General features: G+C 72.1%; 55 protein-coding genes and 1 pseudogene (2 of these 56 only partly in view). 15 read left to right on the top strand and 41 right to left on the bottom strand.

All coding sequences use genetic code 11. The features are described 5' to 3' along the window. On the bottom strand, positions 1–863 hold the 5' portion of the coding sequence (locus AIIKEEIJ_RS10695) for a zinc-binding dehydrogenase (RefSeq protein ID WP_161995608.1). 91 nt of this gene lie to the left of the window's left edge; the window shows 863 of its 954 coding nt (coding positions 1–863); it begins with the start codon at positions 861–863; its stop codon lies beyond the left edge, outside the window. An 80-nt stretch (positions 864–943) separates the two neighbouring features. Here AIIKEEIJ_RS10695 and AIIKEEIJ_RS10690 point away from each other — a divergent pair, with 80 nt between their 5' ends. Next, the gene (locus AIIKEEIJ_RS10690; protein WP_029544034.1) at positions 944–1,594 is read left to right on the top strand and encodes a TetR/AcrR family transcriptional regulator; all 651 of its coding nucleotides are present in this window, start codon (positions 944–946) and stop codon (positions 1,592–1,594) included. Between the two features lie 117 nt (positions 1,595–1,711). Here the strand turns inward: AIIKEEIJ_RS10690 and AIIKEEIJ_RS10685 are convergent, their stop codons facing one another. Together AIIKEEIJ_RS10685 and pyk are read right to left on the bottom strand one after the other, a co-directional pair. Beyond that, positions 1,712–2,584: an acyl-CoA thioesterase II gene (locus tag AIIKEEIJ_RS10685; RefSeq protein ID WP_029544036.1), complete on the bottom strand. Its 873-nt coding sequence runs from the start codon at positions 2,582–2,584 to the stop codon at positions 1,712–1,714. Then, positions 2,581–4,002 (bottom strand): pyruvate kinase, encoded by a 1,422-nt coding sequence (pyk, locus tag AIIKEEIJ_RS10680; RefSeq protein WP_006947055.1) that lies wholly within the window; start codon positions 4,000–4,002, stop codon positions 2,581–2,583. The genes AIIKEEIJ_RS10685 and pyk overlap by 4 nt, the downstream gene beginning before the upstream one ends. A 465-nt stretch (positions 4,003–4,467) precedes the next feature. On the opposite strand from pyk, the gene AIIKEEIJ_RS10675 reads away from it, so the two are divergent. Continuing rightward, positions 4,468–4,890 carry a MerR family transcriptional regulator gene (locus AIIKEEIJ_RS10675; RefSeq protein WP_006947052.1) on the top strand — a complete coding sequence of 141 codons (423 nt, stop codon included), beginning with the start codon at positions 4,468–4,470 and terminating at the stop codon, positions 4,888–4,890. A gap of 118 nt (positions 4,891–5,008) precedes the next feature. On the opposite strand, the gene AIIKEEIJ_RS10670 is transcribed toward AIIKEEIJ_RS10675, so the two are convergent. Then, entirely contained in the window at positions 5,009–5,548 is a 540-nt protein-coding gene (locus tag AIIKEEIJ_RS10670; RefSeq protein WP_006947051.1) for a Dps family protein, read from the bottom strand. 425 nt (positions 5,549–5,973) lie between these two features. On the opposite strand from AIIKEEIJ_RS10670, the gene AIIKEEIJ_RS10665 reads away from it, so the two are divergent. Then, positions 5,974–7,416, top strand: a complete 1,443-nt coding sequence (locus AIIKEEIJ_RS10665; RefSeq protein ID WP_006947050.1) for an alpha,alpha-trehalose-phosphate synthase (UDP-forming) — start codon at positions 5,974–5,976, stop codon at positions 7,414–7,416. 147 nt (positions 7,417–7,563) lie between these two features. Here AIIKEEIJ_RS10665 and AIIKEEIJ_RS32560 read toward each other — a convergent pair whose 3' ends face one another. The 11 genes from AIIKEEIJ_RS32560 to AIIKEEIJ_RS10615 all read right to left on the bottom strand — a co-directional run bounded on the left by AIIKEEIJ_RS32560 (position 7,564) and on the right by AIIKEEIJ_RS10615 (position 21,701). Then, positions 7,564–7,713, bottom strand: coding sequence for a hypothetical protein (locus AIIKEEIJ_RS32560; RefSeq protein WP_164528073.1), 150 nt, complete (start codon positions 7,711–7,713; stop codon positions 7,564–7,566). Positions 7,714–7,741: 28 nt separating this feature from the next. Further along, positions 7,742–8,203 carry an SRPBCC family protein gene (locus tag AIIKEEIJ_RS10660; protein WP_006947046.1) on the bottom strand — a complete coding sequence of 154 codons (462 nt, stop codon included), beginning with the start codon at positions 8,201–8,203 and terminating at the stop codon, positions 7,742–7,744. A gap of 44 nt (positions 8,204–8,247) precedes the next feature. Next, positions 8,248–9,741: a glutamate synthase subunit beta gene (locus AIIKEEIJ_RS10655; protein WP_029544041.1), complete on the bottom strand. Its 1,494-nt coding sequence runs from the start codon at positions 9,739–9,741 to the stop codon at positions 8,248–8,250. Then, entirely contained in the window at positions 9,734–14,215 is a 4,482-nt protein-coding gene (gene gltB / locus AIIKEEIJ_RS10650; protein ID WP_161995607.1) for a glutamate synthase large subunit, read from the bottom strand. Before gltB ends, AIIKEEIJ_RS10655 begins: the two co-directional genes overlap by 8 nt. Before the next feature lie 228 nt (positions 14,216–14,443). Then, positions 14,444–15,295: a TM2 domain-containing protein gene (locus AIIKEEIJ_RS10645; protein ID WP_072635384.1), complete on the bottom strand. Its 852-nt coding sequence runs from the start codon at positions 15,293–15,295 to the stop codon at positions 14,444–14,446. Further along, on the bottom strand, positions 15,292–16,356 hold the full coding sequence (gene lgt / locus AIIKEEIJ_RS10640; protein WP_161995606.1) for a prolipoprotein diacylglyceryl transferase: 1,065 nt from the start codon (positions 16,354–16,356) through the stop codon (positions 15,292–15,294). The genes AIIKEEIJ_RS10645 and lgt overlap by 4 nt, the downstream gene beginning before the upstream one ends. After that, a complete protein-coding gene (gene trpA / locus AIIKEEIJ_RS10635; protein WP_161995605.1) occupies positions 16,353–17,162 on the bottom strand; it encodes a tryptophan synthase subunit alpha in 810 nt (269 codons plus the stop codon). Before trpA ends, lgt begins: the two co-directional genes overlap by 4 nt. Next, positions 17,159–18,418, bottom strand: coding sequence for a tryptophan synthase subunit beta (trpB, locus tag AIIKEEIJ_RS10630; protein WP_044475995.1), 1,260 nt, complete (start codon positions 18,416–18,418; stop codon positions 17,159–17,161). The genes trpA and trpB overlap by 4 nt, the downstream gene beginning before the upstream one ends. A gap of 124 nt (positions 18,419–18,542) precedes the next feature. Then, positions 18,543–19,352, bottom strand: coding sequence for an indole-3-glycerol phosphate synthase TrpC (gene trpC, locus AIIKEEIJ_RS10625; protein ID WP_006936963.1), 810 nt, complete (start codon positions 19,350–19,352; stop codon positions 18,543–18,545). A 79-nt stretch (positions 19,353–19,431) separates the two neighbouring features. Further along, entirely contained in the window at positions 19,432–20,121 is a 690-nt protein-coding gene (locus AIIKEEIJ_RS10620) for a TIGR02234 family membrane protein (RefSeq protein WP_161995604.1), read from the bottom strand. Next, positions 20,118–21,701 (bottom strand): anthranilate synthase component I, encoded by a 1,584-nt coding sequence (locus AIIKEEIJ_RS10615; protein WP_176603628.1) that lies wholly within the window; start codon positions 21,699–21,701, stop codon positions 20,118–20,120. Before AIIKEEIJ_RS10615 ends, AIIKEEIJ_RS10620 begins: the two co-directional genes overlap by 4 nt. A 58-nt stretch (positions 21,702–21,759) precedes the next feature. On the opposite strand from AIIKEEIJ_RS10615, the gene AIIKEEIJ_RS10610 reads away from it, so the two are divergent. After that, positions 21,760–22,230 carry a peroxiredoxin gene (locus AIIKEEIJ_RS10610; RefSeq protein ID WP_006936968.1) on the top strand — a complete coding sequence of 157 codons (471 nt, stop codon included), beginning with the start codon at positions 21,760–21,762 and terminating at the stop codon, positions 22,228–22,230. 3 nt (positions 22,231–22,233) lie between these two features. On the opposite strand, the gene AIIKEEIJ_RS10605 is transcribed toward AIIKEEIJ_RS10610, so the two are convergent. Next, positions 22,234–23,001 (bottom strand): dioxygenase family protein, encoded by a 768-nt coding sequence (locus tag AIIKEEIJ_RS10605; RefSeq protein WP_037200939.1) that lies wholly within the window; start codon positions 22,999–23,001, stop codon positions 22,234–22,236. A 122-nt stretch (positions 23,002–23,123) separates the two neighbouring features. On the opposite strand from AIIKEEIJ_RS10605, the gene AIIKEEIJ_RS10600 reads away from it, so the two are divergent. Together AIIKEEIJ_RS10600 and AIIKEEIJ_RS10595 are read left to right on the top strand one after the other, a co-directional pair. Beyond that, entirely contained in the window at positions 23,124–24,182 is a 1,059-nt protein-coding gene (locus AIIKEEIJ_RS10600; RefSeq protein ID WP_050035337.1) for an NAD-dependent epimerase/dehydratase family protein, read from the top strand. A 79-nt stretch (positions 24,183–24,261) separates the two neighbouring features. Then, complete coding sequence (locus tag AIIKEEIJ_RS10595; RefSeq protein ID WP_006936971.1) at positions 24,262–24,756, top strand: MarR family winged helix-turn-helix transcriptional regulator; 495 nt, start codon at positions 24,262–24,264, stop codon at positions 24,754–24,756. A gap of 51 nt (positions 24,757–24,807) precedes the next feature. Here AIIKEEIJ_RS10595 and pepN read toward each other — a convergent pair whose 3' ends face one another. Next, a complete protein-coding gene (pepN, locus tag AIIKEEIJ_RS10590) occupies positions 24,808–27,300 on the bottom strand; it encodes an aminopeptidase N (RefSeq protein ID WP_065922508.1) in 2,493 nt (830 codons plus the stop codon). An 85-nt stretch (positions 27,301–27,385) separates the two neighbouring features. Continuing rightward, positions 27,386–27,565: a tautomerase family protein gene (locus tag AIIKEEIJ_RS10585; RefSeq protein WP_029544072.1), complete on the bottom strand. Its 180-nt coding sequence runs from the start codon at positions 27,563–27,565 to the stop codon at positions 27,386–27,388. A 122-nt stretch (positions 27,566–27,687) separates the two neighbouring features. On the opposite strand from AIIKEEIJ_RS10585, the gene AIIKEEIJ_RS32555 reads away from it, so the two are divergent. Beyond that, on the top strand, positions 27,688–27,837 hold the full coding sequence (locus AIIKEEIJ_RS32555; protein ID WP_006936980.1) for a hypothetical protein: 150 nt from the start codon (positions 27,688–27,690) through the stop codon (positions 27,835–27,837). Between the two features lie 72 nt (positions 27,838–27,909). On the opposite strand, the gene hisI is transcribed toward AIIKEEIJ_RS32555, so the two are convergent. The 11 genes and pseudogenes from hisI to hisD all read right to left on the bottom strand — a co-directional run bounded on the left by hisI (position 27,910) and on the right by hisD (position 36,168). Then, a complete protein-coding gene (gene hisI / locus AIIKEEIJ_RS10580) occupies positions 27,910–28,257 on the bottom strand; it encodes a phosphoribosyl-AMP cyclohydrolase (protein WP_161995603.1) in 348 nt (115 codons plus the stop codon). Next, complete coding sequence (gene hisF, locus AIIKEEIJ_RS10575) at positions 28,254–29,027, bottom strand: imidazole glycerol phosphate synthase subunit HisF (protein ID WP_006936998.1); 774 nt, start codon at positions 29,025–29,027, stop codon at positions 28,254–28,256. The genes hisI and hisF overlap by 4 nt, the downstream gene beginning before the upstream one ends. Beyond that, entirely contained in the window at positions 29,024–29,851 is an 828-nt protein-coding gene (locus AIIKEEIJ_RS10570; protein WP_006937000.1) for an inositol monophosphatase family protein, read from the bottom strand. Before AIIKEEIJ_RS10570 ends, hisF begins: the two co-directional genes overlap by 4 nt. Before the next feature lie 4 nt (positions 29,852–29,855). After that, a complete protein-coding gene (gene priA / locus AIIKEEIJ_RS10565; RefSeq protein WP_029544076.1) occupies positions 29,856–30,590 on the bottom strand; it encodes a bifunctional 1-(5-phosphoribosyl)-5-((5-phosphoribosylamino)methylideneamino)imidazole-4-carboxamide isomerase/phosphoribosylanthranilate isomerase PriA in 735 nt (244 codons plus the stop codon). A 221-nt stretch (positions 30,591–30,811) separates the two neighbouring features. Further along, positions 30,812–31,060 (bottom strand): annotated as a pseudogene (locus AIIKEEIJ_RS33980) (hypothetical protein); the annotation flags it as partial. Continuing rightward, positions 31,057–31,692, bottom strand: coding sequence for an imidazole glycerol phosphate synthase subunit HisH (hisH, locus tag AIIKEEIJ_RS10555; RefSeq protein ID WP_029544081.1), 636 nt, complete (start codon positions 31,690–31,692; stop codon positions 31,057–31,059). The gene hisH and the pseudogene AIIKEEIJ_RS33980, both read right to left, overlap by 4 nt. Positions 31,693–31,702: 10 nt before the next feature. Continuing rightward, entirely contained in the window at positions 31,703–32,842 is a 1,140-nt protein-coding gene (locus tag AIIKEEIJ_RS10550; RefSeq protein ID WP_161995602.1) for an MFS transporter, read from the bottom strand. Between the two features lie 29 nt (positions 32,843–32,871). Continuing rightward, positions 32,872–33,027 carry a hypothetical protein gene (locus AIIKEEIJ_RS32550; RefSeq protein ID WP_006937015.1) on the bottom strand — a complete coding sequence of 52 codons (156 nt, stop codon included), beginning with the start codon at positions 33,025–33,027 and terminating at the stop codon, positions 32,872–32,874. Further along, the gene (gene hisB / locus AIIKEEIJ_RS10545; protein ID WP_029544085.1) at positions 33,027–33,659 is read right to left on the bottom strand and encodes an imidazoleglycerol-phosphate dehydratase HisB; all 633 of its coding nucleotides are present in this window, start codon (positions 33,657–33,659) and stop codon (positions 33,027–33,029) included. Before hisB ends, AIIKEEIJ_RS32550 begins: the two co-directional genes overlap by 1 nt. Continuing rightward, positions 33,656–34,780 (bottom strand): histidinol-phosphate transaminase, encoded by a 1,125-nt coding sequence (locus tag AIIKEEIJ_RS10540; protein WP_006937022.1) that lies wholly within the window; start codon positions 34,778–34,780, stop codon positions 33,656–33,658. Before AIIKEEIJ_RS10540 ends, hisB begins: the two co-directional genes overlap by 4 nt. After that, a complete protein-coding gene (gene hisD / locus AIIKEEIJ_RS10535) occupies positions 34,777–36,168 on the bottom strand; it encodes a histidinol dehydrogenase (protein WP_065922507.1) in 1,392 nt (463 codons plus the stop codon). The genes AIIKEEIJ_RS10540 and hisD overlap by 4 nt, the downstream gene beginning before the upstream one ends. A gap of 130 nt (positions 36,169–36,298) precedes the next feature. Here hisD and AIIKEEIJ_RS10530 point away from each other — a divergent pair, with 130 nt between their 5' ends. From AIIKEEIJ_RS10530 to AIIKEEIJ_RS10505, 6 genes are all read left to right on the top strand, one after another. After that, complete coding sequence (locus AIIKEEIJ_RS10530; protein ID WP_029544089.1) at positions 36,299–36,682, top strand: helix-turn-helix domain-containing protein; 384 nt, start codon at positions 36,299–36,301, stop codon at positions 36,680–36,682. Positions 36,683–36,858: 176 nt separating this feature from the next. Beyond that, positions 36,859–38,547: a PHA/PHB synthase family protein gene (locus AIIKEEIJ_RS10525; RefSeq protein WP_050035341.1), complete on the top strand. Its 1,689-nt coding sequence runs from the start codon at positions 36,859–36,861 to the stop codon at positions 38,545–38,547. An 84-nt stretch (positions 38,548–38,631) separates the two neighbouring features. Beyond that, positions 38,632–39,048 (top strand): hypothetical protein, encoded by a 417-nt coding sequence (locus AIIKEEIJ_RS10520; protein ID WP_006941283.1) that lies wholly within the window; start codon positions 38,632–38,634, stop codon positions 39,046–39,048. Between the two features lie 76 nt (positions 39,049–39,124). Continuing rightward, positions 39,125–40,249 carry an alpha/beta fold hydrolase gene (locus AIIKEEIJ_RS10515; RefSeq protein ID WP_050036371.1) on the top strand — a complete coding sequence of 375 codons (1,125 nt, stop codon included), beginning with the start codon at positions 39,125–39,127 and terminating at the stop codon, positions 40,247–40,249. After that, positions 40,246–41,532 (top strand): family 1 glycosylhydrolase, encoded by a 1,287-nt coding sequence (locus AIIKEEIJ_RS10510; protein ID WP_161995601.1) that lies wholly within the window; start codon positions 40,246–40,248, stop codon positions 41,530–41,532. Before AIIKEEIJ_RS10515 ends, AIIKEEIJ_RS10510 begins: the two co-directional genes overlap by 4 nt. Before the next feature lie 29 nt (positions 41,533–41,561). Further along, entirely contained in the window at positions 41,562–42,197 is a 636-nt protein-coding gene (locus tag AIIKEEIJ_RS10505; protein ID WP_161995600.1) for a LysE family transporter, read from the top strand. A 7-nt stretch (positions 42,198–42,204) separates the two neighbouring features. Here AIIKEEIJ_RS10505 and AIIKEEIJ_RS10500 read toward each other — a convergent pair whose 3' ends face one another. The 5 genes from AIIKEEIJ_RS10500 to nadA form a co-directional block, all read right to left on the bottom strand. Next, positions 42,205–42,501 (bottom strand): DUF2470 domain-containing protein, encoded by a 297-nt coding sequence (locus AIIKEEIJ_RS10500; protein WP_006941289.1) that lies wholly within the window; start codon positions 42,499–42,501, stop codon positions 42,205–42,207. 16 nt (positions 42,502–42,517) lie between these two features. Then, a complete protein-coding gene (locus AIIKEEIJ_RS10495) occupies positions 42,518–43,921 on the bottom strand; it encodes a WS/DGAT/MGAT family O-acyltransferase (RefSeq protein WP_072635393.1) in 1,404 nt (467 codons plus the stop codon). Positions 43,922–44,083: 162 nt separating this feature from the next. Further along, entirely contained in the window at positions 44,084–44,953 is an 870-nt protein-coding gene (gene nadC / locus AIIKEEIJ_RS10490) for a carboxylating nicotinate-nucleotide diphosphorylase (protein ID WP_006941300.1), read from the bottom strand. Beyond that, positions 44,954–46,552, bottom strand: coding sequence for an L-aspartate oxidase (locus AIIKEEIJ_RS10485; RefSeq protein ID WP_161995599.1), 1,599 nt, complete (start codon positions 46,550–46,552; stop codon positions 44,954–44,956). A 2-nt stretch (positions 46,553–46,554) separates the two neighbouring features. Further along, positions 46,555–47,589, bottom strand: coding sequence for a quinolinate synthase NadA (gene nadA, locus AIIKEEIJ_RS10480; protein ID WP_050035344.1), 1,035 nt, complete (start codon positions 47,587–47,589; stop codon positions 46,555–46,557). Between the two features lie 79 nt (positions 47,590–47,668). Here nadA and AIIKEEIJ_RS10475 point away from each other — a divergent pair, with 79 nt between their 5' ends. Then, on the top strand, positions 47,669–48,373 hold the full coding sequence (locus AIIKEEIJ_RS10475; RefSeq protein WP_006941309.1) for an NUDIX hydrolase: 705 nt from the start codon (positions 47,669–47,671) through the stop codon (positions 48,371–48,373). Positions 48,374–48,456: 83 nt separating this feature from the next. Here AIIKEEIJ_RS10475 and AIIKEEIJ_RS10470 read toward each other — a convergent pair whose 3' ends face one another. The 5 genes from AIIKEEIJ_RS10470 to bioB form a co-directional block, all read right to left on the bottom strand. Beyond that, the gene (locus AIIKEEIJ_RS10470; RefSeq protein ID WP_155948209.1) at positions 48,457–48,780 is read right to left on the bottom strand and encodes a hypothetical protein; all 324 of its coding nucleotides are present in this window, start codon (positions 48,778–48,780) and stop codon (positions 48,457–48,459) included. Between the two features lie 114 nt (positions 48,781–48,894). Further along, a complete protein-coding gene (locus AIIKEEIJ_RS10465) occupies positions 48,895–49,596 on the bottom strand; it encodes an MspA family porin (RefSeq protein ID WP_006941310.1) in 702 nt (233 codons plus the stop codon). Between the two features lie 267 nt (positions 49,597–49,863). Next, positions 49,864–51,120, bottom strand: a complete 1,257-nt coding sequence (locus AIIKEEIJ_RS10460) for a patatin-like phospholipase family protein (RefSeq protein ID WP_072635395.1) — start codon at positions 51,118–51,120, stop codon at positions 49,864–49,866. 125 nt (positions 51,121–51,245) lie between these two features. After that, positions 51,246–51,440: a biotin synthase auxiliary protein BsaP gene (gene bsaP / locus AIIKEEIJ_RS10455; RefSeq protein WP_006941314.1), complete on the bottom strand. Its 195-nt coding sequence runs from the start codon at positions 51,438–51,440 to the stop codon at positions 51,246–51,248. A 9-nt stretch (positions 51,441–51,449) separates the two neighbouring features. Then, positions 51,450–52,463 carry a biotin synthase BioB gene (gene bioB / locus AIIKEEIJ_RS10450; RefSeq protein WP_044476206.1) on the bottom strand — a complete coding sequence of 338 codons (1,014 nt, stop codon included), beginning with the start codon at positions 52,461–52,463 and terminating at the stop codon, positions 51,450–51,452. 132 nt (positions 52,464–52,595) lie between these two features. On the opposite strand from bioB, the gene AIIKEEIJ_RS10445 reads away from it, so the two are divergent. Next, positions 52,596–53,258 carry a TetR/AcrR family transcriptional regulator C-terminal domain-containing protein gene (locus AIIKEEIJ_RS10445; RefSeq protein ID WP_065922503.1) on the top strand — a complete coding sequence of 221 codons (663 nt, stop codon included), beginning with the start codon at positions 52,596–52,598 and terminating at the stop codon, positions 53,256–53,258. 80 nt (positions 53,259–53,338) lie between these two features. Here AIIKEEIJ_RS10445 and AIIKEEIJ_RS10440 read toward each other — a convergent pair whose 3' ends face one another. Both AIIKEEIJ_RS10440 and AIIKEEIJ_RS10435 read right to left on the bottom strand, forming a co-directional pair. Then, the gene (locus AIIKEEIJ_RS10440; RefSeq protein ID WP_006946166.1) at positions 53,339–54,085 is read right to left on the bottom strand and encodes a succinate dehydrogenase/fumarate reductase iron-sulfur subunit; all 747 of its coding nucleotides are present in this window, start codon (positions 54,083–54,085) and stop codon (positions 53,339–53,341) included. Positions 54,086–54,087: 2 nt separating this feature from the next. Further along, a protein-coding gene (locus tag AIIKEEIJ_RS10435; protein ID WP_006946168.1) for a fumarate reductase/succinate dehydrogenase flavoprotein subunit crosses the window boundary here: on the bottom strand, positions 54,088–55,441 show its 3' portion. The gene runs 563 nt beyond the window's last position; the window shows 1,354 of its 1,917 coding nt (coding positions 564–1,917); the start codon falls outside the window, past its right edge; it ends in the stop codon at positions 54,088–54,090.

Below are 55,441 nucleotides of genomic sequence, written 5' to 3'. Positions count from 1 at the left end.
TCGTCGGTGACGGCGACGAGCCGACCGGCGGCCGACAACTCCAGGAGGAACTCGACGTCCTCGGGTCGCTCGGGCGCAGCACCCGTCTTGACATCGGCGCCGGGGCGCATGGTCTCCCACAGGTTTGCCACCGCAAGCAACAGAACGCCCCCGTCGGTGAGGAGCTTCCGTCCGGACGAGGGGGTGAGGTTGCCGACAGTGTCGAGTACGACGTCGAAGCGGTCGGTCAGGTCGGACACATCGGTGACCGTGTAGTCGATGACCTTGTCGGCGCCGAGGCCGGAGACGAGGCCGAGGTTGGCGGTGCTGGTGACGGCCGTGACGGTGGCGCCGAAATGCTTGGCCAGCTGAACGGCGTTGGTTCCGATCGCGCCCGACGCCCCGTTCACGAGCACAGAATCGCCGCGTCCCGGTGAGGCCTTGTCTCGCAGGAAGTGCAACGCGGTGGTCCCGCCGAAGAGCAGCGCCGCCGCATCCGGGTGAGTGACCGCTGCCGGTTTGCGAACCACCCGCTCCGCCGGGACCGTGACGTATTCCGCGTGCGCCCCCATTGCGAGTCCGGTCATGCCGCACACTTCGTCGCCACGGGTGTACCCGCCGGCCCTCGCGCCGACCGACTCGACGACACCGGAGAAGGTGCCGCCCAGGATCTTTCGCCTGGGCCGGAACACGCCGAACATCAGCCGGGCGAACGGGCCGAATCCGCGGGGGAAGCGGGCCGCGCGGATCCGCGAGTCCGCGGCCGTCACGGCCGCGGCGACGACGCGGACGAGGACTTCCGTGTCCCGGGGGACCGGAGTGGGCACCTCCGCGACGCGGACGACGTGCGGTGGCCCGTACCTGTCGACGATTGCGGCCTTCATGAGCCCTCCCTTACGGATGTAAGTCTTGTCCGGGAAGACTAGGCTTACGCCTGTAAGTACGCAAGAGTCGTGAGGGAGACATGAACGAACGGCCGGGGCTGAGCCGCATCGGGATCATCGAGGCCGCGGTTCGCGTAGCCGACCGCGGCGGCCTCACCGCGGTGAGCATGCGCAACGTCGGCAAGGAACTCGGCGTGGAGGCAATGTCTCTCTACCACCACGTCGCCAACAAGGACGATCTGCTCGATGGGCTCGCGGACTGGATCTTCGCGGGAATCGTGCTGCCCGGACCGGGCGAACCGTGGCGGCCTGCGATGTTGCACCGGGCGACCTCGGCGCGGAACGTGCTCGCCCGGCATCCCTGGGCGCTGACCTTGATCGAGTCCCGCCGTTCGCCCGGTCCGTCGCTCTTGCGGCACCACGACGCCGTGCTCGGTTGCCTGCGCACGAACGGCTTCCCGGTTGCCCTTGCTTCCCACGCCTTCTCGGTGATCGACGCATACGTGTACGGCTTCGTGCTCACCGAACTGAAACTGCCCTTCGCGTCGGCGGACGGCGCCGAGGAGTTCGCCTCGGAGATCGACGTGCCGGCCGACGCCTACCCCTACCTGGCGGAAATGGTCGGCGAACTGGTGATCGGAAAGGACTACTCGTTCGCGGACGAGTTCGACTACGGACTGGGGCTGATCCTCGACGAACTCGACCGCCGCCGTCGCCGGGTGGAGGAATGAGAAGCGCCCCACGCGGGACGAGGGACTGCGCGGCAGGCGGCGGACCGGGCGGTGACGGCGAGGGCGCGTGTGTCCGCGCCCCCGCGGCCGGCGGGGGCGCGGACACGGTCGCCCACGTCAGCCGCGGCGCGGGAAATGACGGATCAGTCCCTCCTGCACGACCGTCGCCACGAGTTCCCCCTCGAGGGTGAAGTAGCGGCCCGTCGCCAGCCCGCGCGATCCCGCCGCGACCGGGGACTCGGTGGCGTACAGAATCCACTCGTCGAACCGGACCGGCCGGTGGAACCACATGGAGTGGTTGACGGTGGCGGCGACGATCCGGTCCAGCCCCCAGGACAGCCCGTGGGTGGTGAGGATCGAGTCGAGCACGGTGGTATCGGAGCTGTAGGCCAGGGTGGCGGCGTGCAGGAGCGCATCCTCGGGCAGCGCGCCGTCGGCGCGCATCCACACCCGGTTGTGCGAGAGACGTTCCCCGGTGCCCTTGAGGATCCAGGCGGGGTCGTTGGCGTACCGCATGTCGATCGGCTTGAGGGCGTTGACGAAGTGCGGCAGGTGATCCTCGAACCCGGACAGGTGGTCCCCGAGCGGCGGCAGCACATCGGGGTAGGGCACCTCGGGAACGCTCACCGCATGTTCGAGCCCTTTGCCCCACCGCTGGAAGGCGGCGAGCATGACGAACAGCTCCTGGCCGTTCTGGGAGGCGGTGACCATGCGGTTCGCGAAATCCCGGCCGTCGCGGTGCCGGACCACCCGGTACTCGATCGGCGCCTTGACGTCGCCGCCGCGGATGAAGTGGGCGTTGAGCGCGTGCACCGGCCGGTCCCCGACCGTGCGGCCGGCCGCGATCAGGGCCTGAGCGACGAGCTGGCCGCCGAAGGTGCGGCTGCCCACCTGGATCGGGTGCTCACCCCGGTAGAGGTCCTCGTCGACCTGCTCGAGATCGAGCAGGTCGACGAGGACCTCGAGATCGGTCGCGGTGCGACGGCTCAATGGGTGTCCTTCTCCCCGATCCGGTGCACGTGGATCAGGTTGGTCGACCCGGAGCGGCCGGGCGGGGACCCGGCCACGATGACCACGAGGTCGCCGCGCTGGTACCGGCCGAGCGAGAGCAGCGCCGCGTCGACCTGCTGCACCATCACGTCGGTCGTGTCGACCGGCTCGACGGAGAAGGTCTCGGTGCCCCATGTCAGCGCCAGCTGGCTGCGGATGTGCGGGACCGGGGTGAACGCCAGCAGCGGCAGCCGGGTGTGCAGCCGCGCCAGGCGCCGCACCGTGTCGCCGGACTGGGTGAACGCCACCAGCGCCTTGGCGTCGAGCCGCTCGCCGATGTCGCGCGCCGCGTAGGAGATCACCCCGCGCTTGGTGCGCGGCACGTGGGTCAGCGCCGGCACCCGGGTGGGATCGGACTCCACGGCCGCGATGATGCGGGCCATCGTCCGCACCGTCTCGACCGGGTACTTGCCCACCGACGTCTCGCCGGAGAGCATCACCGCGTCCGCACCGTCGAGGACCGCGTTGGCGACGTCGGAGGCCTCGGCGCGGGTCGGCCGGGAGTTCTCGATCATCGACTCGAGCATCTGCGTGGCCACGATGACGGGCTTGGCGTTCTCGCGGGCGATCTGGATCGCCCGCTTCTGCACCAGCGGCACCTCCTCGAGCGGCATCTCGACGCCGAGGTCACCGCGGGCGACCATCACCGCATCGAACGCCAGCACGACCGCCTCGAGATTCTCGATGGCCTCGGGCTTCTCGAGCTTGGCGATCACCGGCACGCGGTGGCCCACCCGATCCATCACCTCGTGCACGAGCTCGATGTCGGCCGGGGAGCGCACGAACGACAAGGCGACGAAGTCCACGCCGAGCCGCATGGCGAACTCGAGATCCTCGATGTCCTTCTCCGACAGCGCCGGAACCGAGATGTTCATCCCCGGCAGGGACACGCCCTTGTTGTTGCTGACCGGCCCACCCTCGGTGACGCGGCAGACCACATCCCTGCCCTCGACGTGCTCGACGACCAAGCCGACCTTGCCGTCGTCGACGAGCAGGCGATCCCCCGGGCGCGCGTCGTCGGCGAGCTGCTTGTAGGTGGTCGAGACCCGGTCGTGGGTTCCCTCGACGTCGTCGACGGTGATCCGGACGATCTCGCCGGTATTCCACACCGTCGGCCCCTCGGCGAACCGGCCGAGGCGGATCTTCGGGCCCTGCAGGTCGGCGAGGATGCCGACGGCATGCCCGCTGGTATCGGAGGCCTCCCGCACGCGGCGGTAGTGGGCCTCGTGATCGGCGTGTTCGCCGTGGCTGAAGTTGAGGCGGGCCACGTCCATCCCGGCGTCGACGAGTTCCCTCAGGACCTCGGGGTCTGCCGTGGCCGGGCCCATGGTGCAAACGATCTTGGTGCGTCGGGTCACGCGGTCGAGCCTAGTACCCGTGCGGCGGTGGCGGAGCACAGCCGACGCCGTGCCCGCTCGGCCGAGGGCCGACGTCCGGTTGCCCCGGGCATCGGTCCGGCCGTCCCCGTACCTCCGCCGGATGCGGCGCCCGATCTCGTCGGTGCCGGAGCGGCCCGCGGAACCCCCTGTGACGGAGACGGATCCGGCGGGGTGCGCCCGCGGCGCAGGACGGCACTCCCGTCCGGACGGCGGGGGCGGGGCACGGAAACGGCGCGGCATCGATCGCGGCCACCCCACGCGATGCATAAAATGTGTGTCATACAAGAGAGATATTCGTACCGGAGAGCCCGCTTCCCGGCGGTCCGAGCCCGCGCCGGCGTCGCCCGGGAATTGTCTCCGGCACGGAAGGTTTCCTGTGGCGATCGGGTAGATTCGGCACACCGGAGGCCATGGCAGCGAGGACACCGAACGAGGGAATCTGAAATGGAGAAAACGAGGAAGGAGCCGCTACCGCACTCCCGCCGCGGTGTCTACGGCATTTCGGTGGCCTCCGAGCTGTCCGGGGTCGATCCGCAGTCCATGCGCCTGTACGAACGCCGCGGACTGCTCAGCCCCGCGCGCACCGAAGGCGGCACCCGCCGCTACAGCGACGAGGACGTGGCGCGCCTGCGACGCATCGGCGAACTCCTCGCCGAGGGCATCAATCTGGCCGGCATCGCCCAGATCTTCCGCCTCGAGTCGAACCACGCCGAACTGGCGTCCCACAACGCACGTCTCGAATCCCACAATGCCCGGCTCGAATCGGACAAGGCTCGCCTGGAATCCGACAAGGCCCGGCTCGAGGATGCCAATGCGCGACTCGAGTCGGACAACGCGCGCCTGCGGGCGGACAACGGCAACAGCTGAGCGACCTCCAGCGGACACCCCCGGCCGCCGGACGGCGCGGGGGTGCAATGCGCTGTCCGGCGGCCGGTGATGTCTGCGCGCAGCGGCGGGCGAAGGACCCGGCCGGCGGCTCGCCCGCTCAGCGGGCTTCGTCCGCGGCCTGCCGTTCGGTGCGCGCGCCCTCGTGCGCGAGGGTTCCGGCCGAGTTCTCGAGATGTGCCCGGACGAACCACTGGAACTTCTCGAGGTCGCGCGTCTGCCCGATGAGCAGGTCCTCGGTGATCGGATCGATCTCCCCGACCTCAGAAATCGCCTTGCGGCAGTCCCCGATCACGCCGTCGTACACCAGGTCGAGGGCGGCGAGGTGGGCCTGGGCGGTGTCCCGCCCCACCGAGTAGTCGTCCCACGAGCGGTCCTTCTCGATCGCGCCCGCGGTCCCCTTCGGGGACGACCCGAGCGCGGCGATGCGTTCGGCGACGTCGTCGGCGAATCCGCGGACCGCGTCGACCTGCGGATCGATCATCTCGTGCACGCCGATGAAGTTCGGTCCCACGACGTTCCAGTGAACGTGCTTGAGGGTGAGGTGCAGGTCGTTGTAGGCGCTGAGCCGATTCTGCAGCACTTCGGCCACCCGGACGCCCTCGCTGTCGCTCAGGCCGGGGACGGTGAACTTCGCCATCTTCGATTCCTCCTACAGGCTCGTGTGTAGTACCTCCGCGGGCCGTCTCGCCGGCCCGCCGGTGTCGGCACGTAGGTGCCGGGCACCCCGCAGCCGGATTACCCCGGCACCCGGGCGCCGAAACCGCCGGCAAGCAAGCCCGTGCCACCCTCCGCGGCAAGGACATCGTCGATACCCTCCCCGTCGCACCGCACCGGGCCGGTGTTCCGCGGTAATTGCATCTTCCATTTGACAAAATTTCTATTGTGCGAGACAGATTATCTACCAGCGGGGTGCGGGGGCGTCGCTTCCCGGGATACCGAGCGCGGCGAAGTGCCTCCGCGCCCCGCCCCGAGTGATACACAAAAACTACTTGTCATAAGTACGAGTTCGACGGCAGTCGCCGGAGCGACCGGCCCCGGTGTCGAGCAAGGAGGCGCGACGCGATGACCGCAGCGGACCTGGTGGTGGTGGCCAATCGGCTCCCCGTGGACTACGACCCGTCGGCCGACGACGGGCGCGGCGGGTGGCGCCGCAGCCCGGGCGGGCTCGTCACCGCCCTGGAGCCGGTGCTGCGCGCCGCCGACGGCGCGTGGGTGGGCTGGCCCGGCGCCCCCGACGTCGCCTTCGATCCGTTCACCGAGGACGGCATCACGCTGCATCCGGTCTCCCTCACCGAAGGCGAGGTCGCCGGCTACTACGAGGGATTCTCCAACGCGACGCTGTGGCCGCTGTACCACGACGCGATCGTCGCTCCCGCCTACGACCGCACGTGGTGGCGGACATACGTCGCGGTCAACCGCCGCTTCGCCGAGGCCGCGGCCGACGCGGCCGCCCCGGGCGCGACGGTGTGGGTGCACGATTACCAGCTCCAGCTCGTGCCCAAGATGCTGCGCGACCTCCGGCCCGACCTGAAGATCGGCTTCTTCCTGCACATCCCCTTCCCGCCCACCGAGCTGTTCCTGCAACTGCCGTGGCGCACCGCCGTCGTGGAGGGCCTGCTCGGCGCCGACCTGGTGGGCTTCCACCTGCCCGGCGGCGCCCGCAACTTCCTGTTCCTGGCACAGCGGCTGCTCGGTCTGCACACGAGCGCGCACTCCGACCTGGACTCGTGCGTGGGCACCGTCGACGTCGGCGACCGGCGGGTGCAGGTCGGCGCCTTCCCCATCTCGATCGACTCGGCCCACTTCGCCGAACGCGTCCGGTCCCCCCACATCCGCGAGCGGGCCGCGCAGGTTCGCGAGGAACTCGGCAACCCCGAGACCCTGCTGCTGGGCGTGGACCGGCTCGACTACACCAAGGGCATCGACATTCGGCTCGAAGCGCTGCACGAGCTGCTCGACGAGGGCACCCTCGACCCCGAGAAGGTCGTCATGGTGCAGCTGGCCACCCCGAGTCGCGAGCGCGTGTCCGCCTACGCCCAGTTGCGCGAGGACATCGAGCGCAAGGTCGGCCACCTCAACGGCGAGTACGGGCAGCTGGGCCGACCGGTGGTGCACTACCTGCACCGGCCCGTCGACCGCGACGAGCTCATGGCCCTGTACAGCGCGGCGGACGTCATGCTCGTCACACCCCTGCGCGACGGCATGAACCTCGTCGCCAAGGAGTACATCGCCTGCCGCACCGACGGCACCGGTGCCCTCGTTCTGAGCGAGTTCACCGGGGCGGCCAGCGAGCTGCGCCGCGCTCATCTGGTCAACCCGCACGATCTCGACGCCGTCAAACGCGCGATCGTCATCGCCGCCACCGAGGAACCGGCGACGGCGGCGCGCCGGATGCAGTCCCTGCGCACCCAGGTGCTCCACCACGACGTCGACCGGTGGGCCAACGCCTTCCTCACGGACCTGCGCGCGAGCGGATCCGGCACCACCGCGGCCGCGAGCGCCTGAATCACAGCCGGGCGCGGGCTCGAAGCCGGGTCGGGCGGCGCCGACGGAGGACGCCCTCGACCCCGGCACGCCGTGACCGTCGACAGCCCGTGCGACGGCGGAAGGGGCGATGCGGTTCGGCCGCATCGCCCCTTCCGGCCTCTGCGATCAGTCGTCGGTGGAGTTCTCGGCGGTGGGGTTCTCGGCGATTTCCGGGGCGTGCTCCCGAGTCGCCATGCCGCCGTTCTTGCCCTCGTCCACCGGGCCGGGCCGGCCCCCCTTGGGCCGGTTGCCGTCGGTCGGCTTCTTCTCCGTCACGGGGTCTCCTTCGGCCGGAAGTCCACGGTCACGGGCCGGGACGATCGACCTCACCGCGCCATGCGCCGTCGGCGACGCCGCGTTCCTCGATGAACTGCTTGAAGTGCCGCATGTCGCTCTTCACGCGGCGATCGAGGAGGCCGAGCTTGTCGGCGACGTTCTCGAAGAAGCCCTCGGGGTCGATGTCCATCTGCGCGGTGACCCGCGTGGTGGTGTCGTCGAGCCGGTGGAAGGTGATCACGCCGGCGTGGTCCGGCCCGGCGTCGGACCTCCATGCGACGCGCTCGTCGGGATGCTGCTCGGTGATCGTGGCGTCGAACTCCTTCGTCCCGCCGGCGACCTTGACGACCCAGTGGGTGTGGGTGTCGTCGATCTGGCGGATCCGCTCGACGCCCTCCATGAAACGGGGGAACTCCTCGAACTGCGTCCACTGGTTGTAGGCCGTACGGATCGGGACATGGACGTCGACCGACTCGGTGATCGTGCTCATGACGCTCCTTTCCTGCGGCGACGGGTGCGCCGCTCCCGGGTGGCCTACCCGGGCGGCCGAGCCGGGAAACGCCGGGGGTCCAGATGCAGCGACCGGGGATGGACCGGCGCCGGCAGCGCCGACTCGCCCGTGAGGAACGCGTCCACACCGCGCGCCGCCGCGCGTCCCTCGGCGATCGCCCACACCACCAGCGACGCACCGCGGTGGGCGTCGCCGCACACGAACACCCCCGGGGCCGAGGTCTGCCAGCGCTCGTCGCAGTCGAGAGTGCCCCGGACGCCGGGGGTCAGGCCGAGAACGTCGAGGAGCGGTCCGCGCTGGACCCCCTCGAAGCCGACGGCGAGGAGGGCGAGGTCGCAGGGAATCTCGAAGGGGTCCCCGAGGGGGAGGCGGCGCGCGTCGACCTCGGCCAGTTCGAGCGCCCGCACCCGCCCACGGGAACCGACGAAGCGCTGCACCGTCACTTCGAACCGGCGGGTCCCGCCCTCCTCGTGCGCGGGCGCCGTTCGCAGCACCCACGGCGCGAGCGGCCACGGCGTGACGTCCTCGTCGCGGCGTCCGGGCGGCCGGGGCCGATAGTCGAGCTGGGTGACGGAACGCGCGCCCTGACGCAGTGCGGTGCCGAAGCAGTCGGCGCCGGTGTCCCCGCCGCCGACGATCACCACGTGCCGTCCGGCGGCGGTGAGGGCCGCGGGCCCGTCGCCCTCGCACTCGTGGTTGGCGGCGACGAGGTACTCCATCGCGGGGTGCACCCCGCCGAGTTCCCGCCCCGGGACGGCCAGGTCGCGGGCGCGGCCGGCCCCGACCGCGAGGACCACCGCGTCGAAGCCGGCCCGCAGCGTGGCGACATCCGGGTCGATCCCGGCCTCGGTGCCGGTGCGGAAGACCGTGCCCTCGGCGCGCATCTGCGCGAGGCGCCTGTCGACGAGGGCCTTGTCCATCTTGAACGCCGGGATGCCGTAGCGCAGCAGTCCGCCGAGCCGGTCGGCGCGTTCGAGGACGGTCACGGCGTGTCCGGCGCGGGTGAGCTGCTGGGCCGCGGCGAGACCCGCCGGTCCGGAGCCGACGACGGCGACGGATCTCCCGGTGCCGCGGGCCGGGGGGCGCGGCGGCACGCGGCCGTCGGCCCAGGCCCGGTCGGCGATCGCCCGCTCGATCCGTTCGACGGTCACGCCCGCGGTGTGGTCGTCCCGGGCGAGCACGCAGGCGGATTCACAGGGTGCCGGGCACAGCCGGCCGGTGAACTCGGGGAAGTTGTCGGTGGCGTGCAGCCGGTCGGCGGCCTCGGCCCACAGGTCACGACGCACCAGGTCGTTCCATTCGGGGATGAGGTTGCCGAGCGGGCAGCCGGTGCCGGCGCTGTGGCAGAAGGGGATACCGCAGTCCATGCAGCGGGCGGCCTGCTCCCGGATCGAGAGCGCCTCCTCGTCCGGGGGCTGCGCCCGGTGCACCTCCGCCCAGTCGCGGACGCGCTCGGCGGCGGGCCGGCGCGGCGGTTCGCGTCGGTCGTAGCGCAGGAATCCGCGGGGATCAGGCACCGTCGGCTCCCACCGGGGTGGGGCGCTCGCACGCCGCGGCGCGGACGCGGATCAGATCCTCGGGCACCACCGCGGTGAACCGGACCGCACTGCCGGGCCATTCGGCGAGGATCTCCCCGGCGACCGCCGATCCGGTGCGCGCGTGGTGGCGGGCGATCAGGTCACGCAGCGGAGCGAGGTCGCCGTCGTCGACGGGCTGCAGTTGCACGGAGGCGGTGTTGACGCGGCCGGGCTCGAGGTCGAGGACGTAGGCCAGCCCCCCGGACATGCCGGCGCCGAGGTTGCGGCCGGTGGCGCCGAGGATCACGACGCGGCCCCCGGTCATGTACTCGCAGGCATGGTCGCCGGTGCCCTCGCACACGGCGTCGGCGCCGGAATTGCGCACCGCGAAGCGCTCCCCCACCCGGCCGTGCAGGAACAACTCCCCGGAGGTGGCCCCGTACAGGACGGTGTTGCCGGCGACGATCTGCTCGTGCGGGTCGAACGGCGCGGCCGGGTCGGGGCGCACCACCACCCGTCCGCCGGACAGGCCCTTGGCGACATAGTCGTTGGCGTCGCCGGTGACGGTGACGGTGATGCCGACGGGCAGGAAGGCACCGAGGGACTGCCCGGCGCTGCCGTACAAATCGATCCGCACCGTGTCGTCGCTCAGGCCGGTGGGGCACCGTCGACCGGTGGTCCAGCCGAGCAGGGTGCCGACGGCGCGGTCGCGGTTGGTGACGGCGGCGGTGAGATGCACGGGACGGCCGTCGTCGAGGGCGGGGGCCGCGCGGGCGATGAGGTCACGGTCCAGCGGCGCGTCGGGCGGTCCGGCCGCGGGGCGGGTACGGCGGCGCTGCGGGGGTGCCCCGAGGGCGTCGGCCGGCGGGGTGAACAGGGGTGCGAGGTCGAGTCCCCGGCGACGCCAGTGCTCGAGTGCCGCGTCGGGTTCGAGCAGGTCGACCCGGCCGACGGCGTCGTCGAGGCGGGACAGGCCCAGCGCCGCGAGCCGCCGGCGCACGTCCCCGGCGACGAACCGGAAGAACTGCTCCACGAATTCCGCTCTGCCGGTGAACTTCTCCCGCAGTTCGGGGTTCTGGGTGGCGATGCCGACGGGACACGTGTCGAGGTGGCACACCCGCATGAGGATGCAGCCGAGGACCACCAGGGGTGCCGTGGCGAACCCGAACTCCTCGGCGCCGAGCAGCGCCGCGATCATCACGTCGCGGCCGGTGCGCAGCCCGCCGTCGCACTGCACGGTGATGCGGTCGCGCAGGCCGCTCAGCACGAGGGTCTGCTGGGTTTCGGCGAGCCCGATCTCCCACGGGGTGCCGGTGTGCTGCAGGGCGGTGAGCAGGGCCGCCCCGGTGCCGCCGTCGTGGCCGGAGATCAGCACCACGTCGGCATGGGCCTTGGCGACGCCGGCGGCGACGATGCCGACGCCGACGCCGCTGACGAGCTTGACGTGGATGCGGGCCTGCGGGTTGGCGCACCGCAGGTCGTGGACGAGTTCGGCGAGGTCCTCGATGGAGTAGATGTCGTGGTGCGGCGGCGGGGAGATCAGTCCGACGCCCGTGGTGGCGTGCCGGGTACGGGCGATCCACGGGTACACCTTGTGGCCGGGAAGCTGGCCACCCTCACCGGGTTTCGCTCCCTGCGCCATCTTGATCTGCAGGTCGGTCGCGTCGGCGAGGTAGGCGGCGGTGACACCGAAGCGGCCGCTGGCGACCTGCTTGACGGCGCTGCGGCGCAGCGGGTCACCGAGGCGGTCGGGATCCTCCCCGCCCTCCCCCGAGTTCGACCGGCCGCCGAGGCGGTTCATCGCGACGGCGAGGGTCTCGTGCGCCTCACCGGAGATCGAACCGTAGCTCATCGCCCCCGTGGCGAAGCGGCGCACGATGTCCTCCACCGGCTCGACCTCGTCGAGCGGGATCGGATCCGCGGCGACGGTGCGCAACAGCCCGCGCAGGGTTCCGCCCGCGGCGGCGAGCCGGTCGATCTCGGCGCAGTACCGCGCGTAGACGTCCACCCGCCCGGTGCGGGTCGCGTGCTGCAGCAGGAACACCGTCTCCGGGGTGAACAGGTGAGGTTCGCCGTCGCGTCGATACCGGTAGACGCCCCCACTGTCGAGAGCCGTTTCGGCGCACCGGTTCTCGAAGGCGGTCCGGTGCCGGCGACGGGCGTCGCGGGCCAGGTCGGCGAGGCTCGCGCCGCCCAGCCGGGAGACGGTGCCGGGAAGATACGCGTCCACGACCTCGCGGGCAAGGCCGACGGCCTCGAATGTCTGCGCCGCCGTGTACGAGGCGAGGGTGGAGATTCCGAGCTTGGCCATCACCTCGCGAACCCCGGAGACGACGGCGCGCCGGTAGTTCGCCGCGGCCGTCGCCGGGTCCGTGCCGGGGATGCGCCCGGCGGCCGCGAGTGAGCGCACGGTGTCGAGGGCGACGTAGGGGCACACCGTCGCGGCGCCGAATCCGACGAGCGCGGCCACGTGGTGGACCTCGCGCGCATCCCCGGATTCGGCGATCAGCGCGACGCGGGTGCGCCGCCGCGTGCGGACGAGGTGGTGGTGCACGGCGGAGACGGCGAGCAGGGAGGGGATGGGGACGCGGTCCGGCCCGCAACCGCGGTCGGTGACGATCAGGATGCCCCGGCCGGCGTCGATGGCGGCGTCGGCGGCGCGGCGCAGGTCCGCGAGCCCGGCGGCGAGGGCCTCGCCGGGGTCGCCGCCGGCCGCGAAGTGCGCGGGCAGTACCCGGGAGGCGAGGTCCGGGCGCGGCCCGTCCGGGCCGAGTGCCGCGACGGCGGCGAGTTCGTCGGTGTCGAGAACCGGGCCGGGGAGCACCAGTTGCCGGCACGACTTCGGGGACGCGTCGAACAGGTTGTCCTCCGGGCCGGCGACGCGCCGCATCGAGGTGACGACCCGTTCGCGGATCGCGTCCAACGGCGGGTTGGTGACCTGCGCGAACAATTCGACGACGTAGTCGTAGAGCAGCCGGGGACGCGGCGACAGCACCGCGGGGGCGATGTCGGCGCCCATCGAGCCGAGCGGTTCGGCACCGGTCGCGGCCATCGGTTCGAGCAGCACCTCGAGGTCCTCGCGGGTGTACCCGAACAGCCGGTGCGTCCGGCCCTGGTCGTGGTCCGGGGCGGGGTGCCCGCCCCGGCGGGGCAGATCCGCCAGGTCGATCTGCCCGTCACGCAGCCACCGACCGTAGGGGTGGGCGGCGGCGAGGGTGTCGAGCAGTTCGTCGGGCGGCACGATGCGGCCGGCGACGGTGTCGACGAGGAGCATCCGGCCCGGCTCGAGCCGGCCCTTGTGCACGATGTGTTCCGGTGGCAGGTCGAGGATTCCGGTTTCACTGCCGAACAGGACGCGGTCGTCGGCGGTGCGGCACCACCGGCCGGGTCGCAGCCCGTTGCGGTCGAGCACGGCACCGAACAGCCGTCCGTCGGTGAAGGGCAGGCACGCCGGCCCGTCCCACGGTTCGAGCAGCGCGGCGTGGAAGCGGTGGAAGGCGCGTCGCCGGGGATCGAGGTCGGGCTCGTTCTCCCATGCGGGCGGGACGAGCATGGTCACCGCGTGCGGCAGCGAGCGCCCGGCGAGGTGGAGCAGTTCGAGGACCTCGTCGAGGGAGGCCGAGTCCGACATGTCGGGGGCGCAGACCGGGAACAACCGGGTCAGGTCGCCGGGCAGCAGGCCGGTGCGCAGGAGTCCCTCGCGGGCGTGCATCCGGTTGCGGTTGCCGCGGATCGTATTGATCTCGCCGTTGTGGGCGCTGTACCGGAACGGTTGGGCGAGCCGCCACGACGGGAAGGTGTTGGTGGAGAAACGGCTGTGCACGAGCGCGATCGGGCTGGCGCAGCGCGGATCGCGCAGGTCGGGGAAGAACGCCGGCAACTGCTGTGCCGTGAGCATGCCCTTGTAGACGACGGTGCGGGCGGACAGCGACGGGAAATAGACGTCGCCGGTGTGCTCGGCGCGGCGCCGCAGCGGATACACCCGCCGGTCGAGGTCCACGCCGGCGGGCCGGGCGCCGCCCGTGCGCGGGGCGGCGACGAACAGCTGGCTGATGTGGGGTCGGCACGCTCCGGCGGTGCGCCCGAGGCCGGACGGGTCGACGGGAACCTCGCGCCAGCCGAGGATCTGGAGATCCTCCTCGGCCGCGAGCGCGTGGATCCGCCGTCGCGCCGTCGCCCGGCGCCGCGGGTCGCGGGGCAGAAAGCACAGGCCGGTGGCGTAGTACCCCGGCGGCGGGAGCTCGAAGCCGGTGACGGCGTCGAGGAGCGCGGCGGGGACCGCGAGGGTGATGCCGGCGCCGTCACCGCTGGCGGGTTCGCGACCGCAGGCGCCGCGGTGGCCGAGGTTGCGCAGCGCGGTGAGTGCGTCGGCGACGGTGCGGTGGGTGCTGCGGCCACGCAGGTCGACGATCGCGCCCACGCCGCAGGAATCCGATTCGCGGTCGGGGTCGTAGAGTCCGCGGGGCTCGGGCATCCCGGAATGCCGCACCGGTCCACCTCCACGTCGCCGGTGTGGCGGCGACGTCGCGCGTCGTCGGATGGGCGGCCCCGACGGGGTCGCCACGACGGGCGTGCGCTGCGGTATGGGTGGCCGGACCAGTTCCGCCCGACGATCGAACCGGGGATCGGTCCCGGTGGCGGCCAGTCTACGCGCGCGACGGCCGGCCGCGCGAGAGGCGCGACCGGCCGTCGGGTGGGTGGGTCAGGGCCGCAGCGGGCGGCCGTCGGAGTCGCGGACGCTGCCGGTGAGCATCATGATCCCGTCGATGACGGACCACACCCAGATCACCGGGATGATCACGAAGCCGACCAGGAGGATGGTCAGCAGTCCGCCGATCCACAGCCCCAGAAGCTGGATGAGGCCGACCGCGGTGCTTCCGAGGTAGAGCCGCCCGACACCGCAGATCCCGACGAAGGGCAGCAGCAGCTGCAACAGGCCCGCGGTGGTCTTCGACTTGTCGGAGTAGGGCTCGCCCGTCGCCGGATCCCGTCCGTACGGCGCGGAGGGATCGCCGTAGGCGCCGTAGCCGGTGGGACCGTAGCCGCCGGTGGGACCGTAGCCCGGCCCGGCCGGGGTCGGGTACTGCGGCCCGCTCTGGAACTGCGGGTCGGGGGCCCCGTAGACGGGTCCGCTGCCGGCGTACTGCCCGCCGGTCGGCGCCTCGGTCCCGCCGGTGTGTGCGGTGCCGTACTGCGCTTCGCTCGACGGCGGTGGATAGCTCGGCGTGGTGCCCCAGCCGGGACCGTTGCCCATTCCGGAGTAGGTGTCCCAGCCCGGTCCGGCCGTGCCCCACGTGGGCGCGGTCGACTCGGTGGTGGGCGGCGGAACGGACAGCGACGCCTGGGCGGTCGGATCGTAGTCGGCGGTGCCGCCGAACGTGGGCAGCTCCGCGGTGGGGGCCGGCTCGCCGCCCTGCGGCGCGGCACTCGACCCGGCAGCGGGGGCGGCCTCGGCGTCGGACTGTTTGCGCAGGTCCGGTCCGGCGGACGTCTCGTCCTTCTTCCGCAGATCCGGGCCCGTGGGGTCCGGGGATCCCGCGTCGGATGTGGTCACGACTTGTCCCCTCCGTTCTCGCTGCGCCTACCTGTCTCGACCTTACCGCCGGCCTCGGCCGATGCCACGGGCCCGGATGCGCCGTCCCGCTTCTCGTCGTCGGCCGCCCTACCGTCTCCGATCCCGTCGCCGGTTGCGGTGGCATCGGCTGCGGCTGCGGTGGCGCCGTGCGGGTGACGGGACTTCAGTTCCTCCGGCGCTTCGCGACCCTTGCGGGCGAAGACGACGTAGGCGACGGCGAGGACGAACACGATGGCGGAGGTGAAGGAATTGATCCGGATACCGGCGATCTCGGTGGCCGGGTCGGACCGCATGAGTTCGACGAAGAAGCGGCCCGCGCTGTAGCCGGCCACGTAGAGCGCGAACAGCCGGCCGTGTCCGATACGGAAGCGCCGGTCGACGAACACGAGCAGCAGCACGACGAGCAGGTTCCACACCAGCTCGTACAGGAACGTCGGATGCACCACCGCCGCGACCTGCCCGGTGGAGATCCCGTCGATCAGGTCCGGGCTGGTCTGTCCCGCGTCGTTGCGACGCTCGTAGATCTCGAGGCCCCACGGCACGGTCGTCTCCCGGCCGTAGAGTTCCTGGTTGAACCAGTTGCCGAGCCGGCCGATGGCCTGCGCCAGCAGGATCGCCGGGGCCACCGCATCACCGAGGGCGGGCAGCGGCACACCGCGGCGCCGGCACCCGATCCAGGCGCCGACACCGCCGAGGGCGACCGCCCCCCAGATCCCGAGTCCGCCCTGCCAGATCTTCAGCGCGTCGACCGGGTCGGCGCCCGCGCCGAAGTACTTCTGCCAGTCGGTGGCGACGTGGTACAGGCGCCCTCCGATCAGGCCGAACGGCACCGCCCACACGGCGACGTCGAGGACGGTGCCCGGCTCGCCGCCACGGGCGACCCAGCGGCGGTCGCCCCAGAAGATGGCGACGACGATCCCGACGATGATGCACAGGGCGTAGGCCCGCAGCGCGATCGGCCCGAGGTACCACACCCCCTGCGGTGGACTCGGCAGATACGCCAGGACGGTAGCGGCGGCGGGTACGGCGGTGGAGGTCACGTGGCCACGCTAGCCGAGCGCACGCCCTCCGCGAGTTCCGTGGTGAGCGTGCGCAACGCGTCGGGGCCCTGCGCCACGGCGGCCACCAGCGCCGAGCCGACGATCACCGCGTCCGCGTAGGCGGCGATCTGCGCGGCTTGTTCCCGGGACCGCACGCCCAGGCCGACACCCACGGGGATCTGCGAGTGCTCCCGCACCCGGGCGACGAGTTCGGGCGCCATGTCGGAGACGGCGTCGCGGGCGCCGGTCACGCCCATCGTGGAGGTGGCGTAGACGAACCCGCGGCAGGAGTCGACGGTCATGACGAGGCGCTCGGCGGTCGACGACGGGGCGACCAGGAAGATGCGGTCGAGCCCGTGCCGGTCCGCCGCCGCGATCCACTGCTCGGCCTCGTCGGGGATGAGGTCCGGGGTGATGATCCCCAGTCCCCCGGCGGCAGCGAGGTCGCGGGCGAAGTCGTCGATCCCGTACTTGAGGACGATGTTCCAGTAGGTCATCACGACGGCGTGGCCGCCGGCCGCGGCGACGGCCTCGACGACGCGGAACACGTCCCGCACCCGGAAGCCCGCGGTGAGCGCCTCGTCGGCGGCGGCCTGGATGGTGGGTCCGTCCATCACCGGGTCGCTGTAGGGGATGCCGACCTCGACGATGTCGCAGCCGGCCTGCACGAGCGCTTCGAACGCCTCGATCGAGCGCGGCAGGTCGGGGTATCCGGCGGGCAGGTAGCCGACGAGCGCGGCGCGGTTCTCGGCCTTGCATCGGGCGAAGACCTCACCGAGGCGGGACTGCGGCTGCTGGGCGCTCACTGCGCGGATCCTTCCGTCGTGTCGGAGGTGGCGGGGTCGGCGGGAAGGAGCCCGAACCACCGCGCGGCGGTGTCGACGTCCTTGTCGCCCCGGCCGGACAGATTGACCAGCACGACGGCGCCGGAGCCGAGTTCGCGGCCCAGCTTCAGGGCCCCGGCGACGGCGTGCGCCGACTCGATGGCGGGGATGATGCCCTCGGTGCGCGAGAGCAGCGAGAACGCCTCCATGGCCTCGGCGTCGGTGACGGGCCGGTAGTCGGCGCGGCCGATGTTCTTGAGGTAGGAGTGCTCGGGTCCGACGCCGGGGTAGTCCAGGCCGGCGGAGATCGAGTGCGACTCGATGGTCTGGCCGTCCTCGTCCTGCAGCAGGTAGGAGTAGGCGCCGTGCAGCGCGCCGGGCGTGCCGCCGGTGATGGTGGCGGCATGCCGCCCGGTTTCCACCCCGTCGCCGCCGGCCTCGAAGCCGACCAGGCGGACACCGGGGTCGTCGATGAAGGCATGGAAGATGCCGATGGCGTTGGATCCGCCGCCGACGCAGGCGGTGACGGCGTCGGGCAACCGGCCGGTGAGCGCCTGCACCTGTGCCCGCGCCTCGAGGCCGATGATGCGCTGGAAGTCGCGCACCATCATGGGGAACGGGTGCGGGCCGGCGGCGGTGCCGAAACAGTAGTAGGTGTTGTGGGCATTGGTGACCCAGTCGCGCATGGCCTCGTTGATCGCGTCCTTGAGGGTGCGCGAACCGCTGGTCGCGGCGACGACCTCGGCGCCGAGCAGGCGCATCCGGGCGACGTTGAGGGCCTGCCGCTCGGTGTCGACCTCGCCCATGTAGACGACGCAGTCGAGGCCGAGCAGGGCGCAGGCGGTGGCGGTGGCGACGCCGTGCTGCCCGGCACCGGTCTCCGCGATGACCCGGGTCTTGCCCATCCGCTGGGCGAGCAGGGCCTGACCGAGCACGTTGTTGATCTTGTGCGAGCCGGTGTGGTTGAGATCCTCGCGCTTGAGCACGATCCGGGCGCCGCCGGCGTGTTCGCTCAGCCGCTTGGCCTCGTACACCGGGGAGGGCCGGCCGGTGTAGTCGCGCTGCAACCGATCGAGTTCGTCGAGGAATCCGTTGTCGACCCGCGCCTTGTCGTATTCGGCGGTGACCTCCTCGATCACCGCCATCAGCGCCTCGGGGACGAACCGGCCGCCGAAGACCCCGAAGTGGCCGCCGGGGTCGGGTTCGTGCGCGGTGTGCTCGGCCACTGCGGCGCTCATGCGGGGCAGACCGCGGCCCTTGGCGGAAAGTACGGGATCGTCTGTGCTCACCCGTCCAGTCTGCCCCAACGGCGGCCCCGGCCCGTCGCCGGGTCCGGCCCGTCGGCGCCGCGCCGGAATGCGGTCAGCGTGCGGGCTTCGGGCAGGACGGATGGGTGCCGGCGGTGACCAGTTCGGCGACCGCGTGGCGCGGGTCGCCGCTGGTCACCAGTCCCTCGCCGACGAGCACCGCGTCGGCACCCGCGCCGGCGTAGGTGAGCAGGTCGGAGGGACCGCGCACGCCGGACTCGGCGATCTTGACGACCTCGGTCGGCAGTCCCGGCGCGATGCGGGCGAACGTGCTCTTGTCGACCTCGAGGGTCTTGAGGTTGCGGGCGTTGACCCCGATGACGGTGGCGCCGGCCTCGAGGGCACGGGTCGCCTCCTCCTCGGTGTGCACCTCGACGAGCGCCGTCATGCCGAGAGATTCGACGCGGTCGATCAGCGACGTCAGCACGGGCTGCTCGAGCGCGGCGACGATGAGCAGCACGATGTCCGCGCCGTGGGCACGCGCCTCGTGGATCTGGTACGGGCCGACGATGAAGTCCTTGCGCAGCACCGGGATCCGCACCGCGCGCCGCACGGCGTCGAGATCGTCGAGACTGCCCTGGAAGCGGCGCTGCTCGGTGAGCACGCTGATCGCGCGGGCACCGCCGGCCTCGTAGGCCTTGGCGAGTTCGGCGGGGTCGGTGATGTCGGCGAGCGCCCCCTTCGACGGGCTGGCCCGCTTGACCTCGGCGATGACGGCGATTCCCGGCTCGAGCAACGCGGCCTTGGCGTCGATCGGCGGGGGCGCGGCGGCAGCGGCGGCCTTGACCGCGGCGAAGTCGAGGACCGCCTCCCGGGCGGCGACGTCGGCGCGCACCCCTTCGAGTATCGAGTCGAGAACTGTCATCGTGGCTCGAAGTCCTTTCGCCCCTGTCAATCCGATGTGAGAAAACTCATCGGAGTTTCTTGAAGAGTAGTGTGCGCGCTCACCGGCCCGTGCGGCGGGTCCCCGAATCGTCGGCGCCGCCCTCTCCCCCTCGATCGGCGGCCGGGTCGTCGGCGACGTCCACCGTGGGGTCCTCGCCCGCGTCGAGCGCGTCCCACAGGGTGCGTTCGGTGACCGGCTCGTCGGCGGTGTCCCGGCGGGTGGTGGCCTCGCGGCGGGCGGCCGGGCTGTCGTACTTCGACGACAGTCCGGCCTCGGCCCGCGGGGTGCGCCACAGCTGCACCGCGGCGGCCAGCGCGGCCACGGCGCCGGCGAGGGCGAGCACGGCCGGCCCGGCCGCGACGGTGAGGGAGGTGACCTCGGCGCGTGCGGGCAGCTCCGCGATGCGCGCCGCGGTCGCGTCGTCGGCGCCGCCGGCGAGCAGCCCCACCGCCGGGACGGCGGCGGCGACCGCGACGACCGCGACGAGCACGGCCAGTATCCGCAGCGCCCATCCGCGCACCGCGAACGACGCCGCGACGGCCGCCAGCAGCGTCAGCGCGAGCGGAGTCAGCGCCGCCGCCCAGGTGCCGCCGACGAAGGTGGTGACCCGGTCCTCGCCGAGGCCGTCGGAGGACGTGACGGTCACCCAGGTCAGGCGGCTCGCGCCCCACAGCGCGACGGCGCCGATCGCGAGCAGCAGCGCGGCGACCGCGCCGGCCCGCCGCCGGGGCGCGCGGGTGGCGCTCACCTGCGGTCCCCCTCGTACGAGGTGAGGGTGCCGGCCGCGGCGACGGCGGAGAGCACGGCCATGGCCTTGTTGCGGGCCTCGGTGTCCTCGTAGACCGGATCGGAGTCGGCGACGACGCCGGCACCGGCTTGCACGTAGGCGACGCCGTCCTTGACCAGGGCCGAGCGGATGGCGATGGCGGTGTCGGCGTCGCCGGCGAAATCGAGGTAGCCCACGATGCCGCCGTAGATGCCGCGGCGGGTCGGCTCGAGTTCGTCGATCAGTTCCATCGCCCGGACCTTGGGCGCGCCGGACAGGGTGCCGGCGGGGAAGCACGCGGTGACCGCGTCAAGGGCGTGCCGGCCCGCGGCGAGGCGGCCGGTGACGGTGGAGACCAGGTGCATGACGTGGCTGTAGCGCTCGATGTGCCGGTAGTCGTGGACCTTGACGGTGCCGGGCTCGCACACCCGCCCGAGGTCGTTGCGGCCCAGGTCGACGAGCATGAGGTGCTCGGCGTTCTCCTTCTCGTCGGCGAGGAGGTCCTTCTCGAGGAGGATGTCGTCCTCCTCGCTGGCGCCGCGCCAGCGCGTCCCGGCGATGGGATGGGTGGTGGCGACCCCGTCGGCGACGGTCACGAGCGCCTCCGGGCTCGAGCCCACGATGGAGAACGCCGTGCCGCCGGAGCCGTCGGGGACGTGCATGAGAAACATGTACGGACTCGGGTTGGAGGCGCGCAGCATCCGGTACACGTCGATCGGCGCCGCGTGACAGTCGATCTCGAAGCGCTGGGACAGCACCACCTGGAACGCCTCGCCGGCCTCGATCTCGCCGATGAGCCGGCGCACGTCGGCGCCGAAGCTCTCGGTCGTGCGCTGGCGCCGGTAGTCGGGGGCGGGCCGGGCGAACGTGGAGACGGTCGACGGGGCGGGCGCGGCCAGGGCCGCCGTCATCCGGTCCAGCCGGGCCACCGCGTCGTCGTAGGCCTCGTCGACGCGTTCGTCGGAGCCGTCCCAGTTGACGGCGTTGGCGATGAGCGTGATCGCACCCTCGTGGTGGTCGACGGCGGCGAGGTCGGTGGCGAGCATCATCACCGTCTCGGGGATCTGCAGGTCGTCGACGGCGTGCTCGGGCAGCCGCTCGATCCGTCGCACGACGTCGTAGCCGAGGTAGCCGACCATGCCGCCGGTCAGCGGCGGCAGGCCGTGCAGCCGCTCGGTGTGCAGCAGCTCCAGGGTCCGGCGCAGCACGTCGAGCGGGTCGCCCCCGGTGGGGGCGCCGGCGGGCACGTGGCCGTACCAGGTGGCCTCCCCGTCGACGACGGTGAGCGCGGCCGGGCTGCCGGCTCCGATGAACGACCACCGCGACCACGACCGGCCGTTCTCGGCGGACTCGAGCAGGAAGGTGCCGGGCCGGTCGGCGGCGAGCTTGCGGTACGCCGACAGCGGGGTCTCCGCGTCGGCGAGCACCTTGCGGGTCACCGGAACGACGCGGTGCTCGGCGGCGAGCAGCCGGAACTGCTCGCGGGTGGTGGTGGAGTCGGGTCGGCCGCCCTCGGTGAGGTCGGGGGCCGCTGCGGGGATGGTGGTGGGCTCGCCGGACATGGCGCCCATCATCCCAGGGCCTGCCGCGGCGGGCGCGGCCGCGGTAGCGTCGCCGGACATGAGAGCCGGTGACATCGCCCCCGATTTCACGTCGAGCGACCAGGACGGCCGTCCGCGGACGCTGTCCGCGCTGCTGGCGGACGGGCCGGTGGTGCTGTTCTTCTACCCGGCCGCGTTCACCCCGGTCTGCACGGCCGAGGCGTGCCACTTCCGGGATCTGGCGGCCGAGTTCGCCGACGTCGGCGCCACCCGGGTCGGGATCAGCACCGACCCGGTGGACCGGTTGGGCGCGTGGTCGACGCGGCAGTCGTTCGACTACCCGCTGCTGTCCGATCCGGACGGCGCGGTGGCGGCGCAGTTCGGGGTGCGCCGGGGGCTGCTCGGCCGGCTCTCGCCGGTCAAGCGGACCACCTTCGTGCTGGACACCGACCGCACCGTCCTCGAGGTGATCGCCAGCGAGGTGCGCCCCGGCGTGCACGCGGATCGAGCGCTCGCGGTGCTGCGGGCCCGGCGCGCGAGCCGGGACTGACGGTCAGTCCACCTGGACGGAACGCTTGGCCAGGCCCATCCAGAACCCGTCGATCACCTGCCGGGGCGCCTGCTCCGGGTCGCTCGACGCGCCGAGGGTGACGAACAGCGGGGCGAAGTGCTCGATCGTGGGGTGGGCGTACGGCATGCCGGGCGCCCGGGTGCGGAAGTCGAGCAGGCCGTCGACGTCGCCGGCAGCGAGCCGCTCGGCGGCCCAGGCGTCGAACTCGGCGGACCAGCCGGGCGCGACGGCCTCGGGGCGCGGGTCGCGCAGGAACGGCAGGCCGTGCGTGGTGAAGCCGGAGCCGATGACGAGCACCCCCTCCTCCCGGAGCGGGCGCAGCCGCCGGCCGAGCGCGAGCAGGCGCTGCGGATCGAGGGTGGGCAGCGAGATCTGCAGGACCGGGATGTCCGCGTCCGGGTACATGACGGTGAGCGGCACGTACGCGCCGTGGTCGAGACCGCGGTGTGGCTGCTGCACGACCGGTTCGCCGTCGGGCATCAGCGCGGCCACCTTGCGTGCGAGGTCGGGGGCGCCGGGCGCGGGGTAGGTGACCTCGTAGAAGCGGCGGGGAAAGCCGCCGAAGTCGTACACGAGCGGGGTGCCGGTGGTGGTGGCACCGATGGTCAGCGGCGCGGACTCCCAGTGCGCGGAGACCACGAGGATCGCGGTGGGGGTCGGCAGGTCGGCGGCCCAGCGTTGCAGCTGCGCCACCCACGTCGCGCTGTCGACCAGGGGCGGTGCGCCGTGGCTGAGGAACAGGGCGGGCATGGGGCTCACACGGACTCCTAAGGTTGAAGCTTCAACAATACTACCCGATACAGCACCGGCACCGTCCGAAATGTTCCCGGCCTGCGGGGATGGATCGGCGCGGGCGCGGGTATCCGCCCCCCATGACCGGAACAGAGGGCCTGAAGGTGGTCGTCACGGGCGCGACCGGAAACGTGGGCACCAGCGTCACGGCGGCGCTCGGCGCCCAGGACGCAGTCGGATCGGTGGTCGGCATCGCCCGCCGCCCCACCGACTGGCGCTGCCGCAAGACCGAGTTCGTCGTCGCCGACGTCGCCGACGACGACCTGCACGAGCTGCTGCGCGACGCGGCGGCCGTCGTCCACCTCGCCTGGCTCTTCCAGCCCACGCACAAACCCGAGATCACCTGGCGCAACAACGTGCTCGGATCGATCCGGGTGTTCGAGACCGTCGCCGAGGTGGGCGTGCCCACCCTCGTCCACGCGTCGTCGGTCGGCGCCTACTCGCCGGGACCGCAGGACGAACGGGTCGACGAGCGCTGGCCCACCCACGGCTGGCCCGGCGCGGCGTACCCGCGGGAGAAGGCGTACCTCGAACGCTGGCTCGACACGTTCGAACTGCGGCACCCCGACATCCGGGTGGTCCGGATGCGTCCCGGATTCCTCTTCAAGCGCGAGTCCGCGACCGCGCAGCGCCGGTTGTTCGCCGGGCCGCTCCTCCCCGGCCGCCTCGTCCGGGCCCTGCCGGTCGTCCCCCGAACCGCCGGACTGCGGATGCAGGTCCTGCACACCGACGACGCCGCCGACGCCTACGTCCGGGCCGTGCTCCGGCCGGTGCGGGGCGCATTCAACCTCGCCGCCGAACCCCCCGTCGACGCCGAGGTCCTCGCCGAGATCCTCGGCGCCCGCACGGTGCCCGTCCCGCCGGCGGCGCTGCACGCGGCCGTCGCCGCGGCCTGGCACGCACGGCTCGCCCCCGCCTCCCCCGGCTTGGTCGACACGGTGCTGCGGCTGCCGCTCATGGACTGCACCCGCGCCCGCACCGACCTCGAGTGGATTCCCCGGTTCTCGCCGAGCGCCACCCTCGAGGAGTTCCTCACCGGGCTCCGCGACGGCGCCGGGCTGCCGACACCGCCGCTGGCGGAGGACAGCGTGGGCCGCCGGCTGCACGAGGTCGCCACCGGCATGGGACAGCGCCCCTGACCGCCCGCCCCGACGGACGCCCGGCGTCCCGCGCCGGCCGTCCCGATAGGGTGGACGATCGAGAAAGGACGGTGCATCAGTGGGTTCCGCACAGATCGACGACACCGAGTGGCTGACCGCATCCCAGCAGCGGGCCTGGCGGAAGCTGGTGGCGCTGATCACCCGCCTGCCGGCCGCGCTGGACACGCAGCTGCAGCGCGACTCCGCGCTCACCCACTTCGACTACTCGGTCCTCGCCGAGCTGTCCGAGGCACCCGAGCGGCGGCTGCGGCTGTCCGAGCTGGCACAGCTGTCGAACGCGTCGCTGTCCCGGCTGTCGCACGTGGTGACCAAGCTGGAGAACGCCGGATGGGTGTGCCGCCGGAGCGTGCCCGGCACGCGCGGCTCGTACGCGGTGCTCACCGACGCCGGCATGACCAAGCTCGTCGAGGCGGCACCCGGTCACGTCGCGACCGTCCAGGCCCTGGTGTTCCAGGGCCTCGACGACGATCAGGTCGCCGCGCTGACCGACCTCGGTACCGCGCTGCTCACCCAGCTCGACAAGGGCATCGCCGCCGGTACCGGGAAGGCCTGACCGGGCAGGGTGCACCCCCGCTGTGGCCGCGGCCGCTCACCCGTCGAACCCTCACCCGTTGAAACCCTGGGCCCGCAGATCGCGGGCCAGATGGTCGCGCTGCTCGATCACCAGGCGCCGCAACGCCGCCGGGGCGTCGGCGTGCGCGTCGAGCCACCGGTCGCACGGCCCGAGCGTGTTTCCGGCGGGGAACAGACCGACCACGATCCGGCGCGCGATCTCGATGCTGCGCTCGGACCACACCGCCCGGAGCGCGGCGAAGTAGTCGTCGTCGTACGGGGCGATCAGATCCCGGTGCGCCCCGGCCCGGAACCCCGCGATGGTGGCGTCGAGGTGCTCGTTCGACAGCGCCGTGTCGGAGAAGACCGCACTCCAGGCCTGCGCCTTGACCGCGGCGAGCGGTCGCGCGGCCAGGGCGCGCAGGTGCGCGGTCCGTCCGGAACCGGTGTCGTCGCGGGCGAGTTCGCCGTCGAGATCGGCCGGCTCCGCGTGCCCGGTCGCCGCCAGCGCGGTCCACATCTGCCAGCGCAGATCCGGGTCCAGCGGCAGCCCCGCGGGTGCCGGACCGGTGCCGTCGAGGATCGCGCGCAGGTCGGCGGCGTGGGCGTCGTCGACAGTGGCGGCCGCGGCGACCGCGCGGGCCCAGGCGAGCTGCTCACCCGATCCCGGGGTGGCGGCGCACACGGCCGTCCATGCCGCCTCGAGCCAGACGCGACGCTGCCGGGACCGGCTCGCGGCGGGCAGAAAGTGCTCGATCGCGTAGGGTGCGTTCGCCAGCAGTGCGGCCAGCAGGGCCGGATTCGGTTCGGCCACCGCGAATCCGCGGACCATGGACAGGTACCGCGCCGCGGTCAGCTCGCTGTCGCGGGTGGCGTTCCACAACGCCGACCAGATCAACCCCCGGGCCAGCGGGTCGACGACACGATCGAGCGAATGCTCCACCGTCTCCAGCGACCGCGGGTCGAGCCGCACCTTGGCGTAGGTCAGGTCGGCGTCGTTGAGCAGGATCAGCGGCGCGGCCGCCGACTCGATCGGTGTGCGCTCGGCCTCCAGGTCGACCTCGACCCGCTGCCGGCAGACCAGGTCGCCGGCCTCGTCGAAGTCGTAGTGGCCCACAGCCAGCCGGTGGGGCCGCGCCGGCGTCTGGACGATCGCGGACCGTCCCTCCCCCGCGTCCTCGAGCATCAGGGTCGACACGCCGGTGGTCTGCAACCAGGCGCGCGCCCACCCCGAGAGGTCTCGTCCCGAGGTCGCCGACAACTCGGTGAGCAGATCGGCGAGGGTGGTGTTCCCGAAGGCGTGCCGGCGGAAGTAGCGCCGTGCACCCTCGAAGAAGGCGTCCCGCCCCACGTACGCGACGAGTTGTTTGAGGACTCCCGCGCCCTTCGCGTACGTGATGCCGTCGAAGTTCAGTTTGGCGGCCTCGAGGTCGACGATGTCGGCGACGATCGGGTGGGTCGTGGGCAACTGGTCCTGCAGATAGGCCCAGGCCTTGCGCCGGTTGGCGAAGGCGACCCAGGCGTCGGTCCACTCGGTGGCCTCGGCACTGACCAGCGAGCCCATGTAGTCGGCGAACGACTCCTTGAGCCACAGGTCGTCCCACCACTTCATGGTGACGAGGTCCCCGAACCACATGTGGGCCATCTCGTGCAGGATCGTGTTCGCGCGGGCCTGGTACTGCGCGGCGGTGGCGGCTCCGCGGAACACGTACGCCTCGGTGAAGGTGACGCACCCGGGGTTCTCCATGGCACCGAGGTTGTATTCGGGGACGAACACCTGGTCGTACTTGCCGAACGGGTAGGGGTAGCCGAAGTGGTCGGCGTAGAAGTCCATTCCCTGCCGGGTCACTTCGAAGATCGTGTCGGCGTCGAGGTACCGCGCCAGGGAGGCGCGGCACAGCACGGCGAGCGGCACCGCGAGTTCGTTCCGGCTCCAAGAAGATTCGGCGTGGTGGTACGGGCCCGCCACGATCGCGGTGATGTAGGTGGAGATCGGCAGCGTCGGTGCGAACACCACCTTCTGCGCGTCGCCGATCGACTCGCGTTCGGCGACATGCTGATTGGACAGCACCTGCCATTTCGCCGGGGCGGACACGACGAACGTGAACGGCGCCTTCAGATCCGGCTGCTCGAAGCACGCGAACACCCGTCGCGCGTCCGCGGGTTCGTACTGCGTGTACAGGTAGGTCTGCCCGTCGGCCGGATCGACGTACCGGTGCAGGCCCTCACCGGACCGGCTGTACTCCGCGGCGGCGACGACGGTGACGACGTTGTGCTCACGCAGGCCGCTCAGCGCGATGCGCGCGCCGTCGTAGCGGACGGGCACCGGCTCGCCGTTGAGCACGACCGACTCGACGCCGGCGCCGAGGAAGTCGAGCCACGTCGCGTCCGCGGCTGCCGTGAACTCGACCGTCGTCGTGGTCGCGAAACAGGCGCTCCCGGCATCCGGGGCGCCGCGCAGGTCGAGTTCCACCCGGTAGCTGCGGACCGTCACCGCCCGGGAACGCTCGGCGGTTTCGGCTCGGGTCAGATTCGCGGACGCCATACGCCGATCCTGCCAGGATCCGCTCGCCGAGATCGACGGCCGGCAGCGCCCGTCGCGGGGCGCCCTGTCCCGGGGGCGGTGCACCTCACCCGAGCGGGACACCCCCGACGCCCCACTGCTCCCGCGGCACCTCGGTGATGGTCACCCACACCGACGTCGCATCCTTGCCGGTTGCCTCGGCGTAGGCCTTGGTCACCGCCTCGATGGTGGCGCGCTTCTGTTCGACGGTGAGACCGGGGGTCTGGCTGATCTGGATGAGCGGCATGGGGAGATTGTGCCGCACCGCCGACGGAGCGGGCACCGGGAGGTGTAACGAAACAATCCGGTCGGTCGATTTGGTTCACGACCACGGTTCACGACCTGCCTCGCCTCTCGGAAGGATGCAGCATGGGATCCTCGGAACTGTTCACGGAGTTCGTCGGTTGGGCCGCAGAAGGTTTCCTCACGGACGATCCGATCCGGTCGGCCATCGGCACCGTCGTGTACCTCGGCCTGGGTCTCTGGAGCCTGCTCACCGGCGCGCCGATCGTCATCTGACGCCCGCGACACCGCCGGTGCATCCTTTGGGCGGCTGGAGCCGCCCAAAGGACGCACCGGCGCCGAAGGCGCCTATTCGCCGGCAAGCAGGACGTCGGCATCGAAGCACGTGTGGGTGCCGGTGTGGCACGCGGCCCCGACCTGGTCGACGACGAGCAACACCGTGTCGCCGTCGCAGTCGAGCCGCACCTCGTGCACGTACTGGGTGTGGCCGGAGGTCTCGCCCTTGACCCAGTACTGTCCGCGCGAACGCGAGAAGTAGGTGGCGGTACGGGTCTCGAGGGTACGTGCGAGCGCCTCGTCGTCCATCCACGCCATCATCAGCACCTCGCCGGTGGCGCGTTCCTGGGCGATGGCGGCGAACAGCCCCGCCTCGTTGCGCTTGAGCCGCGCCGCGATCGCCGGATCCAGCCTGCTCATCGCACCTCGATCCCCTCGGCGCGCATCGCCGCCTTGACCTGCGGGATGGTGAGTTCCCCGAAGTGGAACACGCTGGCCGCGAGGACCGCGTCGGCGCCGGCGTGCACGGCGGGGGCGAAGTGCTCGACAGCTCCCGCGCCGCCGCTGGCGATCACCGGCACGTGCACCGCGGCGCGCACCGCCTGGATCATCGGCAGGTCGAAGCCGGACTTGGTGCCGTCGGCGTCCATCGAGTTCAGCAGGATCTCCCCCACGCCGAGTTCCGCGCCGCGGCGTGCCCATTCGACGGCGTCGATGCCGGTGCCGCGGCGTCCGCCGTGCGTGGTGACCTCCCATCCCGACGGGGTGTCCTCCTCGCCGTCGGGCACGGTGCGGGCGTCGACGGACAGCACGATGCACTGCGACCCGAACCGCTCGGACATCTCGCGCAACACCTCCGGGCGGGCGATGGCGGCGGTGTTGATGCTGACCTTGTCCGCGCCGGCCCGCAGCAGCCGGTCCACGTCCTCGACGGTGCGGACGCCGCCGCCGACGGTGAGCGGGATGAACACCTGCTCGGCGGTGCGGCTGACCACGTCGAGCATGGTGCCGCGATCGCCGCTCGACGCGGTGACGTCGAGGAAGGTCAACTCGTCCGCGCCCTGCAGGTCGTACGCCGCGGCGAGTTCGACGGGATCACCGGCGTCGCGCAGGTTCTCGAAGTTCACCCCCTTGACGACGCGGCCGGCGTCGACGTCCAGACACGGGATCACCCGGACTGCCAGGGTCATGGAATTCGGTCCTCCTCGGGGACGGGACCGGGAAGCGATCCCACGATGTCGAGTATCTCCTCGTGCACGCCGGGGGCGCCGGCGACCACAGAGCCGGAGCCGATGCGCCAGGGCTTGCCGGCGAAGTCGGTGGCGAGACCACCGGCCGCCCGCACCAGGGCCACGCCGGCGGCGTTGTCCCACGGGTGGTGCCCGAAGACGACGGCGGCGCCGAGCACCCCGGCCGCCGTGTACGCCAGGTCCACCCCGGTGGAACCGTGCATGCGCAGGCGCGACACCCGGCGGCTCAGCTCGGTGATGACCTCGAGCCGGCGCCGGCCCGGGATACGCCCGCGGCTGTCGATGTCGAAGCTGCCCACGCCGACCATCACGTCCGCCAGCGCCGCCGGCTGCAGCGGCGGCTGGGGACGACCGTTGCGCAGCAGCGGCCCGTCCGCGGCGGCCGCGAACCGGTCGCCGACGAACGGCAGCCAGGTCAGCCCGAGGATCGGGTCGCCGTCGCGGACGAGTGCGAGCAGGATTCCGGCGGTGGGCAGCCCGGCGGAGTAGTTGACGGTGCCGTCGATCGGGTCGAGCAGCCACACCGTGCCCGAATCGGCTTCGGGACCGCCGAACTCCTCACCGTGCACGGCAATGCCCGTGCGCCGCTCCAGTTCCGTGGAGATGCGCCGTTCGAGTTCGAGGTCGAGGTCGGTGGCGAAGTCGTTGGGCCCCTTGTTCACCGAGCGCGGCGCGCCGCGACCGGCGACGAAACGCTCCGACGCCGCGTCGAGCACCTCACCGGCGACGGCGAGCAGGCTGGACAGATCGGCGGGCGCGGTCATCGGATCAGCGTGAGACCGCGTCGAGGGCCTCGGTGAGCGTGAACCGGCCCGCGTACAGCGCCTTGCCGACGATGGCGCCCTCGACGCCCCGGTCGACGAGGCCGGCGATCGCCCGCAGATCGTCGAGGGCGGACACGCCGCCGGAGGCGACGACGGGAGCGTCGGTGGCTGCGCAGACCTGGGCGAGCAGATCGAGGTTGGGGCCGGTGAGCGTGCCGTCCTTGGTGACGTCGGTGACGACGTAGCGGCTGCAGCCGTCGCGGTCGAGCCGCGCGAGGACTTCCCACAGGTCGCCGCCGTCGGAGACCCAGCCGCGGCCGCGCAGGCGCCACTGCCCGTCGATGAGCTTGACGTCGAGCCCGACGGCGATGCGGTCGCCGTACTCGGCGATGGCGCGGGCGCACCAGTCGGGATCCTCGATGGCGGCGGTGCCGAGGTTGACGCGAGCGCACCCGGTGGCCAGCGCCGCCTCGAGGGACTCGTCGTCGCGGATCCCGCCGGAGAGCTCGACCTTCACGTCCAGTTCGCCGACGACCTCGGCGAGGAGTTCGCGGTTGGAGCCGCGTCCGAAGGCGGCGTCGAGATCGACGAGGTGCACCCATTCGGCGCCGGCGTTCTGCCACTCGAGGGCGGCGTCGCGGGGAGAGCCGTAGCTGGTCTCGCTGCCCGCCTCTCCCTGGACGAGGCGAACTGCTTCACCGTTGGCGACATCGACTGCAGGCAAAAGGACCAGGCTCACTGCGCCCATGCTAGTGGGTCGCGGCGGTCGCGGAGAACCGGCCCCGACGGTCACCCCGCACCGTCGCCGCGCGGCGTGTCGTCACCGTCGCCGCGCGGCGTGTCGTCACCGTCGCGGCGCGGCGTGTCGTCACCGTCGCCGCGCGGCGTGTCGCTGCCGTCGCGGCGCGGCGTGTCGTCACCGTCGCGGCGCGGCGTGTCGCTGCCGTCGCGGCGCGGGGTGTCGTTGCCGTCGGGACCGAAGGCGCGGCGCGTCGTCCGGGTCGAGACGACGCCCATCGCGGCGATCGCGCCGGCCACGCCGGCGAGGGCGACGATCAACCCGACGACGGGCCCCGGTCGCAGCACCACGATGACGACGGTGGCGAGCAGGAGCACGCCCGTGGCGGCGCCCAGTGCCGTCAGCGCGAGCCGGCCGAGCGAGAACTCCGGCCGGGCCGGGTCGTCGCCGCCGGCCCCGCCGCGGTTCACAAACTGCCGACCCAATTGCGCAGCAGCTCGGCCCCCGCGTCGCCGGACTTCTCGGGATGGAACTGCGTCGCAGACAACGGGCCGTTCTCGACCGCGGCGAGGAACCGCCCGCCGTGCTCCGCCCAGGTCAGCGCGGGCGGAGCGAACAGCTCCGACGGCGGCAGCTCCCACTTCTGCGCGGCGTAGGAGTGCACGAAGTAGAACCGGGTGTCGCGGTCCATGCCGGCGAACAGCACGCTGTTGTCGGGGGCCTCGACAGTGTTCCAGCCCATGTGCGGCAGCACCGGCGCGTCGAGACGTTCGACGGTGCCGGGCCATTCGCCACATCCGTCGGTCTCGACACCGAATTCCACGCCCTTGTCGAAGAGGATCTGCATGCCGACGCAGATGCCGAGCACCGGGCGGCCGCCGGCGAGTCGCTGCCCGATGATCCGGTCCCCGCGCACCGCCTTCAGTCCCGCCATGCACGCCGCGAACGCGCCGACGCCGGGCACGACCAGGCCGTCGGCGGCGAGCGCGACCTGCGGGTCGGCGGTCACCTCCACCTGCACGCCGGTGCGCGCCACCGCGCGCGTCGCCGAATGCAGATTGCCGGAGCCGTAGTCGAGGACGGCGACCTTGGTTGCGCTCATGGGCTCGATTCTATGGGGCCGCGGCGGGCCGCTCCGACGGCCCGGCGATCCGGGCGAGCAGCGGCAGGATCGGCACGAGCAGCGCGGCGGTCGCGAACGCGGCGGGATAGCCTGCGACGGTGGCGATCCCGCCGAGCAGCAGCGATCCGGCCCCGGTGCCCGCGTCGAAGCCGATGTTCCAGGCGGCGCTCGCGGCGCCGACATGGGCGGGCCCGGCGCGACGGAACGCAAGCATCAGGGCGTCGTTCTGCACGACGCCGAAGCCGAGGCCGAATGCCACCGCCGCACCGAGCAGGACCGCCGCGCCGCCGCGATCGTCCGCGGCGAGCGCGAACGGCACCATCGCCACGGCGGCCAGGCCGAGCCCGGCCGGCAGGAGCCGGCCCGCGCCGATCCGGTCCGCGACCGCACCGGCGCCGTAGCGGCCGACGAGGGTGGACGCGCTGATCAGCGCCAACGCGAGCGCCACCTGGCCCGAGGCCGCGGGCACGGCGATCGACAGCAGCGAGGTGAGGCCGCCGTAGGCGACGGCACCCGCGGCGATCGCCACCGCCGGCAGGGCCAGAGCCCGCAGCGGCGTGCGGGTTCCGGCCGCGCCGGTCTGCCGGGTGACCACCTGCGGCAGGCGCGCGATCGCGACGAGCGCGAGCGTGGGCACCGCCGCGCCGAGCACGAACACGGGTGCGGTGGAGGCCCGCTCGGCGACCGCCAGTCCGAGCGGCAGTCCGACCATCTGCGCCGCGGCGATCGCGATGCCCTGTGCGCCGGTGGCGCGGCCGAGCAGCCGGGCGGGCGCGAGCTCGGCCACGAGGGCGGCGCTGGCCACGGTGATCATGCCGAAGCCGATCCCGCGCACCGCGGAGGTCGGCAGCACCACAGCCGGGTGCAGCGACAGCAGGAGCAGCAGCGACGGCAGGCCCAGCAGCAGGCATCCGGCGGCGAGCACGGGCCGGTAGCCGCGGGCCCGCACCAGGCGCGGCACCGCCGGTTGGGTGAGCACCGTCGCGCCCATGAACACCGCCGTCACCGCGCCGGCGAGGGTGCCGCTGCCGCCGGCGTCGGCGACGGCCCGGGGCACTACGGGCAGCAGCAGGGAGAACCCGGCGAACGCGCCCGCCGCCATCGCCCAGGCGGCGGGCAGCCCCGGCACCGCGAACAGGCCCGGCCGATCCGACGACGTCAGAGCAGCCTCAGCACGCCGGCGATCGCGGCGAGCAGGGTCAGCGCCAGCAGCACCCCGGCGAAGAGGGTGTTGCCGCCCCGCCACGTCGACCAGGTGCCACCCGCGGCGAGGCCGGCGAGCATGAACAGGCCGTACGTCAGGACGACGTCCACTACAGGGTGCCCTTGGTCGACGGCACGCCGCTGACCCGGGGATCCGGTTCGACGGCCTGGCGCAGCGCCCGCGCGACGGCCTTGAACTCGGCCTCGGTGATGTGGTGCTGGTCGCGGCCGTAGAGCACGCGTACGTGCAGGGCGATGCGGGCGTGGAAGGCGAGGGATTCGAACACGTGCTTGTTGATCACGGTCGAGTACGGCACGCCGGGGTAGCCGCCGATCACCGAGTGCACCATGTAGTCCGGTTCGCCGGTGTGCACGCAGTAGGGCCGGCCGGAGACGTCCACCGCCGCGTGCGCGAGGGTCTCGTCCATCGGAATGAACGCGTCGCCGAAGCGGCGGATGCCCCGCTTGTCCCCGAGCGCCTGATTCAGCGCCTGACCGAGGACGATCGCGGTGTCCTCGACGGTGTGGTGCGCCTCGATCTCGATGTCGCCCTGGGCGCGCACGGTCAGGTCGAAGCTGGCGTGCTGACCGAGCGCGGTGAGCATGTGGTCGTAGAACGGGACACCGGTGGTGATGTCGGTGCGGCCGGTGCCGTCGAGGTTCAGCTCGACGACGATGGACGACTCCTTGGTGGCACGCTCGATCCGCGCGGTGCGCGGGGTGGGGGTGGTCTGCTCGCTCATCGCCCGTCCTCGATCTCGGTGGCGGCGAGCTTCTCGCTCACCCGTAGCAGTTCGTCGTTCTCGTGGGCCAGGCCCACGGTGGTGCGCAGGAACCCGGGGATACCGACGTCCCGGATCAGCACACCCTCGTCGAGGTAGCGCTGCCAGGTCGCGGCGGCATCGGCGAAGCGCCCGAACAGGATGAAGTTCGCGTCCGAGGGCACCACGTGGTAGCCGAATCGGGTCAGCTCGGTCGCGATGCGGTCGCGTTCGGCGCACAGCCGCGCGACCGAGCCGAGGGTCTCGTCGGCGTGCCGCAGCGCGGCCCGGGCGGCAGCCTGGGTGATCACCGACAGGTGGTAGGGCAGCCGCACGAGCAGCAGTGCCTCGACGAACGCGGGCGCGGCGGCGAGGTAGCCGAGCCGGCCCCCGGCGAACGCGAACGCCTTGCTCATGGTGCGCGAGACGATCACCTTGGCCGGGAACTCGTCGATCAGCGCGAGCGCGCTGGGGGCGGCGGAGAACTCGGCGTAGGCCTCGTCGACGATCACGATGCCGGGCGCGGCCGCGCAGATCGCGCGCAGCTCGTCGAGCGGGATGCTGTGCCCGGTGGGGTTGTTCGGGCTGGTGACGAACACCACGTCGGGTTGCTGCCGGCGGATCGCGGCCACCGACGAGTCGAGGTCGAGGGTGAAGTCCTCGCCCCGGTAGGTCGGCAGCCACTCGGTCTGGGTGCCGTCGGCGATGATCGGGTGCATCGAGTAGGACGGCACGAATCCCATCGCGGATCGGCCCGGCCCGCCGAAGGCCTGCAGGATCTGCTGCAGGATCTCGTTGGACCCGTTGGCGGCCCAGACGTTCTCGACGCTCACGCCCACCCCGGTCTGCCGGGTCAGGTAGGCGGCGAGGTCGGTGCGCAGCGCGACGGCGTCACGGTCGGGGTAGCGATGCAGCTGCGCGGCGGCCTCGCGCACCGACTCGGCGACGTCGTCGATCAGGGCGCGGGTCGGTGGGTGCGGGTTCTCGTTGGTGTTGAGCTGCACCGGCACCGTCAGCTGCGGCGCACCGTAGGCGGACTTGCCGCGCAGGTTCTCCCGCAGCGGCAGGTCGTCGACGGTGATGCCGGATCCCGGGGCGCTCACTGCAGGTCCTCGAAGCGCAGCCGCACGGCCTCGCCGTGCGCGGGCAGGTCCTCGGCGGTGGCGAGGGTGATCACGTGCCCTGCGACGTCCTCGAGCGCCTCGCGGCTGTACTCGACGACGTGAATGCCGCGCAGGAACGTCTGCACGCTCAGTCCGGACTGGTGCCGGGCGCAGCCGGCGGTGGGCAGCACGTGGTTCGAGCCGGCGCAGTAGTCACCGAGGCTGACCGGCGCCCAGGGGCCGACGAAGATCGCGCCCGCGGCCCGTACCCGCGCGGCGACCGCGGAGGCGTTCTCGGTCTGGATCTCGAGGTGCTCGGCGGCGTAGGCGTCGACGACCTTCAGGCCCTGGTCGAGGTCGTCGACGAGGACGATCCCGGACTGGCTGCCCGACAGCGCGGTCCGTACGCGTTCGCGGTGCTTGGTGAGCTCGAGCTGGGCGGCGACGGCGGCGTCGACGGCGTCGGCGAGCTCGGCGCTGGTGGTGACGAGGACCGACGCGGCCATGACGTCATGCTCGGCCTGGCTGATCATGTCGGCCGCGACGTGGACCGGATCGGCGGTGTGGTCGGCCAGGATCGCGATCTCGGTGGGGCCGGCCTCGGCGTCGATGCCGACGACGGCGCGGCACAGGCGCTTGGCGGCGGTGACGTAGATGTTGCCCGGGCCGGTGATCATGTCCACGGGCGCGAGTTCGGCGTCGTCGACGGCGGTGCCGTCCGGTGTCACGACGGCGGTGCCGTCCGGTGTCACGACGGCGGTGCCGTCCGGTGTCATGTCGGTGCCGCCGTAGCTGAGCAGCGCCACGGCCTGGGCACCGCCGACGGCCCACACCTCGTCGACGCCGAGCAGGGCGGCAGCGGCGAGGATGGTCGGGTGCGGCAGGCCTCCGAAGTCCGCCTGCGGCGGGGACGCGACGACGAGCGACTCGACGCCGGCGGCCTGGGCGGGCACCACGTTCATCACGACCGACGACGGGTAGACGGCGTTGCCGCCGGGCACGTACAGCCCCACCCGCTCGACCGGCACCCAGCGTTCGGTGACGGTGCCGCCGGGCACGACCTCGGTGACGGTGTCGGTGCGGCGCTGGTCCTGGTGCACCGTGCGGGTGCGTTCGATCGCGACGACCAGCGCCGAGCGCACGGCGGGATCGAGTTCCTCGAGGGCCCGGTCGAGTTCGGCCTTCGGCACCCGCACGCGGTCGGGGCGCACCCCGTCGAACTTCTCGCTGTAGTCGAGGGCGGCGGCGGCGCCTCGGTCGCGCACGTCCTCGACCACGGGCCGCACCTGATGCAGCACCGCGTCCACATCCACTCCGCCGCGGGGCAGCGCGCCCCTCAGCTCCGCAGTGGTGGGGGTTCGACCACGCAGGTCGGTGCGGGCAAGCATGAGGTGTCCTCTCTCGCGAACGGGGGTCCGTTCCATTATCCGTGATGGCGGCGATCGCCCTCGACGGCAGTCCCCGAACGCGCCGTCCGTGCGCCTCGGGGCGGCCGGCGGCCGGACCTATGCTGACCACATGGAGGACGATGTGTCGCACCCCCCGACGTTGGGGGAGCTGATCCGCCGGCAACGTGAGCTCGCCGAGTTGCCCATGCGGCAGCTCGCCGCGATGGTGGGGATCTCGAACCCGTATCTGTCGCAGATCGAACGGAACCTGCGGGCGCCGAGCGAACGCGTGCTGCAGGCCATCGCCGAGCAGCTGCATCTGTCGGCGGATGCGTTGACGGCCGAGGCGGGGCGGCCGGATCCGGGAGAGTCCGCGGTGGTGCACGCGATCCGGGAGGATCCGGATCTGACGAACGCGCAGCGGCGGTCGCTGGTGGAGATGTACGAGGCGTTCCGGGAGGTGACCGTGGGTAAGCGGCGCCGGGGTGCGCGCTCCGACGACGATGCGGAGTGAGTAAGGTCACATCGGACGGCATAATGTGAGCCATCCTCAGGTTTCGGCTGGTGGGGCGCCGCGTCCCCGCCCGCCCGCCCCACGTGCAGCTCGCATGTACTTCGCGGTAAGATGCGCGACCCGGCACGCGGTGTCACCCTCGGGGCACACCCCTCTTCCCCATCTGGAGATGTCCCTTGCTCGACCACGTGCACAAGAAGTTGAAGTCGACCCTGGACCCGATCGGCTGGGGTCCCGCGGTGAAGTCGGTGGCCGGACGCGCCGTCCGCAACCCCCAGGCCGTCACCGCCGCCACGACGGAATACGCGGGCCGGCTGGTGAAGATCCCCGCGGCGGCCACCCGCGTGTTCAACGCCGACGATCCCAAGCCGCCGATGCCGCTCGACCCGCGGGACCGCCGATTCTCCGACACCGCCTGGCGGGAGAACCCCGCGTACTTCTCGCTCCTGCAGAGTTATCTCGCCACGCGGGCCTACGTCGAGGAACTCACCGACGCCGGCGCCGGCGATCCGCTGCAGGACGGCAAGGCTCGCCAGTTCGCGAACCTGATGCTCGACGTGCTGGCCCCGTCGAACTTCCTGTGGAATCCGGGCGTGCTCACCCGTGCATTCGAGACGGGCGGGGCAAGCCTGCTGCGCGGCGCCCGATATGCCGTGCACGACGTGCTCAACCGCGGCGGCCTGCCGCTGAAGGTGGACTCGGACGCGTTCACCGTCGGCGAGAACCTCGCGGCCACCCCGGGCAAGGTGGTCTATCGCAACGACCTGATCGAGCTGATCCAGTACACGCCGCAGACCGAGCAGGTGCATGCGGTGCCGATCCTCGCCGCGCCGCCGTGGATCAACAAGTACTACATCCTCGATCTCGCACCCGGTCGCAGCCTCGCCGAGTGGGCGGTCCAGCACGGCCGCACCGTGTTCATGCTCTCGTACCGGAACCCGGACGAGTCGATGCGGCACATCACCATGGACGACTACTACGTCAACGGCATTGCCGCCGCGCTGGACGTGGTCGAGGAGATCACCGGGTCGCCGAAGATCGAGGTGCTGTCCATCTGCCTCGGCGGCGCGATGGCCGCGATGGCCGCCGCGCGCGCATTCGCCGTCGGCGACAAGCGCGTGACCGCCTTCACCATGCTCAACACCCTGCTCGACTACAGCCAGGTCGGGGAACTCGGGTTGCTGACCGATCCGTCCACGCTGGACCTCGTCGAGTTCCGGATGCGGCAGCAGGGCTTCCTGTCCGGCAAGGAGATGGCCGGCAGCTTCGACATGATCCGCGCGAAGGACCTCGTCTTCAACTACTGGGTCTCGCGGTGGATGAAGGGCGAGAAGCCTGCGGCCTTCGACATCCTCGCGTGGAACGAGGACAGCACGAGCATGCCCGCGGAGATGCACTCGCACTACCTCCGGTCGCTGTACGGCCGCAACGAGCTGGCCGAGGGCCTCTACGTGCTCGACGGACAGCCCCTGAACCTGCACGACATCACGTGCGACACCTACGTCGTCGGCGCGATCAACGACCACATCGTGCCCTGGACATCGTCGTACCAGGCGGTGAACCTGCTGGGCGGCGACGTGCGCTACGTGCTCACCAACGGCGGGCACGTCGCCGGCGCGGTGAACCCGCCCGGCAAGAAGGTGTGGTTCAAGGCCGTCGGGGCGCCGGACGCCGAGACCGGCTCGCCGCTGCCCGCGGATCCGCAGGTCTGGGACGACGCGGCCACCCGCTACGAGCACTCGTGGTGGGAGGACTGGACGGCCTGGTCGAACAAGCGCGCCGGGGAGCTGGTGCCGCCGCCGGCAATGGGCAGCGCCGCCCACCCGCCGCTCGAGGACGCTCCGGGCACGTACGTCTTCAGCTGAGGACTTGCGCGTTAGCATTCATCTTGCTAACCTGCTAACAGCGTCCTCCGAGGCGCCCTCACACACCCGAACGGAAGGTACGCCATGACCACCGCCAAGACCCCCGTCGACGCCGCTGTCGCCAAGACCACCGCCGACACCGCCAAGGCCAACGAGGCTGCTGCCAAGGCCACCGCGGACGCCACCGCCGCCGCTCAGAAGATCGCCGAGTCGGCCACCACCGCCGCAAACCAGGCCACCGCCGAGTTCACCAAGGCTCTCGACGAGAGCGCCGCCCGCCTGAGCGAGTTCAACGACAAGGTCGTCGACGCTGCCAAGCAGAGCGGCAACCTCACCGTCGACACCTACGAGCGCGCCGTGACCAGCCTGCTCGACCTGCAGGAGAAGATCGCCTCCGCCACCCCGATCGCCTGGGTCGAGGACCTCACCAAGGCGCAGGTCTCCTTCGCCCGTGAGCTCACCACCACGGTGACCACCACCGCACGCGATCTCCTCAAGTGATCGATTGTGCGTCTCTTCCGACGCGATCGCGTCGGAAGAGGGGCACCACGCACCGGGCGCCGGTTCAATGAACCCCATGAACGCCCTGCAGACCGTCGCGATCGCCGCCGCCCCGTTCCGTCTCGGGGCGGCGGCGATCGCCGGCTGGAGCACCTACCTGGCCACCCTGAGCCGACGCGGCGCGCACCCGCTCGACGTCGCCGGCGACATCGCCGACTGGTGGCGCGTGCTCACCGACCGCGAACCCCCGCGCTGGGCCCACCCGTGGCCCGTCGCGCACTCCTGGCCGCTCGCCCGGCTGCGTGACTGCAGCGACCCCGACGCTCCCGCCCCCGAGGCCGTCCCCACCCTGCTGCTGCCGCCGCAGTCCGGATCGCACTCGTGCATCGTCGACCTCTCCTCCGACCGCAGCCAGGTCTCCGCCCTGCGCAGCGGCGGGTTGTCGCGGCTGTACTGCCTGGACTGGGCGCCCGCCGGCCCGGTCACCGACGGCGCCTCCCTCGACGACCATCTCGCCGTCCTCGCCGAGGCCGTCGAACTGCTCGGCGGACGGGTCAACCTGGTCGGCGGCAGCCAGGGTGGCTGGCTCGCGGCGATGCACGCCGCACTGCATCCGCGGACCGTGCACAGCCTCACCGTCGCGGGGGCCCCGATCGACTTCCACGCCGACCGTCCCGGTGCCGGCGCCCTCGAACACGTGCCACGCTCGGTGTCCGCGTCCGTGCTGAACCTGTGGTACGACGCCTCTCGGCTGTTCGGGGTGCTGCCCACCGACCCGGTGAGCGAGGTCCAGCGCAGCCTCGAACTGCTGGGCCTGCTGAACGACCCCGACACCCTCGGACAGGCGATCGACGAACGACGGTGGTTCCTCTGGCGCCAGGAGATCCCCGCCGCATTCCGCACGTGGATCCTCGAGCACCTGTTCGTCGGCAACGACCTCGTCGCCGGGGCCGTCACCACCGCGGCCGGTCCGGTGGACCTGGCCGCGATCGAGTGCCCCGTGCACATCGTCCTCGGCCGGCACGACCTCGTGGTGCCACCGGGACAGGTCCTCGCCCTCGCCGACCACGTCAGCACCCCCGCCGGCGACATCACGGTGCACGACGTCGACGCCGGCCACCTCGGCTTGTTCGTCGGCCGGCGCGCCCTCACCGAGCTGTGGCCTCGGCTCGCGGCCGGGATCGCCGCGCACTCCCGATGAGGACCGCCGACGCGGCGGTGCGGAGGGCCGCCGTCGCGGCGGTGCGGAGGGCCGCCGTCGCGGCGGTGCGGAGGGCCGCTGCCGCGGCGGTGCTGACGGCCGCCCTCGCGGCCGCCGCCGCGGCGGGGTCCTCCCCGCCCGCCCACGCCGCGGGAAACGAGTTCCTGTGGGGCGTGTCGAGTTCCAGCTTCCAATCCGAAGGCTCCCCGCCGGACAGCAACTGGACCAGGTACGCCGCGTCGGGCCGCACCCACGAACTCGTCGGCACCTCGGTGGATTTCCGTCACCGCTACCGGGAGGACATCGCCGCGGCCGCGGACCTCGGGGTGGACGTGTTCCGGTTCTCGGTCGAGTGGTCCCGCATCCAGCCCACCCCGCACGGCTGGGACGAGGCCGAACTGCGCTACTACGACGACGTCGTCGCGACGGTGCGCGGACACGGCATGATCCCGATGATCACCCTCGACCACTGGGTGTACCCCGGGTGGATCGCCGACCGCGGCGGTTGGCGCGATCCCGCCACGGTCGGGGCATGGCTCGCCAACGCCGAGCAGGTCGTCGCCCGGTACGCCGGGCTGGGCGCGATGTGGGTGACGATCAACGAACCGACGATCTACGTCCAGAAGGAACTCGCCTTCGGCGGGATCGACGCTGCCGACGTCCCCCGCATGTTCGACGCCCTGGTCGCCGCGCACCGCTCGATCTACGCCCGGATCCACGACCTGGACCCGGGCGCGCGCGTGACGTCCAACGCCGCGTACATCCCCGGGGTGCAGACCGGACTCGACGCCCTGTTCGTCGACCGGGTCCGCGACACCCTCGACTTCCTCGGGCTCGACTACTACTACGGAGCCACCCTCGCCAACCCGAGCGCGATCCACGCGCTCACCGACGACTTTGCCTCGATCGTCCCGCATCCCGACGGGATGTACGAGGCGCTGATGCACTACACCCGCCGTTTCCCGGGGCTGCCGCTGTACGTCGTGGAGAACGGAATGCCCACCGCCGACGGGGCGCCCCGCGCCGACGGCTGGACCCGGGCGCGACACCTGCGCGAGCACGTCGACCGGATGCGCCGCGCCGCGGCCGACGGCGCCCCCGTCTTCGGGTACAACTACTGGTCGATCACCGACAACTACGAATGGGGAAGCTACACACCACGTTTCGGCCTGTATACCGTCGACGTGCGCACGGATCCGAACCTGACGCGCCGTCCCACCGACGGGGTCGACGCCTACCGGGCCGTCACCGGTGAGCCGTGGCCGGTGCCGGTGCCGGGCTGACCGGCCCGGCCCGGTCGTAGAATCGCCCGATGACCTGGCAGACGTGGGTGGCCCTGCTCGGCGCCGCCTGGGTGATCAGCCTCTCCCCCGGCGCCGGCGCGATCGCGTCCATGTCCTCGGGCCTCGCCCACGGACTGCGGCGCGGCTGGTGGAACATCGTCGGGCTGCAGTTCGGCCTGCTGCTGCAGATCGTGGTGGTCGCCGCCGGCGTCGGCGCGGTCCTCGCCGGGTCCGCGGCGGCATTCACGGTGATCAAGTGGTTCGGCGTGGCCTACCTCGTGTACCTGGGGGTGCGCCAGTGGCGCACTCGCCCCACCGAGGTCAACCCCGGCGCGGCGCCGGGACTCGGCTCGGCGCCGGCGCTGGTGGCGCGCGGGTTCCTGGTCAACGCGAGCAACCCCAAGGCGGTGGTGTTCATGCTTGCCGTGCTGCCGCAGTTCCTCGATCCCGCAGCCCCGCTGCTGCGGCAGTACCTGATCATCGCGGCGACGATGGTGACCGTCGACATGATCGTCATGACCGGCTACACGGGCCTGGCGGCGCGGGTGCTGACGCTGATGCGCTCGCCGCGCCAGCAGCGCATCACGGGCCGGGTGTTCTCCGGGCTGTTCTTCACGGCCGCCGCGTTCCTGGCCACCGTGCGCCGCGCGGCCACCGCGGCATAACGGCCGGTCAGTGCGGCCGCGGCGCCACCCCGAGCCGCTCGCACGCGGCGTGATACAGGGCGACCACCGCGGTGCGGATCCCCGCCCGGTCGGAGACGGGCTCGAGCCACGGCACCCGCACCGTCGTCTCGATGCCGCCGACCTCGACGACCCACTCGCCGAACTCGGTGTGCACGCCGGTCATGCGGGCGGCGCCCGCCGTGGGTTCCGCGAACGCGCGGACCACGAGCAGGTTGTCGTCGGCGTGGTCGTCGTTCATGTGCCCGGTCACGGCCGCGACGACGGCGGCGTCGAAGGAAGTCACGCCGGCGAGCCTAGCCTCACCGATCGCCGTCGGCGCCCGCCACCCCGACGGTGCGTTCGAGCGCGGCGAGCTCGTCGTCGAGGTGCGCGATCAGGCGATCGAGCTGCGGGACGCTGCGGCTGCACGAGGTGAGCCCGAACGCGATCCGGTCGTCGGTGCTGGTGCAGGTGATGTTCAGGGCCTGCCCGTCGACCGGCACCGACAGCGGGTACAGGGCGTCGACGCGGGCGCCGTTCCAGTACAGCGGCTCGACCGGGCCCGGCACGTTGGAGACGATCACGTTGAACGGCGGCCGCACCACGGCCCGGTTGCCGGTGAGCACCCCGACCGCGAGCGGAGCCATGCCGAGAGCGCTCGTGGCCAGCAGCGCGGTCTGGGACCGGCCCCGCATGGACTCCTTGCCGTCGACCATCGCGTCCCGGATGGCGGCCAGGCGGGCCGCCGAATCGTCGACGTGGGTGGCGAGCGGGCACATCAGCACGCCCACGTCGTTGCCGCCCTCGGTGGTCTTCCCGCGACGCAGCGACACCGGCACCATCGCGACGAGCGGATCGTCGGGCAGGGCCTCGTGGTCGAGCAGATAGGCGCGCAGCGCTCCCGCGGACATCGCGAGGACGACATCGTTGACGGTGGCGCCGGCGGCCTCGGCGACGCGCCGCAGCCGCGTCAGCGACCAGTCGTGCGCGGCGAAGCGGCGGCCACCGGCGATGGACACGTTGAGCATCGTGCGCGGCGCCGTGAGCGACACCGCGCCGCCGCGGCCCCGCAGGGCCCGGTCCACGGTCCCCACCAGCGCGGGCACCATCCCGGCGGCCTCGTCGACGACGCCGCGCACGGCCCGCACGGTCATGCTCGGCAGGTCGAGCGCGGTCCCGACCGCGGAGTGCGGCGGGTCGGCGGACGGGAAGCGCGCCCAGGGCGCCGGCATGTCGGTGCGGTCCGCGTCGGTGCTCAGGGCCCGGTGCAGCAGCCGCATCGCGCCGACACCGTCGGCGAGAGCGTGGTGGATCTTCGTGTAGATCGCGTACCGCCCGTCGGCGAGGCCCTCGATCAGGTGCATCTCCCACAGCGGCCGGCTGCGGTCGAGGAGGGTGCTGTGCAGCCGCGACACCAGGGCGCGCAGTTCGGCGATGCCCCCGGGGCGTGGCAGGGCGTCGCGACGGACGTGGTGTTCGAGGTCGAAGTGCGGGTCGTCCTCCCACGCCCACATCCCCAGGGTGGCGAGGGAACGGACCGCGCGCCGGCGCCACAGGGGCGCGACGTCGTCACCGGCGAGGGCCGCGTCGAACAGCGCGCGCAGGGAACGGGCGTCGCCGCCCGGCGGCGGCTGCAGCAGGATCAGTCCCCCGACGTGCATGGGATGCTCGCGCGACTCGCCGAGCAGGAACATCGAGTCGATCGGGGACATCGGCAAACGCATGCGAGGTCTCTCCGTTCCCCGGTGACGGGGAACTGGTTAGTGGCGGACCCCCTGTGACCCGCCGGACGCGCGCCGCCGCCGTGAGGTGCCTCACGGCGGCGGATACGTAGCCAGTTGTACGCGATCGATGCGGCCGGTGCCAAGCGCGGCCCCGGCGTGGCGTCACATGTCGAGACCGAGGTCGAGGACGGTCACCGAGTGGGTCAACGCGCCGACGGCGAGGTAGTCGACCCCGGTGCGGGCGTAGTCCGCGGCCACGTCGAGGGTCAGGCCCCCGGAGGACTCGAGGCGGGTCTGCGGCGCGTGCGTGTTGCGCCGTTGGACCGCGATCTGCGTCTGCCACAGCGGGAAATTGTCGAGCAGGATCAGCTCGACGTTCTCGGCGAGCACCTCGTCGAACTGCTCGAGGCTGTCGACCTCCACCTCGCACTCGAGGTCGGGGGCCTGGGCCCGCACGGCCCGCAGCGCCGCGACCACCGAACCGGCGGCGACGACGTGGTTGTCCTTGATCAGCGCGGCGTCGCCGAGACCCATCCGGTGGTTGACACCGCCGCCGACCCGCACCGCGTACTTCTGCAGCGCCCGCAGGCCCGGCAGCGTCTTGCGGCTGTCGCGGATCTTCGCGTCGGTGCCGGCGACGGCGTCGACCCACTGCGCGGTGGCGGTGGCGATCCCGGACAGGTGGCACATCAGGTTCAGCATGGTGCGCTCGGCGGTGAGCAGGCCCCGGGTGGGGGCCTGCACCGTGAGCACCGCCTCCCCCGCCGCGGCACGATGCCCGTCGACGGCCCGGTCGAGCACCTCATAGTCGCCGGCACCGAGGACCTCGTCGAGTACCAGCAGACCGATGTCGATCCCGGCGACGGTGCCGGGGCTGCGCGGCACCACCGACGCCGTGGCCACGGCGTCGGCCGGCACCGTGGCGGCGGTGGTCACATCCGGGCCGTAGCGCAGGTCCTCGTCGAGGGCGACGCGCACCAGCGCGAGCGTCTCGTCCCGATCGAGTCCGGCGGGCAGCTCGGTGCTGGCCATTCAGTGTGCTCCTGTGAGTTGTGGTGTGCGCAGCGTGATCTCGCCGTCGGCGTCGAGACGCGTCTCGAGGCTGCGACGCTGCGCGGGGTCGGATTCGGGATGGTCGTCGCGGGTGTGGCACCCGCGGCTCTCGGTGCGGGCGCCGGCCGCGAGGGTCAGGGCCCGGGCCGCGACGGTGAGCGCGGCGTCCTCGAGCGCCGCCGCGTCGGTGCACCGGCCGGTCGGGGCGGCGGTGAGGCCCGCCCCGGCGACGGCGAGCCCGGCGGCGTCGCGGACGACGGAGGCGTGCCGGGTCATCAGCTGCTGCAACGCCGCCCGGTCCGCGCGGGGCCGGACGGGCAGGTCGGCGTCGGCGGTCTCGACGCGCAGCCCCCCGCGCTCCTCGGCCGCGGCCAGACCGGCGCGCTCGCCGACGACGAGGCCCTCGAGCAGGCTGTTGGAGGCGAGCCGGTTGCCGCCGTGCAGGCCGGTGCGGGCGACCTCGCCCGCCGCGTACAGCCCGGGTACACCGGTGCGGCCGCACACGTCGGTGACGACCCCGCCGCACGAGTAGTGCGCGGCCGGAGCGACGGGAATCAGGTCGCGGGCCGGGTCCAGGCCCACCTGCGCCAGGGAGGCGGTGACGGTCGGGAAGCGCCGCGCGAACCCGTCCAGGTGCCGGGCGTCGAGCAGGACGTGGTCGTCGCCGAGCTCGGCGAGCCGGGTGGCGATGGCACGGGAGACGACGTCGCGCGGCGCGAGGTCGCCGAGGGGGTGCACCCCGGCGGTGACCGGGCGGCCGGCACTGTCCACGAGTCGGGCACCCTCGCCGCGCACGGCCTCGCTGACGAGCGGGCGGCGGCCGACGGATCCGGCCGCGAACAGCACGGTCGGGTGGAACTGGACGAACTCGAGGTCGGCGACGGCGGCACCGGCGTGCAGGGCCAGCGCGATACCGTCGGCGGTGGCGCCGGGCGGGTTGGTGCTGCACGCGTACAGCTGCCCGAGGCCGCCGGTGGCCAGCAGCACGGCCGGGGTGTGGACGACACCGAGGCCCCGGTCGTCGAGGACGAGCAGGCCGGTGACGCCGCGCGTGTCGATGAGGACGCGGGCGGCGGCGGCACCGAAGAGCACCGGCAGTCCGGCCGCGCCCAGGGCACGCTGGATCTCGGCACCGGTGGCGTCGCCGCCGGCGTGGATGATGCGGCGGGTGCTGTGGCCGCCCTCGCGGGTGCGGGCGATGCCGCCGTCACGGCCGCGGTCGAACACGGCTCCCAGGTCGGTGAGGGCCGCGACGGCGTCCTGCCCGCCGGAGACGATGGACCGCACGGCCGTCTCGTCGCACAGGCCGGCGCCGGCGGCGCAGGTGTCGGCGACGTGGGAGTCGACGGAATCCGCCGGCCCCGGGGCGACGACGGCGATGCCGCCCTGCGCGTACTGGGTGGCGGTGTCGGTGGGGCCGCCCTTGCTGACGGTCAGCACCCGCAGTCCGCGCCGGGACGCGGCGCGGGCGGCGGTGAGGCCGGCCACGCCGCCCCCGACCACCACGAGGTCGGCGCGGGCTTCCCAGCGGATCGTGTCCCGCCGCTCCGCTCGACCCGCGCCGACGCCGGAGGACATCGTCACTCCCCGCCGCCGGGGTTGCCGATCGCGATCATCCGCTGCACCGACTGCCGGGCCCGCTCGGCGACGGCCGGGTCGACGTGGACCTCGTCCTTGCCCTCCTGCAGGCAGCGCAGCAGCGCGGCCGGAGTGATCATCTTCATGTAGGGGCAGGACGCGCGGTCGTTGACGGCCTGGAAGTCCACGCCGGGCGCCGCCTTGCGCAGCTGGTGCAGCATCCCCACCTCGGTGGCGACGAGGACCTGCTTGGCGCCGGTGGCGCGGGCCGCGTCGAGCATGCCGCCGGTGGACAGGATCTTGACCTTGTCGTCGGCGACGAAGCCCTCACCGGCGAGGTACAGCGCGGAGGTGGCGCAGCCGCACTCGGGGTGGACGAACAGCTCGGCGTCGGGGTGCGCCTTGGACTTGGCGGCGAGCTCGTCGCCGTTGATCCCGGCGTGCACGTGGCACTCGCCCGCCCAGATGTGCATGTTCTGCCGGCCGGTCACGCGCTTGACGTGGGCGCCGAGGAACTGGTCGGGCAGGAACAGCACCTCGCGGTCGGGGTCGATGGAGGCGACGACGTCGACCGCGTTCGAGGAGGTGCAGCAGATGTCGGTCAGGCCCTTGACCTCGGCGGTGGTGTTGACGTACGAGACGACGACCGCGTCGGGGTGGTCGGCCTTCCATTCGCGCAGCTGGTCGGCGGTGATCGAGTCGGCGAGCGAGCACCCGGCCCGCTCGTCCGGGATGAGGACCGTCTTGGCGGGGCTGAGGATCTTCGCGGTCTCCGCCATGAAGTGCACGCCGCAGAAGACGATGGTGTCCTCCTCGGCCTCGGCGGCGATGCGCGAGAGGGCGAGGGAGTCGCCGACGTGATCGGCGACGTCCTGGATGGCGGGCAGCTGGTAGTTGTGCGCCAGCAGCGTGGCGTTGCGTTCGCGCGCCAGTCGCCGGATCTCCTCGGCCCACTCCGGGGTCGCCTCGACGCCGGTGTAGCCGCCGGGTCCGTCCTGGATCGGGGTGTGCGCGCCCGCCCACGTCGTAGTGGTCATGGCCTGCTCCTTCGCCGTGCACCGGGCGGGCTTTGCCCGGATTTCCGTATTCGGGGGTTTTCGACTTAGGATCGAAAACATGACACATGGTAGCACCCTTCACGAAGTGCTCATCGTCGTGTTCCAGGTTCGCCGATTTCCGGACACCCAGGGCGGCACGAAGACCGAGCTCGGGGTGCTGTTGTGGCAGCGCGCCCTCGACCCGGAGGCGGGCACCTGGTCGCTGCCCGGCGGCCGCCTCCGCGACGACGAGGACCTCACCACCTCCGCCCGTCGCCAGCTCGCCGAGAAGGTCGACGTGCGCGAGGTGGCGCACCTCGAGCAGCTCTCGGTGTTCTCCGATCCGCACCGGGTGCCGGGACCGCGCACGATCGCCTCGACCTACCTCGGGCTGGTGCCGATCACCTCCGATCCCCACCTGCCCGAGGACACCGCCTGGCATCCCGTGTCGGACCTGCCGGCGATGTCCTTCGACCACGGGGTCATGGTCGAGAACGCACGCACCCGCCTGGCCGCCAAGCTCTCGTACACCAACATCGCCTTCGGGCTGGCCCCCGCCGAGTTCGCCATGTCCACGCTACGTGAGATCTATTGCGCGGCACTCGGATACCAGGTGGATGCCACAAACCTGCAGCGCGTGCTCAAGCGCCGCGACGTCCTGACCCCCACCGGCACCACCGCCCCGCCGGGGCGTGCCGGCGGCCGTCCCCCGGCACTGTTCCGCTTCACCGAGTCGCGACTGCGCGTCACCGATGAGTTCGCCGCCCTGCGCCCGCCGGGCTGACGGTTGGTGTGGTTCTCTGCTTCGGTATCGGCAACTGCAGGACGGCCCAGCCGAGTGGACGGTGGCGGCGAGCGCGTAGTGAGCTACCTCGAGGAGGTCGGTGCCGGCAAACGCGCCGAATCCGCGGAGCCGCTCGTCGCGGTGGCACAGGGCTGCGGCGAGCCGGCCGAGCCGGTTCGGGGGCTCGGCGAAGAATCGCAGGCGCGCGCCTCGCGTTCACCGAGATGTTCGGCGCCGTCGCCGGCCGTTGGGGGCTCCGGCGGCAGACGGCGGCGTCGGCCGGCAGCGGGTGCCCGCAAGTGGGCCCGCTCGAAGGCCTGAGAGTCGTCCGGGCGGATGCGGACCGCGTCCCCCTCAGGGGCGACATCGAGAATCCGGTAGGTGTCGTCGATCAGCGTCATCGCCACGGCAGTGCACGGTAGAAGCTCGACGTCAACGCTCGGTCACACGCCGATGAGCATCGCCTCCGTCTCCGTCGGTGGTGACCCGCTGGGATCCAGGGCCACCACCGACGGAGTCCGTCAGTTGAGGCGCTGCGGGACGCCGTAGGTGACCACGGTGTCGTTGTTGGCGGTGATCGCGCGGGCGAACGGCCGGACCGTCACCGGCCCGACGGCACCGGAGACCGAGCCGTGCACGCCGGCGATCCGGACGGTGACCGAATCCCCGTCGAACTCGTGATCCTCGACGATGGCGACCTCGGTGATGCCGCCGGGGGCGAGTTCGACCTCGATCTCCTGCTCGGGAATGATCGAGCCGCCGATCGTCGCGCCGGTGCTCGCGTCGAGGCCCAGCGCGAATTCGGGTGCCAGTTCGACGTTGACGCCCACCTCGTTGCCGACCTCCCAGTCCAGGCTGGGGGTGAAGATGTGCACCACCGCACCGGGCACCGCGACCGGGTAGCCGATCTGATATCCGAGGGTGAGCTTGGTGCCGGTGTAGTCGGCGGCACCGGGCCCGGTGATGTTCACGGTGGCGGAACCGTCGTGGAAGAACTCGACACTGAGCGGGGAGCTGTCGAGCGGGAGAACGCCCTGGATGGAGGTGTCGGCCTGCAACACCTCGATCGCGTTGCCGTCCGCGAGGGGCAGCACGCGGGCGTTGTCGACGGCGGCGGTGGCGGCGCCCGGGCCGACGAGCACGCTCAGCGCCACGGCTGCGGTGAGCGCGGTGCCCCGGACGACATTCGGACGGAATCGGTTGCCGGAGAAGCGGTGGACCATCGTGACGACCTCGTTCCTGGAGGGTGGGAAGTGGCGTGACCTCCGACACGCACGCACAGCCTAGAAGCAGCACACGCGATTTCGCCGGACGAACCGGGGCGCGGCGTGTCCTGAACGTGACGCCACCACAGGCGGGCAGGCAGGATCCGCGCAGGCAGGATCACAGCACTCCGGCAGCGCCTGGTTCACACCGCTGTGGCACCGACCGGCCGCCCAGAGATGACAAGTTCCGCGAGAACCTACAGCGAGGTCCGGCACATGCCGGCCTTACGTATACCGGGCGTCGGCCGGGTATCGGGGGAAGCCGTCGCCGGCCGCGCGCCAGTCGGCCAGCCACCGCTCGGTGAGTTCCGTGCCCTCGGCCCGCAACGCCGCCAGGTGCCGCGGACTCCGGTCGAGCTTCGAGGCGTGGTCCAGCGTCCACGCCGAGTCCCGGCTCATCTTGATCGTGCGGACCACGACGGTCTTGCGGTCCGTCAGGGGCGGGGCGTCGTTGCCGTACTTATCGATCCACCGGTTGACGGTGAGGATGTGGTCGAGTTCCTGGTTCAGCGACAGGTTGCCGGCCAGATCGTTCTCCCGGTCGCGGATCTCCTCGAGACCGACGCGCAACGAGGTCGGCGAGTACTCCTGCGGGTTGATCCGCACCACCCAGATCTCGTCGGGCTTGTCGTCGCAGGTCTCGGTGTCCAGCAGGTCCCGCACCGGCGGGTTCTGCGAATACAGGCCGTCCCAGTAGTAGCCGGTGCGCCGGACGGTGGTGCCTTCGTCCGCAGTGGGGAACTCGAGATTCTCGATCGGTTGTGCGGGCAGCAGCTCGGGCAGCGTGCCCGACGCCGCCACCCCGTCGAGCGACAGGGCGCGGCGCATCCGCCACCGCGTCGCGCCGTACTGGTCGCGCTCCGGCGGGGGCTTGAGCCCCAGTTCCTCCAGGGTCTTGTCCGAGTCGAAGGTCTCGAAGTTGCCGCTGAGCACCTCGATCGCGCCGGCGATGACCCGGACATTGTTCTGGGCGAGGAGCTTCCAATCGACCGAGTCGAAGTCCGGGCAGAGCGAGGCGAGCAGGCCCTGGAATCCGAGGTACTCCGGGCGGGCACCCACCGATCCCAGGCCGAGCAGCCCGAGGCGGCCCGCCGCGGCGTACGGACTCGATTCGGGGAGGGCCACGCCCGCGGCCTTCCAGCGCAGCAGCACCTGCCCGGCCAGGTTGTGCAGCGTCTCGGCGGGGTTGGTCGCCGCGAACACGGTCCACAGGTGGTCGAGTCGTTCGACGGCCTTGTCGACGGTGCCGCAGTCCGGGTCGGATCCGTTGGGGGCCAGGCCGTACCAGGTCGCAAGCGCGCACAACGCGCCGGCGGACGTGCCGCTGAGCGAGACCAGATCGAAGGAGGTGCCGCCGTCGGCGTCCCATCGCTGCTTGGCCCGCAGGATCGAGGTGAGCGCACCCCAGGTGAAGGCGACGTGCGTACCTCCACCCTGACAGGCGATGGCGATCTTCTTGCGCCGCACGGACTGCACCGACACGTTGATCCTTCCGGAGGGGACGTCGCGCTGATTGTGTCGCATCTCCGGCCGCCTGTCCGCGCGGGCCCCGGGCGCGGCGGTCGCTCCCCGGCCGCACCCGCCACGGTCGGCGGGCGCGGCCACGCTCAGCGACGTTCCGTCAGGCTCGAGTCGAGCGTCCCGTGCCGGGAGCACCGGGCCCACCAGCCGTCGGGGGCGACCTGCACGATCATCCGGCGCCCGCACTGCTCGCAGAACCGGGGCGGCTCGAGACCGAGCCGGGCCGCGGCCGGGACCGGGGCGTTCTCGTCGACGGGCCGGCCGGTGAACGGGTTGAACACGCCGGCCTCCTAGAGGGTCTCGCCGAGCGCCTTGATCGGCATCTTCAGCTCGCCGAGCAGGTCGATGTCGGACTCGGCCGGCCGGCCGAGGGTGGTGAGGTAGTTGCCGACGATGACGGCATTGATGCCGCCGAGGATGCCCTGCTTGGCGCCGAGGTCGCCGAGGGTGATCTCGCGGCCGCCGGCGAAGCGCAGGATCGTGCGCGGCAACGCGAGCCGGAACGCGGCAACGGCCTTGAGCGCCTCCGCCGCCGGCAGGACCTCCAGATCCCCGAACGGGGTGCCCGGGCGCGGGTTGAGGAAGTTCAGCGGCACCTCGTCGGGCTCGAGCGCGGCCAGGTCGGCGGCGAATTCGGCACGCTGTTCGAGGGTCTCCCCCATGCCGAGGATGCCGCCGCAGCACACCTCCATGCCGGCCTCGCGGACCATCCGCAGGGTCTCCCACCGCTCCTCCCAGCTGTGGGTGGTGACGACCTGCGGGAAGAAGGAGCGGGCGGTCTCGAGGTTGTGGTTGTAGCGGTGCACTCCCATCGCGGCGAGCTGGTCGACCTGCTCCTGGGTGAGCATGCCGAGCGAGCAGGCCACCTGGATGTCGACCTCGTTGCGGATCGCTTCGACCCCGGCGGCGACCTGGGCCATGAGCCGCGCGTCGGGCCCCCGGACGGCGGCGACGATGCAGAACTCGGTGGCACCGGTCTTGGCGGTCTGCTTGGCGGCCTCGACGAGGCTGGGGATGTCGAGCCATGCCGAGCGGACAGGGGAGGCGAACAGCCCCGACTGGGAGCAGAAGTGGCAGTCCTCGGGGCAGCCGCCGGTCTTGAGACTGATGATGCCCTCGACCTCGACCTCGGGGCCGCACCAGGTCATGCGGACCTCGTGGGCGAGGCCGAGAAGATCCTCGAGTCGCTCGTCGGGCAGCCGCAGCACCTGGAGGACCTGCTCACGGTCGAGTCCCTCGCCACGCCCCAGCACCTGTTCGCGGGCGAGGGTGAGGATGTCGGCACGGGCGGGGGCCTGGGTCACGGTGGTCTCCTGGAGGGTGCGGGTCACGGCGAACTTGAACACCGTTCACTTGAACGCTGTTCAGGCTAGGGTGGCGGTGGTCTACTGTCAACGCGACGGATGGTCGGGAACCAGGTACGACGGGAGCGAACGGTGCAGTTGCGACGCGGCGACGTCCTCGACGGCGCGATGGCGATCCTCGACGAGTACGGTCTCGGCGACCTGACGATGCGCAAGCTCGCCACGTCGCTCGGCGTCCAGCCCGGGGCCCTGTACTGGCACTTCCCCAACAAGCAGACCCTGCTCGGCGCGATGGCCGACCGCATCCTCGACGGCGTCGACGCCCCGTCCACCGCCCCCGCCTGGGACGGCGCACTCACCGAACTCGCGCACCGCTTCCGCGCCGCACTGCTCGCCCACCGCGACGGCGCGGAACTCGTCGCCGCGACCTACGCGTCGCGCCTGACCACGTCGCGCGTGCGGGAGGCGTTCGTCGCGGCGGGCCTGCGGGCGCGGTTGTCCCGCGCCCACGCCGAACTCGCCGGGTACGCGCTGCTGCACTACGTCCTCGGCCACACCGTCGACGAGCAGTCCCGTCTGCAGCTCGCCGAACTCGGGGCGCTGACCCGCAAGCCCGTCTCCCCCGACGTGTCCACCGAGACCGCGGCCGGCTCGGACGACGACCTGCTCGACGGGGATCCGTCCGTGCGGTTCGACTTCGGCCTGACCCTGTTCGTCGACGGCATCCGCAGCCGCCTGCGCGAGGGCGATCCCGCTGCGTCGCGGCCGAATGTCACACCGGTGCAACCCACCTGAATGCATGTGACATTCGGCCACCAGGACGGACGGGGGTCGGCTGCGCGGTGGCCTGCTACCGGTGGGCCGAGCGGGTGGGGTCAGCGCCGGAACAGCTTGTTGCCGAGCCAGACGATCGGGTCGTACCGACGGTCGACGACGCGTTCCTTCATCGGGATCAGCGCGTTGTCGGTGATGTGGATGTTCTCCGGGCACACCTCGGTGCAGCACTTGGTGATGTTGCACAGCCCGAGTCCGTGCTCCTCCTGCGCGGCGGTGCGCCGGTCGGCCACGTCGAGCGGGTGCATCTCGAGTTCGGCGATCCGCATCAGGTACCGGGGACCGGCGAACGCCTCCTTGTTCTCCTCGTGGTCGCGCACCACGTGGCAGACGTTCTGGCACAGGAAGCACTCGATGCACTTGCGGAACTCCTGCGACCGCTGCACGTCGATCTGCTGCATCCGGTACTCCCCCGGCGCCAGGTCGGGCGGGGGCGCGAACGCCGGGATCTCCCGGGCCTTCTCGTAGTTGAAGGACACGTCGGTGACCAGATCGCGGACCACCGGGAACGTGCGCAGCGGGGTCACGGTGACCACCTCGTCCTCGGCGAAGACCGACATCCGGGTCATGCACAGCAGCCGCGGACGGCCGTTGATCTCCGCCGAGCAGGACCCGCACTTGCCGGCCTTGCAGTTCCACCGCACCGCCAGGTCGGGAGCCTGGGTCGCCTGCAGCCGGTGGACGATGTCGAGGACGACCTCGCCCTCGTTGACCTCGACGGTGTAGTCACGCAGTTCACCGCCACCGCCGTCGCCGCGCCAGATCTTGAATGCCGCCCGGTACCCCATGGCTACGGCCTCCGTCCCGGATGTTCCGCGAGTTCGTCGTCGGTGTAGTACTTGGCGAGTTCCTCGAAATCGAACAGCGCCAACAGGTCCGGTCGCATGGGCACCTGCTGTTCGGGTGCCACCGTGACATCCGGGATCGACTCGTCACCACCGTCCGTGCGGCACACGAGCAGCGTCCGGCGCCAGTTCGGGTCCATCGACGGATGATCGTCGCGCGTGTGCCCGCCGCGGCTCTCGGTGCGCAGCAACGCCGCCCGGGCCACGCACTCGCTCACGAGCAGCATGTTGCGCAGGTCCAGGGCGAGGTGCCAGCCGGGATTGAACTGCCGATGCCCCTCCACGGCGACGTTCCGGATCCGCGCCCGCAACGCGCCGAGGACGTCGAGGGCACGGGCGATCTCGTCGGCGCGCCGGATGATGCCCACCAGGTCCTGCATGGACTGTTGCAGCCCGGTGTGCAGGGTGTAGGGGTTCTCCGCCGTCGCGGGCTCGGCGGGATCGAACGGGGCCAGCGCCGTGCGCGCCGCGGCCGTGACGTCCGCCTCGGCGACGCGCGGGCGGTGCCCGAGGCCCTGCACGTAGTCGGCGGCGCCGAGGCCGGCGCGCCGGCCGAACACCAACAGATCCGACAGGGAGTTGCCGCCGAGCCGGTTCGACCCGTGCATGCCGCCCGAGCACTCGCCGGCGGCGAACAGTCCGGGCACGGACGCGGCACCGGTTTCCGGATCGACCTCGATGCCGCCCATCACGTAGTGGCAGGTGGGGCCGACCTCCATCGCCTCCGCGGTGATGTCGACGTCGGCGAGCTCCTTGAACTGGTGGTGCATCGACGGCAGCCGCCGGACGATCTCCTCGGCGGGCATGCGCGAGGCGATGTCGAGGAACACCCCGCCGTGCGGGGTCCCGCGACCGGCCTTGACCTCGGAATTGATGGCGCGGGCGACCTCGTCGCGCGGCAACAGGTCCGGGGTGCGGCGGTTGTTCTCCTGGTCGGTGTACCAGCGGTCGGCCTCCTCCTCCGTCTCCGCGTACTGGCCTTTGAACACCGGTGGGATGTACGAGAACATGAACCGCTCGTTCTCGGAGTTCTTCAGGACCCCGCCGTCGCCGCGCACCCCCTCGGTGACGAGGATGCCCTTGACGCTCGGCGGCCACACCATCCCGGTGGGGTGGAACTGGACGAACTCCATGTTGATCAGGGCGGCCCCGGCCCGCAGCGCGAGAGCGTGACCGTCGCCGGTGTACTCCCACGAGTTCGACGTCACCTTCCAGGACTTGCCGATCCCGCCGGTGGCCACGACGACGGCGGGCGCCTCGAACAGCACGAACCGGCCGGACTCGCGCCAGTACCCGAAC

Origin of the sequence: Rhodococcus sp. YH1 (assembly GCF_009939605.1) — a bacterium.
Classification (GTDB): domain Bacteria; phylum Actinomycetota; class Actinomycetes; order Mycobacteriales; family Mycobacteriaceae; genus Rhodococcus; species Rhodococcus aetherivorans.
Note: the sequence above shows the minus strand (reverse complement) of the source record. Positions and strands in the feature narration are given on the sequence as shown.

Bases quoted from the DNA above. Each gene is read 5' to 3' on its own strand.
- AIIKEEIJ_RS10690 (WP_029544034.1), top strand. From the start codon at position 944: ATGAACGAACGGCCGGGGCTGAGCCGCATCGGGATCATCGAGGCCGCG.
- AIIKEEIJ_RS10675 (WP_006947052.1), top strand. From the start codon at position 4,468: ATGGAGAAAACGAGGAAGGAGCCGCTACCGCACTCCCGCCGCGGTGTC.
- AIIKEEIJ_RS10670 (WP_006947051.1), bottom strand. From the start codon at position 5,548: ATGGCGAAGTTCACCGTCCCCGGCCTGAGCGACAGCGAGGGCGTCCGG.
- AIIKEEIJ_RS10665 (WP_006947050.1), top strand. From the start codon at position 5,974: ATGACCGCAGCGGACCTGGTGGTGGTGGCCAATCGGCTCCCCGTGGAC.
- AIIKEEIJ_RS10660 (WP_006947046.1), bottom strand. From the start codon at position 8,203: ATGAGCACGATCACCGAGTCGGTCGACGTCCATGTCCCGATCCGTACG.
- gltB (WP_161995607.1), bottom strand. From the start codon at position 14,215: ATGCCCGAGCCCCGCGGACTCTACGACCCCGACCGCGAATCGGATTCC.
- trpB (WP_044475995.1), bottom strand. From the start codon at position 18,418: ATGAGCGCCGCAGTGGCCGAGCACACCGCGCACGAACCCGACCCCGGC.
- trpC (WP_006936963.1), bottom strand. From the start codon at position 19,352: ATGACAGTTCTCGACTCGATACTCGAAGGGGTGCGCGCCGACGTCGCC.
- AIIKEEIJ_RS10615 (WP_176603628.1), bottom strand. From the start codon at position 21,701: ATGTCCGGCGAGCCCACCACCATCCCCGCAGCGGCCCCCGACCTCACC.
- AIIKEEIJ_RS10610 (WP_006936968.1), top strand. From the start codon at position 21,760: ATGAGAGCCGGTGACATCGCCCCCGATTTCACGTCGAGCGACCAGGAC.
- AIIKEEIJ_RS10605 (WP_037200939.1), bottom strand. From the start codon at position 23,001: ATGCCCGCCCTGTTCCTCAGCCACGGCGCACCGCCCCTGGTCGACAGC.
- AIIKEEIJ_RS10600 (WP_050035337.1), top strand. From the start codon at position 23,124: ATGACCGGAACAGAGGGCCTGAAGGTGGTCGTCACGGGCGCGACCGGA.
- pepN (WP_065922508.1), bottom strand. From the start codon at position 27,300: ATGGCGTCCGCGAATCTGACCCGAGCCGAAACCGCCGAGCGTTCCCGG.
- AIIKEEIJ_RS10585 (WP_029544072.1), bottom strand. From the start codon at position 27,565: ATGCCGCTCATCCAGATCAGCCAGACCCCCGGTCTCACCGTCGAACAG.
- AIIKEEIJ_RS32555 (WP_006936980.1), top strand. From the start codon at position 27,688: ATGGGATCCTCGGAACTGTTCACGGAGTTCGTCGGTTGGGCCGCAGAA.
- hisI (WP_161995603.1), bottom strand. From the start codon at position 28,257: ATGAGCAGGCTGGATCCGGCGATCGCGGCGCGGCTCAAGCGCAACGAG.
- hisF (WP_006936998.1), bottom strand. From the start codon at position 29,027: ATGACCCTGGCAGTCCGGGTGATCCCGTGTCTGGACGTCGACGCCGGC.
- AIIKEEIJ_RS10570 (WP_006937000.1), bottom strand. From the start codon at position 29,851: ATGACCGCGCCCGCCGATCTGTCCAGCCTGCTCGCCGTCGCCGGTGAG.
- hisH (WP_029544081.1), bottom strand. From the start codon at position 31,692: ATGAGCGCAACCAAGGTCGCCGTCCTCGACTACGGCTCCGGCAATCTG.
- hisB (WP_029544085.1), bottom strand. From the start codon at position 33,659: ATGAGCGAGCAGACCACCCCCACCCCGCGCACCGCGCGGATCGAGCGT.
- hisD (WP_065922507.1), bottom strand. From the start codon at position 36,168: ATGCTTGCCCGCACCGACCTGCGTGGTCGAACCCCCACCACTGCGGAG.
- AIIKEEIJ_RS10530 (WP_029544089.1), top strand. From the start codon at position 36,299: ATGGAGGACGATGTGTCGCACCCCCCGACGTTGGGGGAGCTGATCCGC.
- AIIKEEIJ_RS10520 (WP_006941283.1), top strand. From the start codon at position 38,632: ATGACCACCGCCAAGACCCCCGTCGACGCCGCTGTCGCCAAGACCACC.
- AIIKEEIJ_RS10515 (WP_050036371.1), top strand. From the start codon at position 39,125: ATGAACGCCCTGCAGACCGTCGCGATCGCCGCCGCCCCGTTCCGTCTC.
- AIIKEEIJ_RS10510 (WP_161995601.1), top strand. From the start codon at position 40,246: ATGAGGACCGCCGACGCGGCGGTGCGGAGGGCCGCCGTCGCGGCGGTG.
- AIIKEEIJ_RS10505 (WP_161995600.1), top strand. From the start codon at position 41,562: ATGACCTGGCAGACGTGGGTGGCCCTGCTCGGCGCCGCCTGGGTGATC.
- AIIKEEIJ_RS10495 (WP_072635393.1), bottom strand. From the start codon at position 43,921: ATGCGTTTGCCGATGTCCCCGATCGACTCGATGTTCCTGCTCGGCGAG.
- nadC (WP_006941300.1), bottom strand. From the start codon at position 44,953: ATGGCCAGCACCGAGCTGCCCGCCGGACTCGATCGGGACGAGACGCTC.
- AIIKEEIJ_RS10485 (WP_161995599.1), bottom strand. From the start codon at position 46,552: ATGTCCTCCGGCGTCGGCGCGGGTCGAGCGGAGCGGCGGGACACGATC.
- nadA (WP_050035344.1), bottom strand. From the start codon at position 47,589: ATGACCACTACGACGTGGGCGGGCGCGCACACCCCGATCCAGGACGGA.
- AIIKEEIJ_RS10475 (WP_006941309.1), top strand. From the start codon at position 47,669: ATGACACATGGTAGCACCCTTCACGAAGTGCTCATCGTCGTGTTCCAG.
- AIIKEEIJ_RS10465 (WP_006941310.1), bottom strand. From the start codon at position 49,596: ATGGTCCACCGCTTCTCCGGCAACCGATTCCGTCCGAATGTCGTCCGG.
- AIIKEEIJ_RS10440 (WP_006946166.1), bottom strand. From the start codon at position 54,085: ATGGGGTACCGGGCGGCATTCAAGATCTGGCGCGGCGACGGCGGTGGC.